The sequence below is a fragment of the Pseudomonas sp. GV085 genome (assembly GCF_003050925.1).
Lineage (GTDB): Bacteria > Pseudomonadota > Gammaproteobacteria > Pseudomonadales > Pseudomonadaceae > Aquipseudomonas.
In genome coordinates this window covers 345,506-401,060 of the sequence record NZ_QAOV01000003.1, presented here as the reverse complement: position 1 = coordinate 401,060, position 55,555 = coordinate 345,506, and the positions used below count along the sequence as shown (strand labels likewise).

Genomic DNA, 55,555 nt, shown 5'->3' with positions numbered 1-55,555 from the left:
CTTGCTCTGCATATGCTCGACGTAGTTGTCGTAGTCGGGCATGCCGACCATCAGGCGCGCGGCCTGACCGAGGTATTTACCGAGGCGACTCAGGTCATTGAACATGGTGCAAATCCTCGATCACGCTTCCGGCAGCGCCTGGAATGGCGCTTCCTTATCCGTACGCCCCTTGCTGCCCCAGGCGGAAATACCGACCTTGAGCGCATAGAACAGGATGCTGAACACCACGAACAGGAACAGCGCGGTCAGCGTTGCGTTGGTGTAGGCGTTGAAGATCACGTGCTGCATCTGGGTGATGTCCTTGGCCGGGGCGAGGATCTGACCGTTGGCCAGCGCATCGCTGTATTTTTTGGCCAGCGACAGGAAGCCGATCGCCGGGTTGGCATCGAACAGCTTGATGAAGCCCGCCGTGGTGGTACAAATCAGCAGCCATGCCGCCGGCAGCAAGGTGACCCAGATGTAGCGCTGGCGTTTCATCTTGATCAGCACCACGGTGCCGAGCATCAGCGCGATACCGGCCAGCATCTGGTTGGAGATACCGAACAGCGGCCACAAGGTGTTGATGCCGCCCAGCGGATCGATCACGCCCTGATACAGCAACCAGCCCCACATGGTCACACAACCGGCGGTAGCGATCAGGTTGGCGGTCCAGGATTCGGTGCGGCGCAGGGCCGGCACGAACGAACCGAGCAAGTCCTGGAGCATGAAACGCCCGGCGCGGGTACCGGCGTCGACCGCAGTCAGGATGAACAGCGCTTCGAACAGGATCGCGAAGTGGTACCAGAACGCCATGGTGTTTTCACCCGGCAGAACACTGTGCAGGATTTGTGCGATACCGACCGCCAGGGTTGGTGCACCACCGGCGCGGGCCAGAATGGTAATTTCACCGATGTCATGGGCCACCGCTTGCAAGGCTTCCGGTGTGATGGCAAAGCCCCAGTTGCTGACCGCTGTTGCTACCGCCACCACATCCCCGCCGACAACCGCGGCCGGACTGTTCATGGCGAAGTACACGCCCGGTTCGATCACCGACGCGGCGACCATGGCCATGATGGCCACGAAGGATTCCATCAGCATGCCGCCGTAACCGATGTAGCGGGCGTTGGTTTCGTTATCCAGCAGTTTCGGCGTGGTCCCGGAGGCGATCAGCGCGTGGAAACCCGAGACCGCGCCACAGGCGATGGTGATGAACAGGAACGGGAACAGCCCGCCCTTCCACACCGGGCCGGTGCCGTCGATGAACTGGGTCAGGGCCGGCATTTTCAGCTCGGGCATGGTGATCAGAATGCCGATGGCCAGGGCGACGATGGTGCCGATTTTCAGGAAGGTCGACAGGTAGTCACGGGGCGCCAGGATCAACCACACCGGCAACACCGCCGCGACAAAACCATAGCCGATCAGCATCCAGGTGATTTGCACACCGGTGAAGCTGAACGCCTTGGCCCACACCGGATCCGCGGCAATCTGCCCGCCGAGCCAGATCGAGCCGAGCAGCAACAGCACGCCGATCACCGAGATCTCGCCGATGCGACCGGGGCGGATGTAGCGCATGTAGATGCCCATGAACATCGCGATCGGGATAGTCGCCATCACCGTGAAAATACCCCACGGGCTCTCGGCCAGGGCTTTGACCACGATCAGCGCCAGCACTGCGAGGATGATGATCATGATCAGGAAGCAGCCGAACAGCGCAATAGTGCCGGGGATGCGGCCCATTTCCTCGCGAACCATGTCGCCGAGGGAGCGGCCATTGCGGCGGGTGGACATGAACAGGACCATGAAGTCCTGAACGGCACCGGCCAGCACCACGCCGGCGATCAGCCACAGCGTGCCGGGCAAGTAGCCCATCTGCGCTGCCAAGACCGGGCCAACCAGCGGCCCCGCGCCGGCGATAGCCGCGAAGTGGTGACCGAAAAGAATGTGTTTGTTGGTCGGCACGTAGTCCAGACCGTCATTGTTGAGCACGGCAGGCGTGGCCCGTCGTGCATCGAGTTGCATGACATTGTTAGCGATGAACAGACTGTAGTAGCGATAGGCGACCAGATAAATGGCCACGGCAGCGACCACAATCCACAAGGCGTTGATTGCCTCGCCCCGGCGCAATGCCACGACACCCAGGGCGCACGCACCTGTGATTGCCAGCACCAGCCAAGGCAAATGGCGTAGCGGGCTATTGTTATTTTTCATTTTGATATTCCAGCCAGAGTGGACAAGAAAGACAACCATATCGAGTTTAGCTCTCCTGACGACAAAGACCATACCCCGACATTGGTCTGGACACCCGCACGCGCTGGCCGCCTTGAAGTATGCAGGTCTATAGTCAGCGTACATCTACGAGGATCGCGTCATGAGCGAACACCCTGCCGAACGTCGCCGCTTCAAACGTATTGCGTTCGATGCCCGAACCGAGCTGAGTCAGGGAGAGTCCACCTGGTCGGTGAAGCTGATTGATCTGTCGCTCAAGGGGTTGCTGATCGAGCGACCCGTTCCGTGGCTGGGCAATGCGCAGCAAGATTTTGTGGTCGACATTCATTTGGGCGAAGAGGCGGACATCATCATGGACGTGCAACTGACCCACGACGATCATGGCCAACTCGGCTTTGTCTGCCGGCACATCAGCCTGGAGTCCATCGAGTGCCTGCGGCGGTTGATCGAGCTCAACCTCGCCGATCCGCAGGAGCTGGAGCGAGAATTGGGTGCCCTGATCGAAATCTAGCCATCATCGAATTCCCCTGTAGGAGCGAGCCTGCTCGCGATTGTAATCTGACAGTCACATTGCTGCTGGCTGACACACCGAAATCGCGAGCAGGCTCACTCCTACAGGGTTTGTGTTTCGTCTGTTAGTTACTCGAACAGCGCGTCGAGTGCCTGTTCCAACCGGGTCACAGCAATGACCTGCAACCCCGCCGGCGCCTCCTTCGGCGCATTGCCCTTGGGCACGATGGCCCGTTTGAAGCCGTGCTTGGCCGCTTCTTTCAAACGCTCCTGACCGCTCGGCACCGGACGCACTTCACCGGAAAGCCCGACTTCACCGAACACCAGCAGATCGTGGGGCAACGGCCGGTTGCGCAAACTGGACATCACCGCTGCCATCAACGCCAGGTCGGACGCCGTTTCCAGCACCTTGACCCCGCCGACCACGTTGAGAAACACGTCCTGATCGTGGGTCGGAATGCCACCGTGACGGTGCAGCACCGCCAGCAACATCGCCAGCCGGTTTTGATCCAGCCCCAGCGTGACCCGACGCGGGTTGGCCAGGTGACTGTCGTCCACCAGCGCCTGAACCTCCACCAGCATCGGCCGTGTGCCTTCCCATGTTGCCATCACCACACTGCCCGGGACTTCTTCCTGGGCACGGGTCAGAAAAATCGCCGACGGGTTGGAGACTTCTTTCAGACCTTTGTCGGTCATGCCGAAAACGCCCAGTTCATTGACTGCACCGAAGCGGTTCTTCACCGCCCGCAGCAGACGCAGGCGCCCGTCGGACTCACCTTCGAAATACAGCACGGTGTCGACCATGTGCTCCAGCACCCGAGGGCCAGCCAGCGCGCCTTCCTTGGTGACGTGGCCCACCAGGAAAATCGCCGTGCCGCTCTGTTTGGCATAACGCACCAGCAACGCCGCGCTTTCGCGCACCTGGGATACACCGCCCGGTGCCGATTGCAATTGCTCGGTAAATATCGTCTGGATCGAGTCGATCACCATCACCTTGGGCTTTTCCTGACGGGCCGTGGCAATGATGGTTTCGATGCAGGTTTCGGTCATGACCCGCAATTGATCCTGAGGCAACCCCAGGCGCCGCGCACGCATGGCCACTTGCTGCTGGGATTCTTCACCGGTGACATACAGCGCCGGCATACTCTTGGCGAGGTTGCACAAGGTTTGCAACAGAATGGTCGACTTGCCGATGCCGGGGTCGCCACCGATCAGCACCACCGAGCCATCCACCAGACCACCACCCAGAACCCGGTCCAGCTCGCTGGATGCGGTGGAGAAGCGCGGAATTTCTTCGACACTGACTTCGGCCAGAGTCTTGATCTGCGCCTGCTGGCCGGTCCAGCCGGTACGACCGCTGGGGGCGGCTGCCCCGCCGCTTTCCACCATGGTTTCGGTAAGCGTGTTCCAGGCCCCGCACTCACCGCACTGGCCGGCCCATTTGGGGAAGGTTGAGCCGCACTCGGTGCAGCCGTACATGCGCTTGGCCTTGGCCATCGGAACTCCCGGAAAAAAACGCGATGATAGCTCAGCCAAGGCGCGCGAGTGCGGCCAGATATTTCGCAACCCTTTTGATGACTTCAAATAACCTTATTAAACACAGGTATATTGAGATACACCCACCCTACAAAACCTTGTATAAGTTTTTCGCTCAACTCGGCCAACAAACTCTAGGGACATGCCATACCACACACTTCGAAAACCTATACAGACTTTGTTCATTTACATACTTTTTGCACAACTTCGAAAACATTCACACAAAACGCAGCAGTGATTCAGAGAAACGTGCAACTTGTCAGACACACCAAACTAACGAAACAGTTCATATCACTTCACCTGCGTTTAATTTTCAATGCAGCCTTTTTGGCCACTAACTGCCCGATCATCTTGAGCGTCCCCATTCAGGAGTGGTCGCTCAACCTTGGCTCGCCCACACAAATGGCGCCATTTCGCTGAAAAAAGTCGTATGCGAACGCCTCAGAAGGCCTGACCGACCTCAGATGAGATCAATCGGTGAATTTTTCAACACCACCCGGGTCAATGGCTGGCAAGCACAGCAGGCAGTTGATTCGAGCAGGATGCGATTTGCTGATTTACACTGCGCACATCTACCTCATCTGTAACAAGGAATAACCTATGGGCGTGCTAAACGAGTTCAAGGCCTTCGCGGTCAAAGGCAACGTGGTCGACATGGCCGTCGGCATCATCATCGGTGCGGCCTTCGGCAAGATCGTTACGTCGTTTGTCGGTGACCTGATCATGCCGCCAATCGGGATGCTGATCGGTGGCGTGGACTTCAGTGATCTGGCCATAACGCTCAAGGCAGCAGACGGCGCCATTCCTGCGGTGGTGCTGGCCTATGGCAAGTTCATCCAGACCATCATCGACTTCGTCATCGTCGCCTTTGCGATCTTCATGGGCGTCAAGGCCATCAACCGCCTGAAGCGTGAGGAGTCCGTGGCCCCTAGCCTGCCGCCGGTTCCCACCAAGGAAGAAGAGTTGCTGGGCGAGATCCGCGACTTGCTCAAGGCCCAAAACAACCGGCCTTGACTGCACTGGCAAAGAACGGCGCCTTTGCGGCGCCGTTTTGCTTACCAGAAGTTTTCCACCGCCACTTGGCCGGGTCGCCGGCTGAGGCTCAAGTGCATGTCCCGCTGTTTAAGCAACTTGCGCGTATCATCGATCATCTGCGGGTTGCCGCACAGCATGACCCGTGAATGCTCAGGCGTCAGCGCAACTCCCGCGCTGCGCTCCAACTCGCCGCTTTCAATCAGTGTGGTGATCCGTCCGTTCAATGCGCCAGGATGCTGCTCACGAGTGACGGTGGCGATGAATTGCAATTTGTGTGCGTATTCAGCCAGATACTCAAGTTGCGCCAGCCCCGCGATCAGCTCCTGATAAGCCAGTTCCCGGGCTTCGCGAACGCTGTAGACCAGGATGATCCGCTCGAATCTCTCCCAGACTTCGAAATCCTGGAGTATCGACAGGAACGGCGCGATGCCCGTGCCTGTGGATAACAACCACAGATCGCGGCCATCGACAAAACGGTCCAGCGTCAAATAGCCGAAGGCCTGGCGGTCGACCAGCAATGTATCGTCAACGCCCAGGCGGCTCAGCTCACTGGTGAACTCACCGCCCGGTACGACAATGGAAAAGAACTCGAGGAACTCGTCAAAGGGCGAGGACACCATGGAGTAGGCGCGCCATACCGTGCTGCCGTCAGCCTTGGTGACGCCCAACCGGGCAAACTGCCCCGCACGAAAACGAAACCCGGCATCCCGCGTGGCGCGCAGGGTAAACAGGTTCGGGGTCAACGGATGAACCTCGAGCAAGGTCTGGCGCGTAAATTTTTCTTCACTGACGGACATGGAAGGCTCCAATCAACAGATACCCCAGTGTCCCGCAAAGGAAGCAGCGTAACCACCGACAATTTGTAGTGACATTAATGCGCACTAGTCGTCGATTACAGAATACGGATACAACCCTATATATAAAATGATATGTGGCATTTCATAACCACTTATTCCCTAAGAACCTTGAGCACACTTTTCCAACAGTCAAAAGAGCAAAATTGTCGAACCACTTCTGCAGGAAATGTCCTACACTTCGTGGCGTGCCGGATCCCGGATCCAATACGGCACCCAGAAGACACTCTAATGGAGATCACTGTATGGAGATCTGGAAGGAGTCACAGCTCAAACAATTGGCGCACACACAAGAGATCAATACCGCCTATCGAATCGCGCTCAGTTTCGCTAGAAACCTTGGATATAAATTTTGTGGCTTTTCAATTACTTCGAACTCATTCGGGGTCGACACCAGTACAGTGAACCTGAACAACTTCCCCCAAGAGTGGAATACTCAATATGAAAAAAGCAACGCCACGCAAATAGACCCGATAGTGGCACACTGCAATCATTCAATGTTGCCTGTTCTCTGGAGTGAAGAGCTTTTTTCCAGGACGCCATGGTTATGGCAGTTGCTGCGACAACAGGGCTTGCAGCATGGCTGGTCCCAGGCGATCTTTGATGAGGAAACCGGTCTGCGCAGCATTTTCAGCCTGGCCAGAAGCCATTGCCCGATTTCAGCCTATGAGTTGTACGAGCATCTTGGATACTCGGTGTTCATCAGCCGCCATTTGCACGCTCTGGCGAACGCAATGCAACCAAAAAAACCGGCTCGCCCCCAGGTTCCGCCCTTGTCACGGCGGGAACTCGAAGTATTGAAACTGTCGGCCGACGGCAAGACGGCCTATGAAATTGCCAGGATCCTCAATTTGAGTGAGCGCACCATCAACTTTCATGTGCACAGGGCTATCGAGAAGCTCGGCGTCAACAACAAGATTGCGGCAGTCATCGCCGCAGCCCGGTCCGGGGCCATCTGAAAGCGCCCGACTGCGGGAAAACCTGCGGGTAATCCAGGCAAAAAAAACGTACCATTTGCGGTCCCTCCTGAGTGATGGCGTGTAGACCTGCACGACGCAGTACACTCGGTCGGCCCCGCCCGCTCCAACGCCTTAGGCAGCGGGACATCCGTTGATTACCCAGAGCCCCACCCCATGCCTTTGCTCGAAACACCCTTCGCCAGCCTCGACCTGATCCGCCAGCCCGAACAGCAGAATGAACCGCTGCAAGCTTTCGATGCGGCCGATGAATACCTGCTCAATCATCTGGCCGAACAGCAGCCGGCGTCGGACACCCGGGTATTGGTGCTCAATGACAGTTTCGGCGCGTTGGCGGCCAGCCTGGCGGGCAAGGTGCGGGTGATCAGCAGCGGTGATTCGTTCCTGGCCTTGCAGGGGCTGGAAAAGAACCTGGTGCGCAACGGCCTGGCGTTTGATGCGGTGCCGAGCATACCCGCCAGCGAAACCTTTGCCGGACCGTTCGACTGCGTGCTGATCCGTGTACCGAAAACCCTGGCACTGCTGGAAGAACAACTGATCCGCCTGCAAGGTCAACTGGCACCCGGCGCCCAAGTGGTTGCCGCGGCCATGATCAAACATCTGCCCCGGGCCGCGGGCGACTTGCTGGAGCGTTACATCGGCCCGGTGCAAGCCTCATTGGCCGTGAAGAAGGCGCGGCTATTGATTGCCACGGCGCAAGACAAAACGCCAGTTGTATCGCCTTACCCAACGCGCTACAGACTAGACGACCCGGCTATCGAACTGCTCAACCACGCCAATGTGTTTTGCCGCGAAGGCCTGGACATCGGCACCCGGGCATTTTTGCCACACTTGCCGAAAAACCTCGGCTCGGCGCGGGTCGCCGATCTCGGCTGCGGCAACGGCGTCCTGGCCATCGCCAGCGCCCTGCAAAACCCCCAGGCCCACTATACGCTGGTGGACGAGTCGTTCATGGCCGTGCAATCGGCATCCGAGAACTGGCACGCAGCCTTGGGTGAACGGGAAGTGATCGTGCGTGCCGGTGATGGCCTGGCCGGCCAGGAACCGCAATCGCTTGATGTCGTGTTGTGCAATCCACCGTTTCACCAGCAACAGGTGGTGGGCGATTTCCTGGCCTGGCGGATGTTCCAGCAGGCGCGCGAAGCGCTGGTCGTAGGCGGCGCGCTGTACATCGTCGGCAATCGTCACCTGGGTTACCACAGCAAGCTCGCGCGATTGTTCCGCGGTGTCGAGCAAGTGGCAACCAATCCGAAATTCGTCATCCTCAAGGCGCGTAAGTAACAGGTAAAAAAAAACCCTCCGGTCGGAGGGTCGTAAATCCGTGCCCTGAGGCCACGGGGGAGATGTCAGTGCGTGGTCAGGCCGGCCGCGTTCATGAACAGACGCATCAGGCTGGCGACGATGAACAAGGCGCCGACGCTGCCGCCCCAGATCAGGGCCAACCAGCCTAGCCGCTGCCACAGCGGTTTTTTTTCGGCTTCTTCAATGTCGTGCAGGGTGTGTTTGCCGTTCATTGATAAATCCTCCGATGTAGATCGATGGCGTCTGTCAGGACGCCATCGTCGGAACGCCGCCCGGAGCAGGCTCGCTCCCACATTAGTTTCGTGGTGCACAGGGCTAGTGATAGCCGTCTTCATGGGTGACCTTGCCGCGGAACACGTAGTAGCTCCAGAAGGTGTAGCCCAGGATGAACGGAATGATGAACAGCGTGCCCACCAGCATGAAACCCTGACTTTGCGGCGGCGCGGCGGCATCCCAGATCGAGATCGACGGCGGGATGATGTTCGGCCACAAGCTGATGCCCAACCCGCTGTAACCGAGGAAGATCAGCACCAGGGTCAGCAGGAACGGCGTGTAGTGCGCGTTGCGGGCCACGGCGCGAATCAGTCCGTACATCGTCACCAGCACCAGAATCGGCACCGGCATGAACCAGAACAGATTCGGCATGGTGAACCAGCGTGCGGCGATTTCTGCGTGGGCCAACGGGGTCCAGATGCTGACGATGCCAATCACCGCCAGCAGCACGAAGGCCAATGGCCGGGCCAGGTCATGCATCTGTTCCTGCAACTTGCCTTCGGTCTTCATGATCAGCCAGGTGCAACCGAGCAGCGCATACGCCACCACCAGCGCCGCACCACAGAACATCGTGAACGGGGTCAGCCAGTCCAGTGAACCACCGGCGAACTGCCGATTGACCACTGGCAGCCCATCGATGAACGCGCCGAGCGCAACACCCTGGAAGAACGTTGCAGTGACCGAACCACCAATGAACGCCTTGTCCCACAGATGGCGCTTGTCGTCCCTGGCCTTGAAGCGGAACTCGAAGGCCACACCGCGGAAGATCAACCCGATCAACATCAGGATCAGCGGCAGGTACAACGCCGAGAGCACCACCGAATAGGCCAGCGGAAACGCGCCGAACAACGCCGCGCCCCCCAACACCAGCCAGGTCTCGTTGCCGTCCCAGACCGGGGCGACGGTGTTCATCATCACATCGCGATCCGTCTTGCCCGGAATGAACGGGAAGAGAATGCCGATGCCCAGGTCGAAACCGTCCATGACCACGTACATCATGATGCCGAAGATGATGATCACGGCCCAGATCAGCGGAAGATCAATACCCATGATTCAAATCTCCTTGGTCAGGCTGTGATCGGCGTCGATGTGGTCGCCGTCGGCTGCGGAAAACGGTCGGGCCGGTGTGCGTTTCCGGCCAGGGCCACCGTCGTTGGTTTCCTTGCCTTCGTCGATTTTCGGCCCCTTGCGCACCAGGCGCATCATGTAGCCAAGACCGGCACCAAACAGCGCGAAATAGACCACGACAAACAGGATCAGGGTGATGCTCATCTGCATGAAGCTATGGTTGGACGACGCATCCGCCGTGCGCATCAGGCCGTAAACCACCCATGGCTGGCGGCCGATTTCGGTGGTGAACCAGCCGGCGAGGAGAGCGATCAGACCGGACGGCCCCATCCACAGCGCCAGGTACAGGAACGGCCGCGAGGAGTAGAGGGTGTCACGCTTGCGCAGCCACAGGCTCCACAAACCGGTGAAGATCATCAGCATGCCCAGACCCACCATGATCCGGAATGACCAGAACACAATGGTCGAATTCGGCCGGTCTTCAGGCGGGAACTCCTTGAGCGCCGGGACTTGCTTGTCCAGCGAGTGAGTCAGGATCAGGCTACCCAGGTACGGAATTTCGACAGCAAACCTGGTTTTCTCTTCTTTCATGTCCGGCCAGCCGAACAGGATCAGCGGCGTCGCCTCGTTACCCTTGTTTTCCCAGTGGCCTTCGATCGCGGCGATTTTTGCCGGCTGATGCTCAAGCGTATTGAGACCGTGGAAATCGCCAATGACCGCCTGGATCGGCGCGACGATCAATGCCATCCACATGGCCATCGAGAGCATTTTGCGGATCGCCGGGTTGTCCCTGCCGCGCAGCAAATGCCAGGCCGCGGAGGAACCAACGAAGAAGGCCGTGGCGACGAACGCCGCCGTGGCCATGTGCATCAGGCGATACGGGAACGACGGATTGAAGATAACCGCCAGCCAGTCGGTGGGTATGACCTGACCGTTGACGATCTCGAAGCCCTGCGGGGTCTGCATCCAGCTATTGGAGGCAAGAATCCAGAACGTCGAGATCAGTGTACCGATGGCCACCATCACGGTGGCGAAGAAGTGCAGGCCACGTCCGACCTTGTTCCAGCCAAACAGCATGACGCCGAGGAACCCGGCCTCGAGGAAGAACGCCGTAAGCACTTCATAGGTCAGCAACGGCCCGGTAACCGAGCCGGCGAAGTCCGAGAAGCGGCTCCAGTTGGTGCCGAACTGATAGGCCATGACCAGGCCGGAAACCACCCCCATGCCGAAGTTGACGGCAAAGATTTTCGACCAGAAATGGTAGAGGTCACGGTAGGTGTCGTTATGGGTTTTCAGCCACAGGCCTTCGAGTACCGCCAGGTAACTCGCCAGGCCGATGGTGATGGCCGGAAACAGGATGTGGAACGAGATGGTGAACGCGAACTGAATTCGGGCGAGATCAAGTGCCTCTAAACCGAACATAAGTCTTCCTCTGTCAGGTAGTACGGCTGCTGGCTGGAAGCCTGCACCCACGGTCCCCACGGATATGGAGTGTGGCGAATCTCTGTTTGTTCTTTTTTTGCACGCATCACAACGCAGGGAATCTGGCCTTGCGGCCGCCGGATCAATTCCTTTTGTGGGTTTTGATCTGGATCAATCAACGTTGAAAGAGTAGTCCCATTTTCGGGGATAACCCGCGTGGCCTTTTGCCGCGTGACAAGTTGCCTCACGGCTTTTGTCATCGCCAGCAACACGCTACCAGTAGGAGCGGGCTTGCCCGCGAAAGCGGTTGGTGATGCACATCACTTTTGAATGTGCCGCCGTCTTCGCGGGCAAGCCCGCTCCTACAGTGCTTCCTGTGTTTCCAAGATCGGTATCTAGCTAACTATTTTTTTGTCATGACAACTTCCTGTTACAGGTTGGTGATAATCTCGCCGCTCCCCTCTCCCCCAGATTGTCCCGCCGATGCCCAGCCAAGAGCCCTTGCTGTTACGTCACCATCGCCCTTTTCTCGCGTTCTGGCTGGCCCGGGTCTTCACCGCCAGCGGCTTCCAGATGCTCACCGTGGCCATCGGCTGGAACCTGTATCGGTTGACCGGCAACGTGCTCGACCTGGGTCTGGTCGGCCTGGTCGAGTTCGCCCCGCGCGTGCTGTTCATGCTGCACACAGGACACGTCGCCGACCGCTATGACCGGCGCAAAGTCGCGGCGATCTGCCAGTCCGTGCAGGCATTGATCGCCCTGTCGCTGGCCATTGGCAGTGCCACCGACCAGGTCACCCGGGAAATGATCTTTATCCTGGCCTTCCTGCTCGGCGCCGCGCGTTCCTTTGAAATGCCGACCACCCAGGCCCTGTTGCCGAGCATCGTGCCCAGCGCGCTGTTTCCCCGTGCGGTCGCCGCCGCGCAATCGGCCCAGCAATCGGCCACCATCGTCGCCCCGGCCCTCGGCGGTTTGCTCTACGCCTTCGGCAGCGTCTGGGTGTATGGCCCGACGGTGCTTTTGTATGTCATCGCCTGTTCGCTGATGCTCAACCTGCCAGCCCGGCAAACCCCGCTGAACAAGGGCAAGGCCACTCTGGATTCACTGCTGGCGGGCATTCGCTTTATCCGCAGTCGTCCGGACATTCTCGGGGCGATCTCCCTCGATCTGTTCGCGGTGCTATTGGGTGGTGCGACGGCGTTGCTGCCGGTGTTCGCCAAGGACATCCTGCTGACCGGCCCGTGGGGGCTGGGCCTTTTGCGCTCGGCACCGGCAGTGGGTGCACTGCTGATGTCGCTGTTCCTGGCGCGGTTTGCCGTGGAGCGCAACGTCGGGCGGGTGATGTTCACCGCCGTGGGCGTCTTCGGCGTGGCAACCATCGCCTTTGGCCTGTCGACCTCGTTCTGGTTTTCCCTGGCGGTATTGGTGGTGCTGGGCGCGGCGGACATGATCAGCATGGTGATCCGTGCCTCGTTCGTGCAACTGGAAACCCCGGACGAAATGCGCGGTCGGGTCAGCGCCGTGAACGGTCTGTTCATCGGTGCCTCAAACCAGTTGGGCGAATTCGAATCGGGCCTGACTGCCCACTGGTTCGGTACCGTGCCAGCCGTGGTCATGGGCGGGATCGGCACGCTGGTGGTGACCGGGGTGTGGGTCAAACTGTTCCCGAGCCTGGCCAGCCGCGATCGCATGCACGTGGCTAAAGATGAAGAAAAGGAAGAAGCGAAAGTCCAGGCAGGCTAAACCAACAACTCCCCTGCCACCGCCGCACGTGTGGCTTTACCGCAGAGTTGCTCCACCAGCGCCAGGGCAAACGCCAAGGCGCCAGCCGAGCCCTGGGCGGTGATGCAATTGCCGTCGACCACCACCGGTTGATCGACGAAGTTACAGCCCAACAATTGATGGCTGGCCGAGGGCAGGCAGGTCATGCGCCGTTGACGCAATACGCCAAAGGCCTGCAGCGCCACGGCGGGCGCCTCGGCGATGCCGGCGAACAGGCGACCGGCTGCCGCCTGATCCTTGATCAATTGTTGCAGGGGTTGGTGGGCTGCCAAGTGCTGCGAACCCACCGCACCACCCGGCAAGGCGATCAGGTCGAAGGGCTGCGCCAGCAAATCCACCAGCATGGCATCGGACGTCAGGCGCGTGCCGCGGGCGCAGGTGAGCATGCGCCGCCCTTCGATACTGGCCACCACCACTTCTATTTTGGCTCGGCGCAGTACGTCGATCAGGGTGACGGTTTGCAGGTCATCGGTGCCCTCGGCGAGGGCAATCAAGGCTCTAATGGTCATCAGGTATTGTCCACAGAATGATCTTTTAAGCGTAGTCAGCTTTCCTGACCCTTGTTCGGGACCTGTGGTTACTTGATGTAAAGCTGCGTCGACATCGTGTTGCCGGGCGCGTTGATCGAGGTGTTGCTAAAGGTCAGTGTGCCTTCCTGCTTGCCCGCCAGATCGAGGGCATACAAATAGCCGACGGTTTTTTCGCCTGGGGTGCAACTGGTCAGGTTGCCGTTCTTGAACGCGCAGACCGGTGTGCGGGTGCCATTCACTTCGAAACCGTCCAGGGCGACATGGGCCTCGCGTCCATAACCCACTTCCAGCACGTACACCGTGATGTTCGGGCCATTGTGATCGCAGCGCGTCCGGGTTTGCCCTTCGTCGATGTTTTCAACGCCACAGGACGGCGACGCGACTTTGAGCACCTTCAATTGCGTCAGTGGCGCAGCCGAGGCCGCCACGGCCGTTTGAGCCCCGAGCAACAACGCCATCCATACGCCGAACACGCTAACCAGACGCCTTTTCATGCAGGACCTTTCCACCCCCAAAAAACCAGCGCGCAGTATGGCGCACTTGGTGTTGTCGCAAAACATCGACGACGATCACTGCCATAAGCAGCCATATCCCCAAGCTACTGGTATGATGCGCGGCTTTTTCCGGCCCACAGTAATTTCCAGGCGCGTTCTGCTGCCTGTGCTTTGCTGTTGAGGTCGATACATTCACGGCGCCCGGCGCGCCACGGGGAGCAGACATGCTGGAAAGGCTGTTTCAACTCAAGGCACACAACACCAACGTGCGGACCGAGATTCTGGCGGGCGTCACGACCTTTTTGGCCATGGCCTACATTCTGTTCGTCAATCCGAGCATTCTTGGCGAGACCGGCATGGACAAGGGCGCGGTGTTTGTCGCCACCTGTCTGGCAGCCGCCATCGGCTCGACGACCATGGGCCTGATCGCCAATTACCCGATCGCCCTGGCACCGGGCATGGGCCTGAACGCCTTCTTCACCTACACCGTGGTCCTGCACATGGGCCACACCTGGCAAGTGGCACTGGGCGCGGTGTTCATCTCGGCGGTGTGCTTTTTCCTGCTGTCGATCTTCCGCATCCGTGAATGGATCATCAACAGCATCCCGCTGCCGCTGCGCTCGGCGATTGCTGCCGGTATCGGCCTGTTCCTGGCACTGATCGCCCTGCACAACGCCGGTATCGTGGTCAGTAACCCGGCGACCATGGTCGGCCTCGGTGACCTGAAACAACCCGCGCCGATCCTCGCTACCCTCGGTTTTGCCCTGATCGTCGCCCTCGAAGCCCTTGCCGTGCGCGGTGCGGTGCTGATCGGCATTCTGGTGGTGACCATCGTTTCGATCGTGATGGGCTTCACCCCGTTCGGCGGTGTGATGTCGATGCCGCCGTCCCTGGCCCCGACCTTCTTGCAACTGGACATCAAGGGCGCACTGGACATCGGTCTGGTCAGCGTGATCTTCGCCTTCCTGTTCGTTGACCTGTTCGATAACTCCGGCACTCTGATCGGCGTCGCCAAGCGCGCCGGTCTGATGCGCAAAGACGGTCACATGCCGAAAATGGGTCGCGCGCTGATCGCCGACAGCACTGCAGCCATGGCCGGTTCCCTGCTGGGCACCTCGACCACCACCAGCTACATCGAATCCGCTGCCGGCGTGAGTGCCGGTGGCCGCACCGGCCTGACCGCCATCGTGGTGGCGATCCTGTTCCTGCTGGCGCTGTTCTTCTCGCCACTGGCCGCCAGCGTTCCGGCCTTCGCCACCGCACCAGCCCTGCTGTTCGTCGCCGTGCTGATGACATCCGGCCTGGCCGAAATAGACTGGGACGACATTACCGTCGCCGCGCCGGTGGTGATCACTGCGCTGGCGATGCCGTTCACTTATTCCATCGCCAATGGCATCGCTTTCGGTTTCATTTCCTGGACTGCCATCAAGCTGATGTCCGGTCGTGGCCGTGAGCTGAACCCGGCGCTGGTGATCCTGTCGATTCTATTCGTGATCAAGCTGGGTTGGTTCAACGCATGACTTTTGATTCTCAGGCCTATGCCGTTCAGCTCGAAGAAAAAGTCACGCGTTTGCGTGACCTGCTGGCCCCGTTCGATGCACCCGAGCCAGCCGTTTTCGATTCGCCGCTGCAAAACTTCCGCCTGCGCGCCGAGTTCCGCCTGTGGCGCGAGGCCGGCGAGCGTCATTACGCGATGTTTTCCCAGGAAGACAAACGCACGCCAATCCTGATCGAAGAGTTCCCGATTGCCAGCCTGCGCATCAACCAGTTGATGCCGCAGCTCAAGGCTGCGTGGCAAGCGAGTGCGCCCCTGAGCCACAAGCTGTTCCAGGTGGAGTTCCTGACCACCCTGGCCGGCGACGCAATGATCACCCTGTGCTATCACCGCCCGCTGGACGAGCACTGGCATGCGGCGGCGTCAAAACTGGCGGCGGACCTGAACGTCAGCATCATCGGCCGCTCCAAGGGCAAGCGCGAAGTCATTGGCCACGATTACGTGCTCGAGAAGCTGGAAGTCGGCGGCCGCACCTTCAGCTACCGCCAGCCGGAAGGCGCGTTCACCCAGCCCAACGGCACGGTGAACCAGAAGATGCTCAACTGGGCATACGATGCGCTTGGCGATCGCTCCGATGATTTGCTGGAGCTGTATTGCGGCAACGGCAACTTCACCCTGCCGCTCGCCACCCGCGTGCGCAAAGTGCTGGCCACCGAAATCAGCAAGACTTCGGTCAACGCGGCGCTGAGCAACCTCAGCGAAAACGCTGTGGATAACGTCACCCTGGTGCGCTTGTCCGCCGAAGAGCTGACCGAAGCCTTGAACGAAGTGCGTCCGTTCCGCCGCCTGCACGGCATCGACCTCAAGAGCTACGAGTTCGGCAGCGTGTTCGTCGACCCGCCCCGTGCCGGCATGGACCCGGACACCTGCGAACTGACCCGGCGCTTCGACAACATCCTGTACATCTCCTGCAACCCGGAGACCCTGGCGGCCAACATCGCCCAACTGCACGACACCCACCGCGTCACCCGGTGCGCGATGTTCGACCAGTTCCCGTGGACCCATCACATGGAATCCGGGGTGATGCTGACCCGGCGTTGATGGCTCCTGCCTGACACAAAAAGCCGTCTTCACGACGGCTTTTTTGTGGGCACTTACACGACAACATCGACCTTGCGCGGGCGCCCGCCTTTCCTGCCGTTGGCCCGCGCGGCTTCAGACTTTGCGGCGCTGCTCTGGCGACCATTGCGCGAAGCGACGACCGAGGCCGCCATGGCCATCAGCGGCTTGCTGGCAGAAATCATCCCGGCGATAGATACATGCAGGTCCTTGCCTTCATGACACAGGGCAGTACCCGCGTAGCCGACAGTCAGACTGGCGTAGTCCTCGACCTCAAGATCATCGAACTCCGGATAGTTGGCCACGGGCAGCAATACACCGCTGCCGTCTTCGAAGCTGACGGCCAGACAGGGGGCCAGGTAGGTAACCGCTGTCGCTTGCAGGCTATTTTTTCTACGTAACTCGCCACGTTCGATGGCTTTGTCCAGGCTACTTTCCGTTACGGGACTATCGGCCTGAACCTTGGCTTTTATCGTTTTCATAACTCGATCTCCACACTTTCCTGTGCGCCTATCAGGGATAGCAACGTCCTGTTCGATTCAGGTTCGTAGCAAGCCGATCCAATCATATTGGTGGTACTGACAACCCTTTTCACCATAACGACTTCGTTGCTTTGCCAGTCCCACAATTGATTATCAAGACAGGCCGTTTGCAATTTTCGCCACCAGATGCCCCGGGCGCGCCGCAAATGGGCAGGTTGCTGGAGCGATTGGCGCAATCCCTCAAGCACCGCCAACGGTGGCCGACGCGAAAGCGGAACGACATCCCAAAGCTCGACACCGTTGTGCCAAAAACTGAACCTGAATCTTGCACTCCACGTACCCGCCTCCACATGCGCATGAGGCGGACAATGCTCGTCTCGCAACATGATCACTACCGACAGTCCTTTGTAATTGCATACCTTCATGTTAACCCATCCGTTAGGTTAATGAATCCGAGAATCCGACATTCCCTGGAAAATTCTGACCATCGGTAATGACCGGTGAAATCATTTCTTCCGCCCTCAGGCTAGCGTCCTGGCGATTCCCGAACCTGCACAACACCACGCGAATTGGTAAGAAATCCTTTCTTTAAGGCACTGGCACCTGATAAATACTGGTCCAGCCTCTTCATTTGATCCCCGGTGTAATCAATCATGCAGCGACAATTCGACGATCTTCAGTTAGGCAGCATCGAGCTGTTTTGCCTGGCCGCCGAGGCCGGCAGTTTTACTGCCGCGGCGCTGGTGGCAGGTGTCACGCCCGCTGCCGTGAGCCGTTCGGTGTCGCGCATGGAAGAGCGCCTGGGTGTGCGCCTGTTTGCGCGCACCACCCGCAGCGTGAAGCTGACCGACAGCGGTCGCCGCTATTACGAGGAATGCCGCCAGGCCCTGGCGCAACTGGTCGAGGCCCAGCGTGAGGTCATGGGCCAACAGCAAGTGCCGTCCGGTACTTTGCGCATCAGTATCCCGACCACCTACGCGCATCATCGAATCCTGCCGCTGTTGCCCGAATTTCGGGCGCGCTATCCGGCGGTGAAGGTCGAGTCGCACATCAGCAATCGCAACATCGATTTCGTCGGCGAAGGCTACGACATGGCGATTCGTGTACGAGCCATCCCGGATTCCGGCCTGATCGCCCGGCAGCTGGAAGATGCCGCCCTGGTGATGATCGCCAGCCCTGATTACCTGAAACGGGCCGGCATTCCACAAACCCTCGACGACCTCGAAAACCACGAATGCATTCAGTACGAATTGCCCAGCAGTGGCCGGCGCATTGCCTGGTTGTTCAACGATGAAGGCGTGCCCCGGGAGATTCTGGCCGAGGGCAGCCTCAGCTGTTCCGACGATGTGCTGGGCGGTGTCACCTTGGCCAAACACGGAGCGGGGTTGTTTCAGACCTATCGTTTTATCGTGGAAAAGGAACTGGCCGACGGCTCGCTGGTGGAAGTACTCAAGCCCTATGGCGGGCGCTCGCGGCCATTCACGTTGCTTTACCCGCAAAGTCGGCATGTACCGCTGCGCTTGAGGGCGTTTATCGATTTTCTGGTGGAGCACTTGCCGCGCTGAACACCGAAAGTGTCCGATCATCGCCCACAAACCGTCAGCGTGCCTTCTCTTCAATTGACCGAATTAACTAGTTAGTACAATTTATCCCCACAGGTCGAAAACCTCGGCCGATTCCAAAAATAATAAGTGGAGAGATTCCGATGTCCCCTATCGTTCTGGTGCTCAACGGCCCGAACCTGAACCTGCTCGGCACCCGTGAACCGGCGACTTACGGCCACGAAACCCTGGCAGACATCTCGACCCTGTGCGCACGCGCCGCCGAAGAGTTCGGCCTGGCGGTGGAGTTTCGCCAGACCAACCATGAAGGCGAATTGCTCGACTGGATTCACGCCGCCCGTGGCCGCTGCGCCGGGATCGTCATCAATCCTGCCGCGTGGACCCACACCTCGGTCGCCATTCGCGACGCCCTGGTTGCCAGCGAACTGCCGGTGATCGAAGTCCACCTGTCCAACGTGCATGCACGCGAGCCCTTTCGCCATCACTCGTTCGTATCCGCCATTGCAACGGCGGTAATGGCCGGTTTTGGCAGTCATGGCTATCGCCTGGCCCTGGAACACTTCAGCCATCGTTTGAAGGGGTGATCGCCGTGACTCAGAACCACGTGATACTGGCCGGGCTGATTGGTGCCGGCATCCAGGCTTCCCGCACACCGGCCATGCACGAGCATGAAGGCGATGCCCAGGGGCTGCGCTACCTGTATCGCCTGATTGATCTTGATCAGTTGAAGCTCGACAGTAACGCCCTGCCCGACCTGTTGATGGCTGCCGAGCGCATGAATTTCACCGGGCTGAACATCACCTTCCCATGCAAGCAGGCGATCATCCCGCTGCTCGACGAACTCTCGCCGGAAGCCCGCGGTATAGGCGCGGTCAACACCGTGGTGCTCAAGGACGGCAAACGCATCGGCCACAATACTGACTGCCTGGGCTTTGCCGAGGGTTTTCGCCGGGGCTTGAAGGGCGTTGCCGTTGAACGTGTCGTACAAATGGGCGCTGGCGGCGCAGGTGCGGCGGTGGCCCACGCGTTATTGAATGAAGGCGTACAACAGCTGAGCATTTTTGACGTGGACATCCGCCGCGCCCAGGATCTGGCAGACAACCTCAATCAGCATTTCGGCGTCGGTCGGGCGGTGGCCGGGTATGACCTGTCGAGCGCCATGGCCCGGGCTGACGGCCTGGTGAACACCACGCCGATGGGCATGAAAAAACTGCCGGGCATGCCGGTGCCGGTCGCGTTGCTGCGGGCCGAATTGTGGGTGGCGGAGATCGTTTACTTCCCGTTGGAAACCGAACTGCTACACCACGCCCGCGCCCTCGGTTGCCGAACGCTGGACGGCGGCAACATGGCGGTGTTTCAGGCGGTGAAGGCGTTCGAACTGTTCAGCGGCGTGATGCCCGATGCCCAGCGGATGCTTGAGCATTTCCAGAGCATGAATGACTGAAAATCAAAAGATTGCCCGAGCGCGGACCGAGCCTTCGGCAGCTCCTGCAGATCAATGCGATTGACGTAGGAGCTGCCGAAGGCTGCGATCTTTTCAAGCCTGTAAATAACGCAGGACCGACTCGCAAATCATCTCCCGATGACGCAGCTTGATGCGTTCGTCCGGCAAGTCGATCTGGAAAATCTCACCCACGGTATGGCGGTTCGAAACGCGATAGAAGCAGAACGAACTGATCAGCAGATGCACATCCAGCGGCACCAAGCCGGTGCGGAAGACACCCTCTTCAACGCCACGACGCAGAATCACATCAAGGGAATCGAGAACAGTGTTGTTCATCGCCCTGATCGCCTCGGAACGCTTCACGTACTCGGCGTTGTGAATGTTCTCGATACTGACGATGCGCACGAAATCAACGTTGCGATCATGGTGGTCGAAGGTGAATTCAACCATCCGCCGAATGGCTTCCACCGGAGGCAGTTCGGTCAGGTGCAGGCGGCTTTCGGTGTTGCGGATATCGCCGTAAAGCTTCTCCAGCACTTCGACGTAGAGCTGTTCCTTACTGCCGAAGTAGTAATAGATCATGCGCTTGGAGGTGTGGATGCGCTCGGCGATGGCATCGACGCGAGCACCGGAAAGCCCCTGCTGGACGAATTCGACAATCGCCTCCTGCAGGATGTTTTCGCGGGTCTTTTCCGGATTGTTCTTGCGACTCTTGCGCGGCTCTGCACCCGGTTCTACGGAGGCTGCGGGGAGTTCTGAGGTCATTGTCATTGCGGGCTCACGGCCATCACTGCACAGGCTGGCGATTATGGGCCGCGCAACACAGTGAAGGAAGCTGCGCGGCCCATGTTTAATCCCGCGTTTACGAATTTTCTACAACTTCGCCTGGCGCAATGCGCCGCTACGGGATTTGGCCATGGCCGCCAGCCGCACCGCGACGTTGGCAGCGCCGTAGCCGGCATAACCGTTTTTACGCTGGATGATCTCGAAGAAGAATCGCCCCTCGAACGGCTCGGTGTACACATGAAACAGCTCACCGCCCTGGGCGTCGCGGTCGTACAGCACGTTGTAGTAGGCCAGTTCACTGAGGTACTCGTCGTCGAAATCGAACCGCGCCGCCAGGTCATCGTAGTAGTTGAGCGGGATATCCAGCAGCGGCACGCCCGCCTCTTTTGCACGGCTGACCTGGGCAAATATGTCATCACAATCAAACGCGATGTGATGCACACCGGAACCGCGATAACTCGACAGCGCGTGTGAGATCGCAGTGTTGCGGTTCTCGGAAATGTTCAGCGGCAGGCGGATCGAACTGTCGCGACTGCGCAAGGCACGGCTCTTCACCAGACCGTAAGGATCGGGCAACACAACTTCATCGTCCGCCTCGAAATCCAGCAGGCTCTTATAGAACAGCACCCAGCTGTCGAGGCTGTCGGCCGGCAGCGCCATAGCCATGTGGTCGATGCGCTTGAGGCCGCCGCTGGCCGGCGCATCCGCCAGCAGATTGAAGTCGATGCCGTAGACGTCGGCATCCTGGTCCACCAGATAGATCAGGCTGCCATCCGGCGCACGCACCGCCGCCAGTTCCAGTTCATTGGGGCCGACCAGTCCGCGATAGGGCTGACCCTTGTAGGCTACGGCACGGGCCAATGCGCTCGCACTGTCCTTGACCCGCACGGCGGTAGCGCACAACGAAGGGCCGTGGGCTTCGAAAAAGCTGTGGCCGAAAGAGTAAGGTTCGGAGTTGAGGATCAGGTTGATATCGCCCTGGTGCATCAAGCTGACGCTCTTGGAGCGATGCTGCCCGACCTTGGCGAACCCTAGCCGCTCCAGCCAATGGGAGAGTTTGGCGCCGAGGCTTTCGTCCACGGCAAACTCCAGAAACTCGATGCCGTTGTACTCGCTGGCCTTGGGTGTTTCGAACAGAATCTCGGAGTTGGCCGCAGGCTTGGCTTCCCGGGCCAGACGCTCGCGGGTTTTCTCCTCCAGGTACAACAACGAGCGCAAGCCGTCGGCGGCGTTGGCTCGTGGCGGCGCGGCGCGGAAACCGTCGTTGAAGATTTCCAGCGACAAAGGCCCGGTGTACCCGCTCTTGATGATCGGCGCGAGGAACCCCGGTAAATCGAATTCGCCCTGGCCCGGGAAGCAGCGAAAATGCCGGCTCCACTCCAGCACGTCCATGGCCAGGATCGGCGCGTCAGCCATTTGCACGAAGAAGATCTTGTCGCCCGGAATCTCGGCGATAGCGCTCGGATCGCCCTTGAGCGACAAGGTGTGAAAGCTGTCCAGCAACACGCCAAGGCTTGGGTGATCGGCCTGCCGCACGATGTTCCACACCTGTTGATACGTGTTCACATGCCGACCCCAGGCCAGCGCTTCGTAACCGATGCGCAGGCCGCGTGCCCCGGCGTGTTCGGCCAGCAGGCGCAAGTCATCGACCAGAATCCGTTCATCACCGATGGACTCGGCCGAGGCGTTGCTGCACACCAGCACCAGGTCAGTGCCCAACTCCTGCATCAGGTCGAACTTGCGCTCGGCGCGTTCCAGATTGCGCGACAGCCGATCTCGCCGACAGCCTTCGAAATCACGGAATGGTTGAAACAGGGTGATGGCGATCCCGAGATCGGCGCACATCTGTTTAATTTCCCGTGGACTACCGTCGTAGTAGAGAAGGTCGTTCTCGAAAATCTCGACGCCGTCGAAACCGGCGGCAGCAATGGCTTCGAGTTTTTCCGGCAGGGTACCGCTCAAGGATACGGTGGCAATGGAACGCTGCATATTTCGGCTCCCGGTGGAGGCAATCTTGTTAGGGGCGTTGCACGCGCTTACGTAGGAGCTGCCGAAGGCTCGGTCCGCGCTCGGGCGATCTTTTGATGTTGATTTCGGTTGATCGAGGAAGACCAAAGTCAACAGATCGCAGCCTTCGGCAGCTCCTACGTGGGTAGCGTTTGTCTTGCGAGAATTATTGGGCTGACAGACTTACACAGCAATTCAAAGTGTACTATCCAGTTAGTTTTGTGTGCGATTATCGAACAAAATGGCCGTAGGCGAATTGACGATTTTTTGTCCACTGCCCAACATCGCCCTCACATTAAGTCCGGACACGCAGCACCGGCCGCGATGCCCAAAAACACCAAATAACAAATTCAAAAAAACGGGTGGTACACATGATTCCTTCCCAAAGCTCACGCATGGCTGCGGCCATGAACGTCACTGCCGGTGGCATAGGCAACAAAATCCGCGGCGCCATGGCGGTCGGCAAAACCCGTTGGGGCATGCTGGCGCTGGTGTTTTTCGCCACCACCCTGAACTACATCGACCGCGCCGCCCTGGGCGTGATGCAGCCCATCCTGGCCAAGGAAATGAGTTGGACGGCGATGGATTACGCCAACATCAACTTCTGGTTCCAGGTGGGTTACGCCATCGGGTTCGTTCTGCAAGGCCGGTTGATCGACCGGGTCGGCGTCAAGCGCGTGTTCTTCTGCGCCGTACTGCTCTGGAGCCTGGCGACCGGCGCCCACGGCCTGGCCACTTCGGCGGTCGGCTTCATGGTTTGTCGCTTCATCCTCGGCCTGACTGAAGCTGCGAACTACCCGGCTTGCGTGAAAACCACGCGCCTGTGGTTCCCGGCCGGCGAGCGCGCCGTGGCCACCGGCATTTTCAACGCTGGCACCAACGTCGGCGCGATGTTCACACCGATGCTGCTGCCATTGATCCTGCACGTCTGGGGCTGGCAGGCCGCGTTCCTGTGCATGTCGGCACTGGGCGGGATCTGGCTGCTGTTCTGGGGCCTGAAGTACTTCAACCCGGAAGACCATCCGAGCGTCAAACAGTCGGAACTGGACTACATCCAGAACGAAGTCGAACCGGAACAAACCCGCGTGCCGTTCTCGAAAATCCTGCGCATGCGTGGCACCTGGGCCTTCGCCCTCGCCTACTCGATCACCGCACCGGTGTTCTGGTTCTACCTGTACTGGCTGCCGCCGTTCCTCAACCAGCAATACAACCTGGGCATCAACGTCACCCAGATGGGTATCCCGCTGATCATCATCTACCTCACTGCCGACTTCGGTAGCGTTGGCGGCGGCATCCTCTCCTCGTTCCTGATCGGTCGCGGAGTCAACCCGATCAAGGCGCGACTGATGTCCATGTTCCTGTTCGCCTGCTGCATCATCGGCGTGATCATGGCGGCCGGCTCCAGCAACCTGTGGGTCGCGGTGTTCGCCATCTCCCTGGCCATCGGCGCACACCAGGCCTGGACCGCGAACATCTGGAGCCTGGTGATGGACTACACGCCCAAGCACATGATGAGTACGGTGTTCGGCTTCGGCGGCATGTGTGCGGCGATTGGCGGGATGTTCATGACCCAGCTGGTCGGCCACATCCTGACCATCACCAACAACAACTACACCGTGCTGTTCACCATGATTCCGGCGATGTACTTCATTGCGCTGACCTGGATGTACTTCATGGCACCGCGCAAGATTCCTACCGTCACTGACTGAAGTTCGGCGCAATACCCCCTGTAGGAGCGAGCATGCTCGCGAAAAACCTGAGAGCGACGCGGGTATCCAGACAACCCGCGTCATCGTTAACGAACATCGCGAGCAGGCTCGCTCCTACAGGTCATTTTTCTTTGGGTTTTTAGCGGCGGCTTTGTTGCCAGGCTGCTGCCAACCCGCTGCAGCAGATAACGGCAATGCCGAGCACGGTGGTCAGTGTCGGCGTATGGGAAAACAGCAGCCAGCCCAGCAGGCCGGCGAAGATGATCTGGCAATAGCTGAACGGTGCCAGCAGTGCCGGTGCCGCGAGGCGGAAAGCCTGGGTCAGGAACAGGTGTGCCGTCATCCCGCAGGCCCCCAGCGCCAGCATCATCGCGCCATGCACCAGGTTCGGCGTCTGCCAGAAGAACGGCACCAGCGCACTCATCACCAGCGTGTTGCACAAGCCGGCGAAGAAATTGCTGGTGGTCGGGCTGTCGATCTCGCTGAGCTTGCGTGTCAGCAGTTGATAAAAGCAGAAAAACAGCGCAGAGCAGAACGGCAGCAACACCGCCGGAGTAAACAAATCTCCCCCGGGGTGAACGATGATCAACACCCCGATGAAACCGCAAATCACCGCCAGCCATTGCCCCCGTGTCACTCGCTCCTTCAGCAGCGGCACCGACAACGCGGTGACCAGCACCGGAGCGAGGAAATTGACCGACGTAGCCTCGGCCAGCGGGATGTACATCAAGCCTGTGGTGAAAAACAGACTGGTACCCAGCAGGCACAGCGCCCGGATCAGCTGAAGCAATGGCCGTTTGGTACGCAGCACTCGCAGCCCGGATTGCGGCAGGAAAATCCCGGCCATCAGCAAGGTGTGAACCACGTAACGCGCCCAGACCACCATGACAATGGGATAGAAACCCGAGAGATATTTGGAAAAGGCGTCGTGGCTGGAAAACAGGAAGGTCGCGACAACGATCAGCAGGATCCCTTTGAAGGGCTGATTGACGCCGGAAAGCGGGGTGCTGCTGGGCGACGTCAAGGCGAAGTCCTTTTATGGGTTGAGGCGAGACTTAAATAATTTAGAACCCGGTTCCATTTTATGACATCAATGACTCAAGAAAGTGTGCGAATACCGCACACTCTATTCAAGCAGACATCACGCTCAACTGAACAACGCTGACGCCTGGCTCGCCAGCGAAAGCTCTTCGGCGTACTTCAACAAGGTCGACGCCAACTCATGCAAGCGCGCACCGGGCATTCGCGCGCTTGGCCCGGCAATACTGAGCACACCGATCGCCCGGCCATCCAGTGGATGACGTACCACGGCGGCAATCGCCGAGGTGCCCACCGCCGAACTTTCCTCGACCCAGGCGTAGCCTTGCTCCCGCGCCAGACGCAAGCGCTCCAGCAGTTCAACATTCGAACGCGGTGCATTAGGCCCGATGTCCCGAGGCAATTCGGCCCCTTGCCGCTCGACCAGCGACAGTGCCTCGGCATCGCTCATGCACGCCAGCCACGCATGCCCGGAAGCCGTGTAGAACAATGGCGCATCACGCCCCATGTCCGGGTCGTAGCGCAGGCCCGAGCGGGCCCCCTGGGACTTGGCGATCCAGACGGGCCGTTCACCCTGAATCACCCCCAGACGCACCAGTTCACCGGTTTCCCCGGCCAGTCGATCAAGCACTGGCTGAACGATATCCGCACCGCTGCCGGACAGGTATCGAAAGCCCATGGCCACCAGCTTGGTCGACAGGTGATAGCGCAGGTTGTCCGGATTCTGCCGCACGTAACCCAGGCGAATCAGTTCGGCGAGCAACCGATGAGTCGCGCTTTTAGGGATTTCCAATTGCTCGGCCAACGTCTGCATCGGCAAACCCTGCGGTTCACTGGTCAGGCTTTCCAGCACGCTGAAGACACGTTCGATCTGACTGCCGGCCATGGTAGGTCCCAAACGAAATTTGGCTGATTCTAGAAGAGAAGCCCCACGAAGCATAATTTGGAACCTGTCGCACAACCGGCAGTCTGACGATCGGACTGGCGTCGCTCCCACTTGGCAGCAACACTCATCGCACGGAGCTTTACCCGGAACAGAAGAGGATTCCCACATGCTATGGAAAAAAGGCCGACGTAGCGACAACGTGGTCGATGCCCGTGGTGGTGATGTCGGCGGTGGCGGCGGTGGGATGCGCATAGGCGGTGGCAAGGGCCTGAGCCTGACGGCGATCCTGCTGATCGTCGGCATCGGTTGGATCACCGGCCAGGATCCGCTGCAAATCCTCGGACAACTGACCGGTCAAATTGGCCAGCAATCGGCGCCTGCTACCCACCAGAGTCGCAAGGCACCGCCGGTCAATGATGAAAGCGCGGAGTTCGTTCGTTCGATCCTCGGCGATACCGAGGATACCTGGGGTGCAATTTTCCAGCAGGCTGGCCGCCAATACAAAGACCCGACCCTGGTGCTGTTCAGCAACCGCGTGAGTTCGGCCTGCGGCCTGGCCAGCTCGGCGACCGGCCCGTTCTATTGCCCCGCGGACCAGAAAGTCTACCTGGACATGGCGTTCTTCCAGGAAATGTCCCAACGTTTTTCCGCCGCGGGTGACTTCGCCCAGGCCTACGTGATCGCTCACGAAGTCGGACACCATGTGCAGACCCTGCTTGGGGTGTCCGCAAAAATTCAGGCAGCACACCAACAAGGCCGGCAGATGGAAGGCGACGGCGGTTTGCTGGTTCGTCAGGAACTGCAAGCCGATTGCCTGGCCGGCGTCTGGGCCAACAATGCGCAGAAGCGCCTGAACTGGCTGGAACCAGGCGACATCGAAGAAGCACTGAACGCAGCGAACGCCATCGGTGACGATCGTTTGCAGCAACAGGGTCAGGGCCGCGTGGTCCCGGATTCGTTCACCCACGGTACGTCGGCGCAACGGGTGCGCTGGTTCAAAACCGGTTTCGCCCAAGGCCAGGTAAGCCAGTGCGATACCTTTGCGACGAAAAATCTTTAAATGAAGAAGTGGTTGTTGGTTGTTCTGTTTACTTGCGCAACGTCCCAGGCCGCCGAGCAGGGGGTCAAAGACCTCAGCTCAGGGCGCCTGCTGTTGAAATCAGGTGAAATAGCGGTGGGCATCAGCCCCGCCCCGGCAAAAATCGAACGGGTGCTGATCATCCTCCACGGTCGCTTGCGTAATGCGCAAACCTATCTGCAGAGCGGTGAGCACGCGGCCGAACTGGCCGGGCAAAGCGCAACGACCCTGGTGATCGCCCCTCAATTCCTCAATGAAACCGACGTTGCGGTCCATCCGGTGGCCGACACGGTTTTGCGCTGGCAAGGCAATGAGTGGATGGCCGGCGGCGAATCCACGGCGCCGTTTCGGCTGAGTTCCTACGCCGCGCTCGACGAAATCATCGCCCGCCTGGGTGACCGCCAGCAGTTTCCGGATGTGAAGCAAATCGTCATTGCCGGGCACTCCGGCGGCGCGCAGGTGGTTCAGCGCTATGCATTGCTCGGTCACGCGCAGTCCGGCCTCGATGCGGCTGGCGTGCAGGTGCGCTACGTGATCGCCAATCCGTCCTCCTACGCTTATTTCGATGAACGCCGGCCTGTGGCGTTCAGCCACGCCGGTTGCCCGAACTTCAATCGCTGGAAGTACGGCCTGGCGGATTTACCGGCCTACGCCGAAGGGCAAACCGCCGCGCAGCTGCAGGAAAATTACCTCAAGCGTGAAGTCGTTTATCTGCTGGGGCAGCAAGACATCGACCCGAATCATCCGGCGCTGGATAAAAGCTGTGAGGCCAAGGCGCAAGGGCCGTATCGATTGGCCCGCGGGCGTTTTTACTTCGATTATCTGAAGCGGCTGCAACCGCAGGGTTTGAAGCAGCAACTGATTGAAGTACCCGGAGTCGGGCATGATGGGGACGGGATGTTTACATCGCCGGAAGGGCAGAAGGCTTTGTTTGGGCAGTAGGTTTTGCAGTTCCTGATCTGACGCCTTCGCGAGCAGGCTCGCTCCCACAAGGATTTTGCGGTGAGCACATCATTTGTGAACACCAGAGATCACATGTGGGAGCGAGCCTGCTCGCGAAAGCGGTTGCCCAGGCAACCAAGCACTCAAGCCAACAGCATCTGCCGCAACTCGACACAATCCGCCGCATGCCAATCGGTCAATTCCGGCCATGGATTATCCGGCAGATTCACCAGCACCGTGCGCGCTCCCGCCGCTCGCCCGCAATCGAGATCGAAGCGGTAATCGCCGACCATCACCATCTCGCTCGCCGGCACCTTCCACGCTTCGGCCAGTTTCAGCAACCCGCCCGGATGCGGTTTGGGCGGTGCATCATCGCGGCCCAACACATCCTCCAGCGCAAAGCAGTCGGCCAGGCCAATGGCCTCCAGCGTGACATGCGCCAGCTCCCGGGCATTGCGCGTGAGAATGCCCAGGCGATAACCGCGCCCGGCCAGCTCGCGCACCAGCTCCACCGCGCCCGGTGCCGGTTGCGAACCGAGGGCCAGGTCCCGCTCATGCTCCAGCAGCCACGCATGTTTGGCTGCGGCTTCATCGGCCGGCAGTTCGGCGAGGTGAGTCAGGATGTCGTGTTCGGCAGGAATCGCCAACGCCACGCGAATCGCCGCGAAGTCGTGCACGGCGACCGTCAGGGTACCGTCCATGTCGAACACCCAGTGACGTACATCGGCCAGGCTCATGCCCAGTCCTTGCGATGGCGGATCAAGCCTTCCTGAGTGACCGAGGCCACCAGTTGTCCTGCGCGGTTGAACACGCTGCCACGGGAGAATCCCCGGGAGTTACCCGCCCACGGACTGTCCATCGCGTAGAGCAACCAGTCATCGGCACGCAGATTCTGGTGGAACCACAGCGCGTGATCGAGGCTGGCGACCTGCATATCCTTGTGCCACACCGATTTGCCGTGGGGCTGCATCGAGGTGGTCAACAAGCCAAAGTCCGATGCGTAGGCGAGCAAATACTTATGCAGCGCCGGCGAATCGGCCAATGCCCCGTCGGCGCGGAACCAGACGTACTTGACCGGGTCGGACGGCAGCGGGTTGTAGGGATCTTTCTCGGTCACCGGGCGGAATTCGATCGGCTTGGGGCACAACAGCTTTTCGCGCATTTTCTCGGGGATCAGGTGCGCGCGCTGCTGAGTGATTTCCAGTTCCGATGGCAGGTTTTCCGGACCGACCACTTGCGGCATTTCAGTCTGGTGCTGGAAGCCTTCCTCGTCGTACTGGAACGACGCGCTGCACGTGAAGATCGGGTGGCCCTTCTGGATCGCCGTCACCCGGCGCGTGCTGAAACTGCCACCGTCACGCACCCGGTCAACCTGATACACCACCGGCAGCCCGGCATCGCCCGGACGCAGGAAATAACCGTGCATCGAATGCACATGGCGCGCCTCTTCAACCGTCTGACTGGCCGCCGACAGCGACTGGCCGAGCACCTGCCCACCGAACAATTGGCGAAAACCCAGATCCTGGCTGCGGCCACGGAACAGGTTTTCTTCGATCGGCTCCAGGGTCAGCAGGTCGACCAGATCATCCAACACTTGGCTCATTCAGATGCTCCTCACGCAAAACATTGCCGCGCAGCCTTGGCTGCAACGGTCGATTCAGTTTCTGGACCGGGCCCATGAAGGCCATTGTAAACGTCCGTGCCAGGTTATCCATGCAAGGTTTGCAGCCATTGTTCGCGGCTGATGCGATACAGCACATGCCGACGCAACGGATGATCAGCCTCGAGTCGCGGGTGATCGAAATCATCCGCCGGATCATGGTGCATGCCGATGGCCTGCATGACTTTCTCTGACGGTAGATTGGTGTGCGTCGTGAAGGCCACGACCTCTTTGAGCGGCAAGCGGTCGAACCCACAACGCAGAGCGGTCCACGCCGCTTCACTGGCGTAACCGAGACCCCAGTGCTCGCGGGCCAGGCGCCAGCCGATTTCCGTGGCCGGGGTGAACGGCGCGTCGAATCCGACCACACTCAGCCCGGTAAACCCGATGAACTGGCCAGAGTCCTTTCGCTGCAAGGCCCAGAGACCATAACCATGCTCGGCGAAATGACCACGGATTCGTCCGATCAATGATGCGCTTTCCAGCCGGCTCAAGGTTGCCGGGAAATAGCGCATCACCTGGGGATCGGCACACATCGCTGCAAAGTCCGCTAAATCTTCATCGCGCCACTGGCGCAACAGCAGCCGAGCGCTTTCAAGCTCCAGTATTGGCTCCATCGTGCCCCGCCCCTCCATTTCAATGTCGCAAGTCTACAACGCTGGTAGGATCCTTCTCTCATTCCTACATGAAATGACCATGCCACTGCCGCTGATTTATCACGAAGACTACAGTCCCGAGTTTCCGGCGGACCACCGCTTCCCCATGGACAAGTTCCGACTGTTGCGCGACCACCTGGTGGACAGCGGCCTGACCTGCGACGCCGGCCTGCTGCGCCCGCAGCTGTGTCCCGCAGACATTCTCGCCCTCGCCCATGACCCTTCGTATATCGAACGCTACATGAGTGGCGACTTGTCCCGCGAAGACCAGCGCCGCCTCGGCCTGCCCTGGAGCGAAGCCCTGGCCCGGCGCACGGTGCGGGCGGTCGGCGGCTCGTTGCTGGCGGCCGAGCAGGCGCTTGAACATGGCCTGGCCTGTCACCTGGCGGGCGGCACCCACCACGCGCACTACGACTATCCGGCCGGATTTTGCATCTTCAATGACCTGGCGGTGATCAGCCATTACCTGCTGGAAAGTGGAAAGGTGAACCGGGTGCTGATCTTCGATTGCGACGTGCATCAGGGCGACGGGACTGCACGAATTCTGCACAACACCCCGCAAGCAGTGACCGTTTCCCTGCACTGCGAAAAGAACTTTCCCGCACGCAAGGCCGAAAGCGACTGGGACATTCCACTGCCCAACGGCATGGGCGATGCCGATTACCTGAAGGTCGTGGACGATGCACTCAACTACCTGCTGCCGCTCTACCAACCGGACCTGGTGCTGTATGACGCCGGGGTCGATGTGCATAAGGACGACGCCCTGGGTTATCTGCAGCTGACAGACGAAGGCGTCGCCGCACGCGATGAAAGCGTGATGCGCCATTGCCTGGGCCGCGACATTCCGCTGGTCGGGGTGATCGGCGGCGGCTACAGCAAGGACCGCCAGGCCCTGGCTCGCCGCCACGGCATCCTCCATCACAGCGCGCAACGCGTCTGGCAGTCATCAGGCTGTCACTGAGCTGTGGATGCTTTACCCACAATGCCTGTGGAACTGCCTGTGGATAACCTGAGTGAAAGGGCCTGCAGCCCATGCCGTCTATAGGCTACAGAGCATTGGTTGTTTTTTAACCACCTTCAAAAGCACCTATGATCTCTGTAGGAGCGAGCTTGCTCGCGAAAAACTCACCGTCGCCGCTGAGCAGTTGGTCATCCGCGTTATCGTTCAAGACCTTCGCGAGCAAGCTCGCTCCTACAGAAGGCAGGGCGGTAGAATGCCCGGCTTATTCCGGCAGACCGCAGCGCATCCCATGACCCAATCTTCGCCAGCCCTCCCCCCTCACGTCGCCATCATCGGCGGCGGCCCCGCCGGTCTGATGGCGGCTGAAGTGTTGAGCCGGGCCGGGATCAAGGTCGACCTGTACGACGGCATGCCTTCGGTCGGACGAAAATTCCTCCTGGCCGGCGTCGGCGGCATGAACATCACTCACTCTGAAGCCTACCCGGCGTTTCTCTCGCGCTACGCCGAACGCGCCCCGCAGATCGCCCCGCTGCTGCGCGGCTTCGGTGCCGATGCGCTGTGCCAATGGATTCACGAGCTAGGCATCGAAACCTTCGTCGGCAGTTCCGGCCGGGTATTCCCCACCGACATGAAAGCCGCGCCGCTGCTGCGCGCCTGGCTCAAGCGCCTGCGCGACGGCGGCGTAGTTATCCACACCCGCCACCGCTGGCTCGGCTGGAACGAGCACGGCGGTTTGCGCATCGACAGCCCGGAAGGCGAAAAAACCGTGAAAGCCGATGCCACCCTGCTCGCCCTCGGTGGCGGCAGTTGGTCGCGCCTGGGCTCGGACGGCGCGTGGATGTTGTCGCTGGAGCAACACGGCGTGGGACTGGCACCGTTGCAACCGAGCAATTGCGGCTTTGAGGTGCAGGCCTGGAGCGAATTGATGGTCAGTAAATTCGCCGGCGCGCCGCTGAAAAACATCGCCATCGGCCTTAACGACGACGTGCCACGGCTCGGCGAATGTGTGATTACCGCCACCGGGATCGAGGGCAGTTTGATCTACGCCCTGTCGGCACCGATCCGCGAGGCGATCAACCAGCACGGCTCGGCAACCCTTCATCTGGACCTGTTGCCGGGCCGGCCTGTGGATAAAGTTGCGGCGGCGTTGAGCAAACCCCGGGGATCGCGCTCCATGGCCAAGCACCTGCACAGTCAGTTGGGTATCGATGGGGTAAAAGCGGTGCTATTGCGTGAACTCACGCCTGCCGAAGCATTTACCGACCCGAGCCTGCTGGCCAAATCGATCAAGGCGTTGCCACTGACCCTGGTGAAAACCCGCCCACTGGACGAGGCCATCAGCAGTGCTGGCGGCGTTTTATTCGAAGCGATGGATGAGCGATTGATGCTCAAGCAGATGCCTGGCGTGTTTTGCGCCGGGGAAATGCTCGATTGGGAAGCGCCGACGGGCGGTTATCTGCTGACCGCGTGTTTCGCCAGCGGGCGGGCGGCCGGTCTTGGAATGATTGAGTGGTTGCAGCGCGAGGGCTGAAGACCGAGGCGCGTCCATCGCGAGCAGGCTCACTCCTACAGAAAAATGCATTCCAACTGTAGGAGCGAGCCGGCTCCGGGCGGCGTTCCGACGATGGCGGCTTAACAGACGTCGCAGTTAATCAAGGCTTGCGCTTACGCGGCCCGGTATTGAACACCGGCACCTTGCGTACAGGCTTGATCGACGGTTCCGCCGGCGCAACCTCTCCGCTATCAACCCACCGACCCAGATTGCGTTTACCACCGCCACCACCGGAAGCCTTGGGTTTCTTCGGTTTTTTCGGCTTCTTGACGACCTGGCCGCTGGCATCGGTGTCCGGCACGCGGTGCTCGGGTTCGAAGTCCGGTTCGTTCTGCCGTTTCAAGGTCTGGCGGGTCAGCATCTCGATGGCCGACAGCAGATTCACTTCATCGGCACACACCAGGGAAATCGCCTCGCCGGTCGAACCCGCGCGGCCGGTACGACCGATGCGGTGGATGTAGTCCTCAGCGACAATCGGCAAATCGAAGTTGACCACCATCGGCAGATCTTCGATGTCCAGGCCCCGAGCCGCCACGTCGGTAGCGACCAGAATCTGCACTTCACTCGCCTTGAACCGGTCCAGTGCGCGCTGACGGGTCGCCTGGGGTTTGTCGCCGTGGATACCGTCGGCATTGATGCCCAGGCCCTGAAGTTTTTCCACCAGCGCGTCCACGCCGTTGCGGGTCTTGGCGAACACCAGCACCTGCTTCCACTTGCCCTTGCGCATCAGGTGCACGAACAGTTCCGGCTTACGCTTCTTGTCCACCGTCACGATCCATTGCTTGACGGTATTGGCCGCGACGTTGCGCGGGCTGACTTCAATTGTCAGCGGGTCGTTGAGCATCTGCCCGGCCAGCAGGCGGATGTCATCGGAGAAGGTCGCGGAGAACAACAGCGTCTGACGTCTCGAAGGCAGCGCGCGGTAAATGTTCGCCAGCTCTTCGGAAAAGCCCAGGTCGAGCATGCGGTCGGCTTCGTCCAGCACCAGGGTTTGCAGCTGGTTGAACTTCAGCGCGTTCTGGCGGAACAGGTCGAGCAAGCGGCCCGGCGTCGCCACCAGCAGGTCGACACCGCTGCGCAGCTTCATCATTTGCGGGTTGATGCTGACGCCGCCGTACACCGCGTAAGTACGCAGCGGCAAGTTTTCGGCGTACTGGCGCACGGCTTCGTGAACCTGCTCGGCCAGCTCGCGGGTCGGCACCAGGATCAGCGCGCGGACCGAGTTGGCGGTGACTTTCGGCCCTTCCATGGCCAGCAGTTGCAACAGCGGCAGGGCGAAACCAGCGGTCTTGCCGGTGCCCGTCTGGGCCGCGGCCATCAGGTCACGACCGGCCAGCACCGCCGGAACGGCTTGCGCCTGAACCGGCGTCGGAGTCTGGTAGCCGAGCTTCTCAAGGGAGCGCAGCAAGGGTTCGATCAGGCCAAGGGTGGCGAAAGTCATGGGAGTACCGTAGGAAAATTCAGCGCGGGTTGTTCAAAACAAGTGTGCAAAACAAGATGCAATGGCGCGCAGTTTACCCTAATTCACACGGGATTCTGTCGGCACTGCCGTCGGCACCACTGGCCGCGCTGGCGTGCGACGCCACTGCGGCAAACCGATCAGCACCACGGCGCTGATGATCACTGCCATCGCCAGGGCTTCCTCGATACCGATAGTCTCGCCAACGAACACGATCCCCAGCAACACCGCCACCGCCGGGTTGACGTAGGCATAACTGGTGGCCGCCGCCGGACGCACGTGCTTTAACAGGTACATGTAGGCGTTGAAGGCGATGATCGAACCGAACACGGTCAGATACGCCAACGCGGCCCAACCTTCGAGCGGCGGCATCTTTTCCAGGTGTTCACCGCTTACCGCGCTGGCGATCAGCAACACGACGCCACCCACCAGCATTTCCACGGCACTGGCCATCGCGCCTTGAGGCAACGGCAAGTGTTTGCTCCATACCGAGCCGAAGGCCCAGGTCGCCGCCGCGAAAATCAGCAGGGCCGCACCCAGCGGGCTCGACTGCAGGTTGGAACCGAGGTTGAGCATGGCGATGCCGATCAAACCGAGCACAATCCCGGCCCATTCGAGACGGGTATTACGCGCGCCCCAGAAATATCCGCACAGCAAGGTAAACAGCGGCACCGTCGCTACTGCCAGAGCCGCCACCCCGGAAGCCACGCCCGTATGCTCGGCCACACTGACCGCACCGTTACCGCACGCCAGCAGCAAGACGCCAATCATCCCCGCGGCTTTCCATTGCGCCCAGGTCGGCGCCGGTGCCCCGCGCCAGCGCAGGAAGGCGTACATCAAGGTCCCGGCAATGACGAAGCGGATGCCGGCGAGCAGCAACGGCGGCCAATATTCCACGCCGATGCGGATCACCAGGTAGGTCGAGCCCCAAATCACGTACAACGCGAAAAAGGCAGCGATCAACGGCAAGGGAAAACGACGGAGGCCAGGCATGGGGAGCAGCTCGCAGGCAAGACAAGTGAACGGCTATTCTAGAAAGGCCAACGACGGAAAATAAGTTACAAAACCTGTTTATCGTACCGGTACACTTTTCAAAACACGGAGTTTTTTGCGATAAACCGTGTTTTCGAAAGTCAGTCATTTTCAGGAGCCGTTCCATGGACAAATACGACCGCATGCTGCTCAGCGCCCTGCTGGAAAACGGTCGCGCGTCCTACGCCGACCTGGCGCGCAAGGTCAACCTGTCCGCCCCGGCCGTGGCCGAGCGCGTGGCCAAGCTGGAAGCCAGCGGTGTGATCACCGGTTATCAGGCGAAGGTCGACATGGCCAAGCTTGGCCTGCCGATCCAGTGCGTGATCGAACTGCGCCTGAACCAGCACGGCAACCAGAAAGCCTACGACGACCTGATCAAAATCCCGCAATTGACCGAATGCCATCGGGTGACCGGCGACCCGTGCGTGATCATGCAAGCGGCTGTGGGCTCGATGCCGGAACTGGAAGAGCTGATCAACCGGATTGCCACGTTCGGGTTCAGCAAGACCTCGATTGTGCTGTCCAGCGCCATCGAGAAGCGGGTGCCGCTGGGGCATATCGAAGGCAACCTGTAGGAGCGAGCCTGCTCGCGATGGTCGCCAACGATAACGCGGGAAACCTGACACCCCGCACTGATCTCGGGCTCATCGCGAGCAGGCTCGCTCCTACAGGGGGTAGGCGGTGTTTTCAGAACCCGCGATAGCGCTTGAGATGCTCGCCCACTTTCGCCGCAGGGACCTTCTGCAACTTGCACAGCAAGTCATGGGACAGCTCGCGCAGACCATGCTTCTGGCGCAACTCTTCGGCCAAGTGCGCCGTCAGGTTAGCCGCCATCTCGGCATCGGCCATGGCCCGGTGCGCCTTGCCGGTGTGGGGCAGGTTGGCGAACGTGGTCAGGGTGCCGAGTTTGTGGTTCGGCGCGGCGGGCATCAGCCGGCGGGCCAGCAGCAGCGAGCAGGCAAAGTTCTGCAAGCGGGTGCGTTTGATCCGCCCCAGTTCGAAGTCCCAGAACTTCTGGTCGAACGCGGCATTGTGCGCGAGCAACGGGGTGCAGCCGACGAACTCATTCACTTCGTTCATCACCTGCTCCGCCGACGGCGCGCTGCGCAGCATGGCGTTGCTGATGCCGGTGAGTTGCTCGATGAAGGCCGGGACGCGCACGCCGGCGTTCATCAGGCTTTGGTAACGCTCGACGATGCGCCCCTGTTCAAGGATCACCACGGCGATTTCCGTGGCCCGGCAGCTGCTGCTCGGGGAGATCCCGGTGGTTTCAAAGTCGATGACTGCTATGCGTTCCAAACCTGGTTCAACTCCGTAAAAATCAATTCTTGAGCAACAACGCGCCTTCGATTGGCACGTAACGGCTGGCGGCGCGGATCAACGAGTTGGCGGTCAGGCCCGGTACACCGTAGGCCACCGCCTGTACCCCGTGTTTGCTGATGATGCGTTCGAGCAGCATGTCGAAATCACCGTCGCCGGAGGCCAGGACGATTTCATCGACATGGTCGGCGGCATCCATGATGTCGAGAGTAATGCCCACGTCCCAGTCGCCCTTGGCCGAACCATCGCTGCGCTGGATGTACGGCTTGAGCTTTACGGTGAAACCGAGGTTGCGCAGGATCTGCTGAAACTGCTGCTGTTTACTGTCACCGCGATCGATGGCGTAGGCGTAGGCCTCGACGATCTCGCCCTGTTTGCTGATGTCAGCCCACAGTGCGGCGTAGTTGAAGTGGCAACCATAAGCCTGACGCACGGTGTAGTAGAGGTTCTGGACATCGGCGAACACTGCGATTTTTTTCACCGGCTTTCCTCAAGGCTGAATCAGGCACCAGGCCCGAAAGGTCGCCCAGTATGCCAGCCCGAAGGATTGTTCCGCGAATAATCGGCTATGTGGCGAGGGAACTTGCTCCCTCGCCACATATGGGTCAGACGAAGGAATCGTCGTCGCCGCCGAAGAGCGATGAGTTGTCATCGCTGTAATCAGCGTCGCTGAACCCGCCCTGATCGTTGCTCCAGGAATCGTTACCGGCCACGCGCTGGTCATCGCCCCAGCCATTGTTTCCCTGGTCGTTGACCTGGGCCGGCTCTTCCTTGATGACTTCGACGACTTCCGGTTGCTGATTGTGATGGAACAGGCTGCTGATGCCTTGTGCCAGCATCACGCCACCCGCCACGCCGGCCGCGGTTTTCAGCGCTCCACCGAGGAAACTGCTGCCGGCCGCTGCCGGAGCCTGTTGCTGCGGTGCATAGCCCTGCTGTGGAAAGTTTTGCGGCGGCGCGCCGAAATTCTGCTGTGGTGGTTGCGCACCGAACGACGAGCGTCCCGGCTCACGCCAGCCACCGCTCGACGACGATGCGCTCTGGGTTGGCGCGGGTTGTGGCTCACGAGAGCCGCCGCCAAAGATGCTCGACAAAAAGCCACCGCTACCCGGAGCCGGAGCCGGGGTTGCCTGAGCCTTGGCCTGTTGCAGTTCGGCCTGCAACTGCTGGACTTGCCCGGTCAGTTGCCTGTTCTGTTCATCGAGGCTCTTGATCGCCGCCTCTTGCACCAGAATCGCCTGGGTCATGAAATAACCTGCCGCCGGCTGGCGCGTCAGGTGTTCCTTGATCCGCGCCTCGGCCTGGGCGTCGCGCGGGGCTGAGTCCGTTTCGGCCTGTTGCAGCCGGGAAAACAGTCCATCGATCAGGGTTTGTTCTTCGCTGTTCATGGCGACCTCGTAGATTGCCGGGGGAAATCGTTGCCCTTTTCCACTGAGGATAAGGTGCTCGACCTTAATGGAGGCTGAAACAAGATGTTTCAATGACCTTTACCGAACGTTTACGTTTGCGTCCCCGAGTACTTCATCGGTTAAAGTGAGCCACTGCTTCCAACCTGCGATACCCACTGATGAATCCGTTAGATGTCCTGCGTGACTCCCTGTATTTCTTCAAGCGCAATCTGGGCCAGATCGTGCAGCTGTGCCTGCCGCTGGTGATGCTTGAGGCGCTGCTGCAACAAGTGGTCGATCACTCCACGGAGCCGGACAGTTTCCCCGGCATCAGCGTGATCGTCGGCCTGCTGGTGTACCCGCTGTACACCGCCGCGCTGATTCTGTTTCTCGACGCCCGCAGCCGAGGCGAGTCGCCGCGCAACCGCGACCTGCTGACGATGGCGGCGAGCCTGTGGCCGCGCTTCGCCCTGCTGACGGCGCTCAATACCGTGCTGATTCTGCTGGGCCTGTCGCTGTATTTCCTGCCGGGCATCTACCTGATGGTGACCCTGGCGTTTGGCGAATACCTGCTGGTGTTGCGCGGCCTGGCGCCGCTGGCGGCCATGAAGGAAAGCCTGCGCCTGACCAGCGGTCACTTCCTGCGCATTCTGCTGTGCATTCTGTGTGTGATGGGACCGTTGTGGCTGCTCAAGGGGGCCACTCTGGCGGCGTATCCGGAACCGCAAAACCCGGTGATCTCGCTGCTGATCGACAGCGCCCACAGTTTCCTGCAGCTGTTTACCAGCGTGGTGCTGTTCCGGTTGTTCATGCTGATCAACCCGTTGCCTGAGAGAAATGACAGCTCGCTCTGATCTTGGGCGCGACCATCGCTCTCGGGTATGCTCGGGAACAATCCTGTAACGCTAATAAGCCGAGCCATGACCCGTCTACTGCGCTACACCCTGCTGGGCCTGCTGATCGTGACCGGCCTGATCACCGCGATGACCTACAGCCTGACCTGGCGCCCCGACGCCAAAGAAGTATTGCCAGTCAGTTGCAGCGCCCAGGCCCCCTCCCTGGTTCCGGGGCAGGCGCTGAAGGTGATGACCTGGAACGTCCAGTACCTGGCCGGCAAGCGCTACGTGTTCTGGAATGACCTGGCCGCCGGTACCGACGAACGTCCCACAGCGGAGGACATGGCTTTCAGCCTCGACGAAGTGGCGCGGGTGATTCGCGACGAACAACCGGACATCGTGCTGTTGCAGGAACTGGACGACGGCGCCAAGGCCAGCGATTACCAGCACCAGCTCAAACTGCTGCAAGAACGGCTCGCCGACTTGTATCCCTGTGGCACCAGCGCCTTCGACTGGAAGGCCGACTTCGTGCCGAACCCGCATATCTTCGGCAGTGTCGGACGGCAACTGGCGACGCTGAGCCGTTACCAGATCGAACATGCCGAACGCCTGCAACTGCCCATCACCTCGGGCAATTCGCTCAGCCGCCAGTTCAAACCCAAAAACGCTTTGCTGGTGAGCTACTTGCCGTTGAGTGATGGCGGGCAGTTGGCGGTGTTCAATACCCATCTGGAGCGTGCGACCCAAGCCGACAATACCTCGCAAAACCAGGTGACCGCCGTGGCCAGGACTCTCGATAAATTCGAAAGCCGTGGCACGCCGTGGCTGATCGGCGGGGATTTCAACCTGTTGCCGCTTGGCCAGTATCGACGCCTGCCCGATGCGCAACGCACGCCCTACTCCGTCGACAGTCCGTTGCACATCCTGTGGGACAAGTACCCGATGATCCCGACCAACAACGAAGCCAGTGGTATCGGCCGCGAACGCTGGCTGACCCATTACCCGAACGATCCCGGGCTGAACGGCCCGGACCGGACCGTCGACTACCTGTTCTACAGCCCGCGGATCAAACGGGTCGAGGCGATGGTGCGGCAGGACGATACGTTGCGCATCTCCGATCACTTGCCGGTGATTGCCCGGTTCCTGTTGCCGGCTGCGCCGTAGCACCTCACTCAAGTCAGATGCAAAACCTGTGGGAGCGAGCCTGCTCGCGATTGCGGTGTGTCAGACAGATCAATATTGACTGACACTACGCCTTCGCGAGCAGGCTCGCTCCCACAGGGATGGTGCACGGGCTGGAATCGGGATTAATGCACCTCCTCCAGATCGTCATGCAGCAGCCCGAAGATCTCGCGCTTCATCTCGATGAACGAGCGCTCCATGACCATGTCCAGGTTGCGCGGACGCTCGATCGGCACGTCCAGAATCTGCTTGATCCGCCCCGGTCTGGCGCCCATGACGTAGACCCGGTCGCCGAGCAGGATCGCCTCGTCAATGTCGTGGGTCACGAACAACACCGTCTTCTTGCTGTTGCCCCACACCCGCAACAACAACTGCTGCATTTGCAGGCGCGTCTGGCTGTCGAGGGCGCCGAAGGGCTCGTCCATCAGCAGGATCTGCGGGTCATTGGCCAGCGCGCGGGCAATGGCGACGCGCTGCATCATCCCGCCGGACAGCTGCTTGGCGTAGTTGTCGGCAAAGCCGCTCAGGCCCACCTCATTGACGTAGTAATCGACGATGTCCTTGCGTTGCGCCGCTGGCATGCCGCGCCGCTTGAGGCCGAACTCGACGTTCTGGCGCACCGTCAGCCACGGGAACAGCGTGTAGCTCTGGAACACCATGCCGCGATCCGCACCGGGGCCTTCCACCTGCTGGCCGCCGACGTAAATCTCGCCCGAGGTCGGTTCGGCCAGGCCGGCGGTGAGGTACAGCAGACTCGACTTGCCGCAACCCGAAGGCCCCACCAGTACCGCAAATTGCTGGTCCGGCACTTCGAACGACACCTCCTCCAACGCGGTGAACGTGCCGCCATCGGGTTTCTTGTAACGCAGGCTGACCTTGTCCACCTGCAGCCGAGGCGCGTTCACCGGGGCAGCCTGAGGGGCGACAAAACGATGAGTGGCGGCAGTTACTGAGCCCATGCGGTAATCCTCAGGCGTAGGAAACGGAACAGCTGATCGGTGACCAGGCCCAGCAGGCCGATGATCGCGATGGCGAGGAAAATCACATCCACCTGGAAGCCACGCATGGCCTTGAGGCTCAGGTAACCCAGGCCACTGGAAGCGGCGACCAGTTCAGCCACCACCAGGTAAGTCCAGGCCCAGCCCATGGTCACGCGCAGGGTGTCGAGCACGCCCGGCAGGGAAGCCGGGGCGATCACGTGCAGCACCGCATCGCGGCGATTGGAACCGAGGGTGTAAGAGGCGTTGATCAGATCCTTGGAGATGCCTTTGGACACGTCCGCGATCATCACCAGTTGCTGGAAGAACACGCCGAAAATGATCACCGACACCCGTTGCTCCAGACCGATGCCAATCCACAGGATGAACAGCGGCACGAACGAGGTCACCGGCAGGTAACGAATGAAATTCACCAGCGGCTCAAGAAAGGCCTGGACGATGCGGAAGCTGCCCATCAACAGTCCCAGCGGCACTGCCACCAGGGACGACACGATGAAGCCGACCATCACCACTTCGACGCTGGCCCACACATGCTGGCCGAGAGTGCCGTCGCGACCGAGGCGCACGGCGGCCTCGACCACCGCACCCGGCGTCGGCAGGAACATGCCCGGCACCACGCCACCGTAGGACAAGCCGGCCCACAGGCCGACCAACAGCACCCAGGCAAGACCGCTCGCGCTCCAGATCACCGAGACCGGCAGACCGGTCTTGGGCGTGATGCAGCGGCTCAGCCATGAATTGCGCTTGAACATGCAGCCTCCTAGAGCGGGGTGACGAAGCGGTTGTCGATCAGGTCGTCATTGCTGACGTTGTAGGGCTTGCCTTGCAGCTCGCTGGCGGTCTCGTTGGCCAGCTTGATCAGCGGCGCGCTGTCACCCGGTTTGCCCGGCGCACCCAGGAGTTTTTCGCTCATGGCCTGATCGTAGAAGCGCACGCCCTGGGCGGCGGCTTCCAGCGCCTTCGGATCGGCCAGGTAACCGCCAACGCCCTTGGCCATGATTTTGTAGGCTTCCTGTGGATGATCCTTGGTGTACTGCACGGCTTTATACAAACCGGCCACCAGTGCCTTGACGTCTTCCGGCTGCTTTTCGATGACCGTGCAGTTCAGTGCGACCACGTCGACGATCACCCCCGGCGTGCTGCTGCTGTCGATCAGCACCTTGCCCTGCTGCTTGTCGCGAACCATCGACAGGTGCGGTTCCCAGGTCACGGCGGCCGGTACGCGACCGGCGATGAACGCGGTGGCGGCGTCGTCGGCCGTCATGTTCTGCACGGTGATGTCGCTCATGCTCATACCGTGTTTTTTCAGCAGATACGACAGCCAGAACTGCGAGGTCGAACCTTCGTTGACCGCAACGGCCTTGCCCTTGAGTTCCTGCAGGCTCTTGACGTCCTTGCCGACCAGCACGCCGTCGCCACCATGGCTGTCGTCCAGCGCGGCCACGGCCTTGAAGCAGAATTGCGGACGGTACTTGAGCACCTCGTCGATGGTCGACGCCGAGCCGGACAACTCGCCGGAAGCCTGTGCGGCCATGTACATCGCCGCTTCCTCGACCACCGGCAACTCGACGGTCAAACCGTTTTCCTTGAAGTAGCCAAGGTCCTGGGCCAGGTACAGGGTGCCGTAGCCGACCCAGGTGGTATGACCGATGGACAGGGTGCCGGCCTGGGCGCTGGTGGCGACCGTCGCGGCGATGGCGGTGACCGCCAGTGGATGGGCAACGCGGGTAAGCAAGGACTTGATCATGGAGCACTCCCAAAGCTGTTGATTTGGTTTTGTCATGGGCAGTACGGCGAGCCCTGAATCGGCTGCAACCTGTGGTCTCTTGGGGACCCTTCGGCGGGCAGCATTGGGCGGGCTGGCGAGATCGATGTTGGCCCAAGGGCGGGATTAGGAAAATGAGGAAATATGTGGATGCGAACGATGAAAAAACTCGTTAGCGCGCACCGCGAAAGGGCGCTGTAGGCGGGGATGCCCGAGGTGGGTGCAAGACGTTGAAAATGTGTTGAGTCGGCCATAGCATTCGCGGGCAAGCCCGCTCCCACAGGTTATATGTCGTGCCCAAAACGTGCGGCCGACACAAATCCTGTGGGAGCGGGCTTGCCCGCGAAGAGGCCCGCAAGAACGCTACAAAGTCAGAGCCGACCGTACTCCTGCGCCGTGCGATCCATCGCTTTCAGGGTCTTGCTGATCAGCTCATCAATCTCCTCACGACTGGCAATCAACGCCGGCGCCATGATCATCCGGCCCAAGGTCGAGCGAATGATCACCCCCTCCTCAAAACCAATCGTACGGCAGCGCCAGGCGATGTCGTTCTCGTTGGCGAAACGCTTGCGAGTGGATTTGTCTTCGGCCAGTTGCAACGCCGCGACCATGCCGGTGCCCTGGATGTCCCCCACCAGCGGGTGCTTGCCGAACACTTCGCGCAGGCACTGTTGCAGGTACGGGCCGATGTCATCCTTGACCCGCGTCACCACGCCTTCATCGCGCAAGGCCTTGAGGTTGGCAATCGCCACCGCTGCCGCCACCGGGTGCCCGGAATAGGTCAGGCCGTGAGCAAACACACCGCCCTGCTCCACCAGCACCGAGGCCATTTTTTTCGACAGGATCAAGCCGCCCATGGGGATGTAGCCCGAGGTCAGCCCCTTGGCTATGGACAGGGTGTCCGGCTCGAAACCGAAGTACTCATGGGCAAACCATTCGCCGGTACGACCAAAGCCACCGATCACTTCATCGGCGCACAGCAGCACGTCGTACTTGCGGCAGATACGCTGGACTTCTGGCCAGTAGCTTTCAGGCGGGAAGATCATCCCGCCCGCGCCCTGGAACGGTTCGGCGATGAAGCCTGCGACCTTGCCGGCGCCCAGCTCGAGAATCTTCGCTTCCAGTTGCTGTGCTGCACGCAGACCGAATTCCGCCGGCGTCAGGTTGCCCTCATGAGCAAAGAAGTACGGCTCGTCGATGTGCTCGATGTCCGGAATCATGCCGCCCATTTCGTGCATGAACTTCATGCCACCCAGTGCCGTCGCGGCCAGGGTCGAACCGTGGTAACCGTTCCAGCGGCCGATCATGATTCTCTTCTCGGGCTTGCCGAGTACCTGCCAGTAACGCCGCACCGTGCGGATCAACACCTCGTTGGCTTCGGAGCCGGAGTTGGTATAGATCGCGTGGCTGTAGTGACCCGGCAGCAGGCTGAACAGCAACTCGGAGAGTTCGATCACCTGCGGGTGGGTGGTGTGGAAAAACATGTTGTAGTACGGCAGCTGTTCCAGCTGCCGGCTCGCAGCAAAGGCCAGGTCCTTGCGCCCGTAACCGAGGTTGGTGCACCACAGCCCGGACATGCCGTCGAGGTAACGCCGGCCATCGTTGTCCCACAGGTGCAGGCGCTCGCCACGGACCATCACCCGTGGCCCCTCGTCGTTGAGGGCTTTCTGATCGACGAACGCATGGATGTGGTGCGCAGCGTCGGCGGCCTGATAGTCGCGGGTGTCACGTGGTGTGGTCATCGCCAGTTCTCCGTTTTGTTATCAGCGCAATTGAAACCAGGTGGTCTTCAACTGGGTGTATTTATCGAATGAATGCAGGGACAGGTCGCGACCGAAACCCGACTGCTTGCCGCCGCCAAAAGGCACGGTCACGTCCAGCGCATCGACGCTGTTGACCGACACCGTACCGGCCCGCAATTGTCTCGCCACACGGTGAGCGCGATTGAGGTCGTCGGTCCACAGCGAAGCCGCCAGACCGTAGACGCTGTCGTTGGCCAGTTGCAAGGCGTGGGCCTCATCGTCGAACGCCGTGACGGCCAGTACCGGGCCGAACACTTCATCGCGAAACAGCGGCATGTCCGGGGTCACACCGGTAAAAATCGTCGGCTGGATGAAGTTGTCGGAGCCGTTGAAGATCGACTGTCGACCGCCACAGACTTTGCTCGCGCCTTGCTGCTCGGCCTGCTGGATGAACTTCATGATGCGCGCGGTCTGACGGCTGTCGACGATGGCCCCGGCGGCGCTCGACGGGTCCAGCGGATCCCCCGGCAACCAGCGTTCGGCCTGGGCCTTGAGGCGTTCGACGAATTCGTCATGGATCGAGCGCTGCACCAGCAACCGCGAGTTGGCCGAGCAGACTTCACCCTGATTGAAGAAGATGCCGAATGCGGCTTTCTCGGCCGCCAGATCCAGGTCCTGACAATCGGCAAACACCAGGTTCGCACTCTTGCCACCGCATTCCAGCCACACCTGCTTGAGGTTCGACTGGGCCGAGTACTGCATGAAATATTTGCCGACTTCGGTGGAGCCGGTGAACACCAGACAGTCGACGTCCGGGTGCAGGCCGAGGGCCTTGCCGGTCTGCTCGCCGAGGCCCGGCAGCACGTTCAACACACCCGCAGGTACACCGGCTTCCAGCGCCAGTTCAGCCAGGCGCAGGGCGGAAAACGGCGACTGCTCGGCCGGCTTGAGGATCACCGAGTTACCGGCGGCCAGGGCCGGGGCGAGTTTCCACGCCGCCATGTCCAGGGGGAAATTCCACGGCACCACGGCAGCCACCACGCCGAGGGCTTCGCGGGTAATGGTCGCCAGCACATTCTGCGCACTCGGCGCGACCTGATCGTAGAGTTTGTCGAGGCTTTCGGCGTACCAGCGGAACACTCCAGCGGCACCCGGCACGTCGATGTTGTAGGCATCGGCGACGGGTTTGCCCATGTTCAGCGAGTCGAGCAGCGCCAGCTCTTCACGGTTTTCGAGGATCAAGTCGGCCAGGCGCAACAGCACCTGCTTGCGTTCGGTCGGCGGGCGCGCCGCCCAGGTGCCCGCCTCGAAGACCTGCCGCGCATTACGCACCGCCGCGTTCACGTCTTCTTCGCCGCAAGCGGCAACGTTGGCCAGGCATTGCCCGGTAGCAGGGTTGATCGCGGCGAAAGTCTGCCCCGACTGCGCCGCGCGGTGCTGGCCGCCGATCACCGCCTGGTCGGGAAACCGCAGGGAAGCGGCCTTGCGTTGCCAATACTCAAGCTCGAACACGTTCAGATGCTCCAGAGGACATTCTTGTGTATTGGATAGTCGCTCAGGCCCAAGCGGTGGAAAACCAGTAAAAATGTGTTCGCAGGCCAAGAAAAAACTACGTAGCCAATCTCCCTTCTGGTGCCGCATGTGGTTATTGTTCAACCACAACAAATCGCTGCCCGAGCGGATAGGGGTGGCGCGCAAATTGCCCGGATGCCTGATCCGTTCTCCCCCGAGGTTTGCTGTGGCTGCCTACAATCTGCGTCAACTGAAATACTTCATCACCACCGTCGAATGCGGCAGCGTCGCCGAAGCCTCGCGCAAGCTGTACATCGCCCAGCCTTCGATCTCCACGGCCATCAAAGGGCTGGAAGACAGCTTCGGTGTGCAATTGCTGATCCGCCATCACGCCCAGGGTGTGTCGTTGACCCCCAGCGGTGCGCGCTTCTATCGCAAGGCCCAGGAACTGCTGCGCATGGCCAGGGAGTTCGAACAGAACGCCCTGGCCGACAACGATGTGGTGTCCGGGCAGATCGATATTGGCTGTTTCGAAACCGTCGCGCCGCTGTACCTGCCGCAACTGATGGCGGGGTTCTCGGCGTTGTATCCGGGCGTGGAAATCCGCATTCGCGACGGCGAGCAGCAGGAGTTGGTACAGGGCCTGACCTCCGGCGCCTTCGATCTGGCGATCCTTTACGAGCACGATCTGGACGGCACCATCGAAACCGAACCGCTGATGCCGGCGCAACGACCTTACGCATTACTACCGGCGGATCACCGCTTTGCCCAACAGGCACAAGTGTCGCTGCGGGATCTGTGCCTGGAGCCGATGATTCTTCTGGACGTACAGCCGAGCCGGACGTACTTCGTCAGCCTGTTCGATGAGCTGGGCCTGACCCCACGCATCGCCTTCAGCTCTCCATCCATCGAGATGGTGCGCGGCATGGTCGGCCAGGGCTTTGGTTTTTCGATACTGGTGACCAAGCCGCATTCGGAGTGCACCTACGACGGGCAGAAAGTGGTGTGCGTGGACATTGCCGAAAACGTCACCGGTTCAGGGTTGGTAGCGGCCTGGCTCAAGCGCGGGCAACTGACCAAACCGGCGCAGTTGTTCGCGGACTATTGCCGCGAACAACTCACGGCGAAATCCGAAAGATCGCAGTGATCCCCCTCGCCACAGAGTTCAGCGTTCAGCGTTCAGCGTTCAGCCGTTATTTACGGGGTTTGATCCGCGCGGTGGCTTCGGCCACCAGTGGATCATCCGGCCAGTAATGTTTGGGATAACGCCCCTTCAAATCCTTCTTCACTTCGGCGTAGGTACTGCGCCAGAAGTTCGCCAGGTCCTGGGTCACCTGCACCGGCCGCCGCGCCGGGGACAACAGATGCAGCTTGACTACCTGCCGCCCCCCGGCGATGCGCGGGGTTTCCGCCAGGCCGAACAACTCCTGCAAACGCACCGCCAGAATCGGCGGCTGCTCGCTGTAGTCCAGACGAATCGACGAGCCCGACGGCACGCTCAAATGATGCGGCGCCAGCTCGTCCAGCCGCTGCGGCAGCGGCCACGGCAGCAGGTTGTGGACGATGTTCGACAGGTCCAGATTGGCGAAGTGACTGAGCCGGGAAACCTTGCCCAGATACGGCATCAGCCACTGTTCCAGGCTTTTGAGCAGCGCCGCGTCGCTAACGTCCGGCCATTCGCTCTCGCCTTTGCCGGCGAGGTCCAGTTGCCGCAACAACGCGACCCGCGCCTGCCACTGACGCAGCTCCGGAGTCCACGGCAACAGCTCCAGGCCTTTGCGCCGCACCAGGTTTACCAGCGCCTGGCTGCGAGCAGTTTCGTCGAGGCCTGTCAGCGGCTCGCGGCTGAGGATCAGTTCACCAACCTTGCGCTGACGCTCGGCCCGCAGCACGCCTTCACGCTCGTCCCAATCCAGCTGATCGACGCAGCGCACCTGCTCTGCCAGCACTGAATCGAACAGCGCCGGATCGAAGTCCGTCGCCAGGTAAATCCGCTCCTCACGCTGCCCCTGACGACTGCCCAGATCGGCGATCACCAGCCACGGCTGCTTCATCAGGCTGTCGGCCTCGGCGAACAGTGCGGCACGTCCGTTGGCCAAGCGATATTCCGCACCACCGGCGCGCCGTTGTTGGGAGACCCGGTCGGGATAGGCCAGCGCCAGCAACGCGCCGAGCCAGCGCGGATGATCCGGATCGCTGACCGGCTCCGTCGCTTTGCCGCGCAGGTAACCACGATACTGCCGCGCCAGTTGCCGTGCGCGCTGCACGCCCCCCTGGGCACCGCGTGCGGCCCGCTCTTCACCAGACAGCAATACCAGTCGGCTGTGCAAGTCCGCCCCGCCGCCGCGCAAGATATCGCGCTCGCCGAGCAGCGCCGCGACATCGCAGGCCATGTCCGCCAGACCCAGTGCCTGGCCACGCAACAGCAAATGCGCGATGCGCGGATGCGCCGGCAGTTCGGCCATGGCCTGACCGTGACGGGTCAGCGCTTCACCCTCCAGTGCTCCCAGGCGTTCGAGCAGATCCTGGGCCTGTGCATAAGCAGCGGCTGGCGGTACGTCGAGCCACACCAGTTGCCCCGGTGTCACGCCCCAGCGCCCCAGTTGCAAGGCCAGCCCGGCGAGGTCCGCCGAAAGGATTTCTGCGCTGCCATAGGCCGCCAGTTGCTCGTGCTGGTCCTGGGACCACAGGCGATAACACACCCCGGGCTCCAGGCGCCCGGCCCGGCCAGCACGCTGGGTGGCGCTGGCCTTGGAAATGCGTTGGGTGTCGAGACGGGTCATGCCGCTGCCAGGGTCGAAACGCGGCACCCGCGCCAGCCCCGCATCGATCACCACGCGCACGCCGTCGATGGTCAAACTGGTTTCGGCGATGTTGGTGGCCAGCACCACTTTGCGCTTGCCCGGTGGCGCCGGATCGATTGCCGCCCGTTGTGCCGCCAGGTCCAGCTCACCGTGCAACGGACACAACAAAACTTGTGGGTTATCGCCCAGAGAATCGGCCAGTTGCTGATGCACGCGACGGATTTCCGCCTGCCCCGGCAGGAACACCAGCACGCTGCCGGTCTCGTCGTTCAAGGCTTCGAGGATGGTCTGCACCAGGCGCGGCTCGATGAATTCACCCGACTGGAACGGCCGCCCCCAGCGCATCGCCACCGGGTACATGCGCCCTTCGCTGCGCAAGATCGGCGCGTCGTCGAGCAACCCGGCCAAGCGTTCGCCTTCGAGCGTGGCGGACATCAAGAGGATTTTCAGCGGCTGATCGTCACGGAACAGTTCGCGGCCATTGAGGCTCAGGGCCAACGCCAGATCAGCGTCGAGACTGCGCTCGTGAAATTCATCGAAGATCAGCAGACCCACGCCTTCCAGCGCCGGGTCGTCCTGCAGGCGCCGGGTGAGGATGCCTTCGGTGACCACTTCGATACGAGTGTTGGGGCCGACCTTGCTGTCGAGGCGAATGCGATAACCCACGGTTTCGCCGACCTTCTCCCCCAGCTCACTGGCCAGCCGCTCCGCTGCTGCGCGTGCGGCCAACCGGCGGGGTTCGAGCATCAGGATGGTCTGCCCGGCCAGCCACGGTTCGTTGAGCAAGGCCAAAGGCACGCGGGTGGTTTTACCGGCACCGGGCGGCGCTTCGAGCACGGCTTCGTGGCGTGTAGCGAGGGCTTCACGCAGGGCGGGTAAAACTTCATCGATCGGCAAAGAAATCATGCTGGCTCCAAAACAGAGCGGCGAGTATAACGGCGAACTGTTTGGCGTAGTCTGGGCTCTAACCAGTAACGTTATTGGCGTTCTACTCAGGAGATTTCATATGCGTGCTCCCTTTCGCCTGATTGGCGGTGTTCTGGTCGCAACCTTGCTGACTCAAGTGACGGCCTGCGGTTCGATCTTCTACCCCGATCGCCGTGGCCAGATCGAAGGCAAGATCGACCCGGCCATCGCCGCGCTCGACGCCGTTGGCCTGCTGTTCTACATCATCCCCGGCCTGATCGCGTTTGCCGTGGACTTCGCCACCGGCGCGATTTACTTCGAACCGGGCAAGACCGCCCAGGTCGACCCGCAAAAACTCAAGGACGCCATCGGCCCCGACGGTAAAGTCGATAACCGCAAGTTACAGACTATTCTGGAAAGCGAACTGGGCCGAAGCTTCCCGCTGGACGATCCACGCCTGATCCAGAGCAAAGGCAGCACTCAGCAACTGGCGATGTTCGGCCTGCAACCCGCCGCATAATCCCTGCGCGCAAAAGGACTCTTCAAGTAACGATGGCCATTATGACCTCCAGCTCCGAACACGCCCGCCTGCTGCGGCTGGCGACCCGTGCCTCGGTGGCGGTGGCGTGCACCCTGATCGTCGCCAAAGCCATTGCCTGGTGGCTGAGCGGCTCGGTGAGCATGCTCGCCGGGCTCACCGACTCGGCACTCGACGGCGTCACCTCATTACTCAACCTGCTGGCGGTGCATTACGCCCTGCGTCCGGCCGACGACGATCATCGCTACGGCCACGGCAAGGCCGAGTCGTTGTCGGGCATGGCCCAGGCGTTGTTCATTGGCGGCAGTGCGGTACTGATTGCAATGCAGGCCTTTGATCGGCTGAAACATCCCGAACCGGTCGGCGCGCCGTGGATCAGCATCGGTGTGATTGTGTTCTCGCTCGCCCTGACCCTGGCCTTGCTGATGTTGCAACATCGGGTGGTCAAGGCTACCGGCTCCAACGCGGTGCGTGCCGACTCGCTGCATTACCGTTCGGACCTGTTGCTCAACGGCAGCATTCTGCTGGCGCTGGTACTGGCCGGGTTTGGCTGGGATCAGGTCGACGCCTGGTTTGGCCTGGGCATCGCCGCTTATATCTTTTGGAGCGCAGTGCGGATCGCCCGGGAGAGTTTTGCGGTGTTGATGGATGAAGAACTGCCGCCGGATGTCAGCCAGCACATGCTGGAATTGGCGTGCAGCGTACCCGGTGTGTTGGGTGCCCATGACTTGCGTACGCGGATCTCCGGCAACCAGTGGTTTGTGCAGTTACATCTGGAGTTGCCGGGGGAACTGACGCTGTCAGTCGCCCACGGCATCAGCGATCAGGCTGCCGCGGCCATTCACAACGCCTACCCACGCGCCGAAGTGCTGGTGCACGCCGACCCGCGGGAAGTGGTGAAAGCCGCCCGGGTTCAGTAATTCACCTGATAACCGCGACTGCTCAGGCAGTTGCCCTGGGCCTGTCGGTAGGCTTGCACCACCGACGGGTCTGGCTGGTAGGTAGCGGTTCGTGGATCGAAACCACTCTGCTGCACCGCGTATTGATAACACTCGTAGCCATCCCGACCGACCTGCTCCGTCGACTGACCGTTGGCCGGATACGCCTCCACGTCATAACCATTGCTGCCGGCCGGTGGTTCGCCAACCTGCGGCTCGACCACGACGTAGTCCTGAGTGCTTTCCTCATAGGCGTAATACGAACCGGCCGCAAGGAACAGCAGTGCCCCGCCGATGAACACTTGCTGGGCGTAATCGGGCAGGTATCTGACGCGAATCCCGCGCGGTGGCTTCACCACTTCATAGCGCGGGCCGAGCGGGCGATACCAGTAACCGCCGGAATAGTAGTAATCCATGCCACGGTAAGGCACGCGGAAGTGGCGTTCGGGGAAGCGGTCGATCATCTGGCCGGGGCGATACCTGGGGCCTGGCCCCCAGCCGTTACCGTATCCACTCGAGCGCCCCTGCATGTGATTGTCATAGGACGGTGCGACTGTGTAGCCATTCCAGCGCTGGTTGTAATTATTGCGACGCGGCTGGTCCTGGTAGTAACCGCGCTGCGGCGGCTGGGTCTGGTGCACGGTGTCGGGACGAGGCTGGATCGGCATGTCAGTGGCCGGTAACTGCGGCGCAGGCGGCGGCGAGCGAACCCGGCTGTTGAAATCCGGCGCTGGACGGTTCTGCCACTGGCCATTGTTCTGATGCTGATTCTGGCCGTTGTGCTCGTACTGGCGGTTGTCGTTGTTCTGCGCACGAGGCTCGCTCTGCGGCTGGCTGTTTTGCGGGCGCGGCGGGTTGTTGCCACCATGGCCCTGATTGTCACCCCGATGCCCGCCCTGGCCGTGTTGCCCGCCATCACGGTCATGGTTTTGTGGCTCATCGGCCATCGTTTGCGCCGTGACACTGACACACAGCAAACCAACGCCGGCCAAACGCCAGATGCGCGACTTCATGCTTTTCCTCATTGCGTGCTAGGGCCTGTACATAAGACTGGGAAAGCACGGGCCGGTTCTGCTACAGGTTATCTGTCACGCAACTTATTTATTGAGGGCCGCTCTTTTATTCACGGCAGCAAATTCCACGCAAGAAAAAGGGGAGACCCGTCGGCCTCCCCTTGGAGAACTTCGTCCTGGCTCGACGCTTGTGGCGCCGGCTCACCTCACGCCGTCTTCTGGACAGTGTGTAGCTCGGGGGCCGGCACATCCCCGGTGGGGGTGGCGACCGCGGCGGGCCTGATTGGGCGAGCCGCACTGGACTGTTTGTCCGAGCAGTGATTCTGGTGATAAGAATAGGCCGGGAGCGCCGGCAGAGGATTGCGAAGATTGCTTGATTAAACATCACTTGCGCAATTTTTAACCACGGATACATAATCCTCCGCAATAGTTACGACAAAGGACCGTTTGATGAGCAAGCTCGACCGTTACGACCTGAGTATTTTGGCGGAATTGCAGCGCGACGCGCGCATCTCCAACCAGGAGCTGGCCGAGCGCATCGGCCTGTCGCCTTCGCCGTGCTCGCGGCGGGTCAAGCAACTGGAAGACGACGGCTACATTTCCCGCCAGGTCGCCCTGCTCGACCGTAAAATGCTCGGCCTGAGCCTGACGGCCTATGTACTGATCGGCATGGACCGTCACACGCCGGAGCGTTTCGAAAACTTCGAAGCGGCCATCCGCACCCTGCCCCAAGTGCTCGAATGCAGCCTGGTGACCGGAATGGATGCCGACTATCAACTCAAGGTCGTGGTACCGGACATGGATCACTACCAGAAACTGCTGCTCGGGCATCTGACCCGGATTGAAGGGGTGACCAGTGTGCGGTCGAGTTTTGTGCTGAATCAGGTGCTCAATAGCACTGAACTGCCGTTGACTCATCTGCGTAGCTAAGTAGCACTTCTGTAGGCGCCTGTAGGAGCTGGTAGGAGCTGGTAGGAGCTGTCGAGTGAAACGAGGCTGCGATCTTTTGATCTTGTTTTTAAAAGGCAAGATCAAAAGATCGCAGCCTGCGGCAGCTCCTACAAGAGCAGGTCGGTTGTCAGGCCGGGCGACGAATGACTGCGACACACCGACGCAGGTCAATACAGCGCGAACCCGCGCGGGCGTATACTCCCCGCGCCCTTTTAGCCACGCCCGCGCTGGAGATGTTCGATGGATCCTGCCGTTTTCGAAGAGTGGATGATGACCGGACTGGTCAGCATCCTGATCATTTTCATGGGTTTCATCGTCTGGGATCTGGCGAAGAAGTCCAAGGCCGGGCGCTTTGGCTCGTTCATTCTGTTCTTCGTGCTGGGCCTGGGCGTGGCGGCGTTCGTCATCAAGAGCGTGGTGATCGGCCTGATCGAGTCCGGCGCCTTATAAGCGCGCCGACACTTCTTTCCACTGTCCCTGATCGAGCCCTTCGATCGTCCAGTCACCGATTCTGACCCGTACCAGGCGCAGCGTCGGCAAACCGACCGCTGCGGTCATGCGCCGCACCTGGCGGTTGCGTCCTTCGCGAATAACCAACTCCAGCCAACTGGTCGGCACGCTTTTACGAAAGCGCACCGGCGGATTGCGCGGCCACAACTCGGGTTCGTCCAGTTGCCGCGCCTCGGCGGGCAAGGTCATGCCGTCATTCAATTCGACGCCGTCACGCAAGCGCTGCAACTGCTCGGCGCTCGGTTCGCCCTCGACCTGCACCCAATAGGTCTTGGCCAGTTTGTGTTTCGGATCAGCGATCCGCGCCTGAAGCTGACCGTCGTTGGTCAGCAGCAACAAGCCTTCGCTGTCGCGGTCCAGTCGTCCGGCCGGATAGATTCCCGGTACATCGATGTAATCCTTGAGCGTCGCGCGTCCTTCGCCATCACTGAATTGCGTCAGCACATCGAACGGTTTGTTGAACAGGATCAGTTTCGGCTCGGCCGGCGGCGCCTTGGCGACACGGCGCGGGGCTGAAGGGGAGGGTTTCGCGCCAGGGCGGCGGGAAACGGGGCGTTGAGGACGGGACATGGCAAAGAGAACATCTAACGGTCAGGGCTCACTATGCTAGTGGCCTGACCGTCAAATGACCATGACAACGATCAGCGGAACGGCGGCTCGTCGAAACTGCGCAGTTTGCGCGAGTGCAGTGAGTTGAGCTCGGTGCGCAACAGATCCACCGCCTCGATACCGATCTTCAAGTGCTGGCTGACCGCGCGCTCATAGAAGGCGTTGGCCGAACCCGGCAGCTTGATTTCGCTGTGCAACGGCTTGTCCGAGACGCACAGCAACGTGCCGTATGGCACCCGCAAACGATAACCTTGCGCTGCAATGGTGCCGCTTTCCATGTCCACCGCCACGGCGCGGGACAGGTTGATCAGCGGCCGTTCCTGGGCCCAACGCAGTTCCCAGTTACGGTCGTCGTAGGTCAGCACGGTGCCGGTACGCAGGCGCTTCTTCAGTTCGTCGCCCTTCTCGCCGGTGACGTTGGCCGCCGCTTGCTGAAGCGCCAGCTGCACTTCGGCCAACGCCGGAATCGGAATGTTCGGCGGCACCACCCGGTCGAGAATGCCGTCGCGACGCATGTAAGCGTGGGCCAGCACGTAGTCGCCAATGGTCTGCGACTGACGCAAACCGCCGCAGTGACCGATCATCAACCAGCAATGCGGGCGCAGCACGGCCAAGTGGTCGGTGATGTTCTTGGCATTGGACGGGCCGACGCCGATGTTGACCAGCGTCACGCCGTGGCCGTCACTG

At 60.6% G+C, this 55,555-nt stretch carries 55 protein-coding genes (2 of these 55 cut by a window edge); 23 read left to right on the top strand and 32 right to left on the bottom strand.

All coding sequences use genetic code 11. The annotated features are described in order from the left end of the window. Window positions 1–105: the 5' portion of a YbdD/YjiX family protein gene (locus C8K63_RS09070; RefSeq protein ID WP_108216404.1), read on the bottom strand. The gene continues 93 nt to the left of window position 1, outside the view; 105 of the gene's 198 nt are visible here — the first part of the coding sequence; it begins with the start codon at window positions 103–105; its stop codon lies beyond the left edge, outside the window. 15 nt (window positions 106–120) lie between these two features. Beyond that, window positions 121–2,187 carry a carbon starvation CstA family protein gene (locus C8K63_RS09065; protein ID WP_108216403.1) on the bottom strand — a complete coding sequence of 689 codons (2,067 nt, stop codon included), beginning with the start codon at window positions 2,185–2,187 and terminating at the stop codon, window positions 121–123. A 160-nt stretch (window positions 2,188–2,347) separates the two neighbouring features. Between C8K63_RS09065 and C8K63_RS09060 the strand changes: the two genes are divergently transcribed. After that, window positions 2,348–2,716, top strand: coding sequence for a PilZ domain-containing protein (locus C8K63_RS09060; RefSeq protein ID WP_108216402.1), 369 nt, complete (start codon window positions 2,348–2,350; stop codon window positions 2,714–2,716). 128 nt (window positions 2,717–2,844) lie between these two features. Here the strand turns inward: C8K63_RS09060 and radA are convergent, their stop codons facing one another. Further along, the gene (gene radA / locus C8K63_RS09055; protein ID WP_108216401.1) at window positions 2,845–4,212 is read right to left on the bottom strand and encodes a DNA repair protein RadA; all 1,368 of its coding nucleotides are present in this window, start codon (window positions 4,210–4,212) and stop codon (window positions 2,845–2,847) included. A 639-nt stretch (window positions 4,213–4,851) separates the two neighbouring features. Between radA and mscL the strand changes: the two genes are divergently transcribed. After that, window positions 4,852–5,265: a large-conductance mechanosensitive channel protein MscL gene (gene mscL, locus C8K63_RS09050; protein ID WP_108216400.1), complete on the top strand. Its 414-nt coding sequence runs from the start codon at window positions 4,852–4,854 to the stop codon at window positions 5,263–5,265. A 41-nt stretch (window positions 5,266–5,306) separates the two neighbouring features. On the opposite strand, the gene C8K63_RS09045 is transcribed toward mscL, so the two are convergent. Beyond that, entirely contained in the window at window positions 5,307–6,083 is a 777-nt protein-coding gene (locus tag C8K63_RS09045; protein WP_108216399.1) for a ferredoxin--NADP reductase, read from the bottom strand. A 302-nt stretch (window positions 6,084–6,385) separates the two neighbouring features. On the opposite strand from C8K63_RS09045, the gene C8K63_RS09040 reads away from it, so the two are divergent. Beyond that, window positions 6,386–7,099, top strand: coding sequence for an autoinducer binding domain-containing protein (locus C8K63_RS09040; protein ID WP_108216398.1), 714 nt, complete (start codon window positions 6,386–6,388; stop codon window positions 7,097–7,099). Window positions 7,100–7,273: 174 nt separating this feature from the next. Further along, complete coding sequence (locus tag C8K63_RS09035) at window positions 7,274–8,398, top strand: methyltransferase (protein ID WP_108216397.1); 1,125 nt, start codon at window positions 7,274–7,276, stop codon at window positions 8,396–8,398. Window positions 8,399–8,463: 65 nt separating this feature from the next. On the opposite strand, the gene C8K63_RS09030 is transcribed toward C8K63_RS09035, so the two are convergent. From C8K63_RS09030 to C8K63_RS09020, 3 genes are all read right to left on the bottom strand, one after another. Further along, the gene (locus C8K63_RS09030) at window positions 8,464–8,631 is read right to left on the bottom strand and encodes a DUF2474 domain-containing protein (RefSeq protein WP_108216396.1); all 168 of its coding nucleotides are present in this window, start codon (window positions 8,629–8,631) and stop codon (window positions 8,464–8,466) included. A 103-nt stretch (window positions 8,632–8,734) separates the two neighbouring features. After that, complete coding sequence (gene cydB, locus C8K63_RS09025; RefSeq protein ID WP_007975775.1) at window positions 8,735–9,742, bottom strand: cytochrome d ubiquinol oxidase subunit II; 1,008 nt, start codon at window positions 9,740–9,742, stop codon at window positions 8,735–8,737. Window positions 9,743–9,745: 3 nt separating this feature from the next. After that, on the bottom strand, window positions 9,746–11,182 hold the full coding sequence (locus C8K63_RS09020; RefSeq protein ID WP_108216395.1) for a cytochrome ubiquinol oxidase subunit I: 1,437 nt from the start codon (window positions 11,180–11,182) through the stop codon (window positions 9,746–9,748). Between the two features lie 483 nt (window positions 11,183–11,665). Here C8K63_RS09020 and C8K63_RS09015 point away from each other — a divergent pair, with 483 nt between their 5' ends. Further along, window positions 11,666–12,925, top strand: coding sequence for an MFS transporter (locus C8K63_RS09015; RefSeq protein WP_108216394.1), 1,260 nt, complete (start codon window positions 11,666–11,668; stop codon window positions 12,923–12,925). Here the strand turns inward: C8K63_RS09015 and C8K63_RS09010 are convergent. Next, a complete protein-coding gene (locus C8K63_RS09010; RefSeq protein ID WP_108216393.1) occupies window positions 12,922–13,473 on the bottom strand; it encodes a DJ-1 family glyoxalase III in 552 nt (183 codons plus the stop codon). The genes C8K63_RS09015 and C8K63_RS09010 overlap by 4 nt on opposite strands. Window positions 13,474–13,541: 68 nt before the next feature. Beyond that, window positions 13,542–13,988 carry a DUF4879 domain-containing protein gene (locus C8K63_RS09005; protein WP_108216392.1) on the bottom strand — a complete coding sequence of 149 codons (447 nt, stop codon included), beginning with the start codon at window positions 13,986–13,988 and terminating at the stop codon, window positions 13,542–13,544. Between the two features lie 224 nt (window positions 13,989–14,212). On the opposite strand from C8K63_RS09005, the gene C8K63_RS09000 reads away from it, so the two are divergent. Then, the gene (locus tag C8K63_RS09000; RefSeq protein ID WP_008004270.1) at window positions 14,213–15,508 is read left to right on the top strand and encodes an NCS2 family permease; all 1,296 of its coding nucleotides are present in this window, start codon (window positions 14,213–14,215) and stop codon (window positions 15,506–15,508) included. Continuing rightward, window positions 15,505–16,584, top strand: a complete 1,080-nt coding sequence (trmA, locus tag C8K63_RS08995) for a tRNA (uridine(54)-C5)-methyltransferase TrmA (protein WP_108216391.1) — start codon at window positions 15,505–15,507, stop codon at window positions 16,582–16,584. Before C8K63_RS09000 ends, trmA begins: the two co-directional genes overlap by 4 nt. A 53-nt stretch (window positions 16,585–16,637) precedes the next feature. On the opposite strand, the gene C8K63_RS08990 is transcribed toward trmA, so the two are convergent. Continuing rightward, on the bottom strand, window positions 16,638–17,084 hold the full coding sequence (locus C8K63_RS08990) for a DUF2442 domain-containing protein (RefSeq protein WP_108216390.1): 447 nt from the start codon (window positions 17,082–17,084) through the stop codon (window positions 16,638–16,640). Next, entirely contained in the window at window positions 17,081–17,509 is a 429-nt protein-coding gene (locus C8K63_RS08985; RefSeq protein WP_108216389.1) for a DUF4160 domain-containing protein, read from the bottom strand. The genes C8K63_RS08990 and C8K63_RS08985 overlap by 4 nt, the downstream gene beginning before the upstream one ends. A 228-nt stretch (window positions 17,510–17,737) precedes the next feature. Between C8K63_RS08985 and C8K63_RS08980 the strand changes: the two genes are divergently transcribed. The 3 genes from C8K63_RS08980 to C8K63_RS08970 all read left to right on the top strand — a co-directional run bounded on the left by C8K63_RS08980 (window position 17,738) and on the right by C8K63_RS08970 (window position 20,090). After that, a complete protein-coding gene (locus C8K63_RS08980; RefSeq protein ID WP_108216388.1) occupies window positions 17,738–18,649 on the top strand; it encodes a LysR family transcriptional regulator in 912 nt (303 codons plus the stop codon). 140 nt (window positions 18,650–18,789) lie between these two features. Further along, window positions 18,790–19,230, top strand: coding sequence for a type II 3-dehydroquinate dehydratase (aroQ, locus tag C8K63_RS08975; RefSeq protein WP_108216387.1), 441 nt, complete (start codon window positions 18,790–18,792; stop codon window positions 19,228–19,230). 5 nt (window positions 19,231–19,235) lie between these two features. Then, a complete protein-coding gene (locus C8K63_RS08970; protein WP_108216493.1) occupies window positions 19,236–20,090 on the top strand; it encodes a shikimate dehydrogenase in 855 nt (284 codons plus the stop codon). A 93-nt stretch (window positions 20,091–20,183) separates the two neighbouring features. On the opposite strand, the gene C8K63_RS08965 is transcribed toward C8K63_RS08970, so the two are convergent. Together C8K63_RS08965 and quiC are read right to left on the bottom strand one after the other, a co-directional pair. Further along, complete coding sequence (locus tag C8K63_RS08965; protein ID WP_108216386.1) at window positions 20,184–20,861, bottom strand: TetR/AcrR family transcriptional regulator; 678 nt, start codon at window positions 20,859–20,861, stop codon at window positions 20,184–20,186. A gap of 102 nt (window positions 20,862–20,963) precedes the next feature. Continuing rightward, window positions 20,964–22,865: a 3-dehydroshikimate dehydratase QuiC gene (gene quiC / locus C8K63_RS08960; protein ID WP_108216385.1), complete on the bottom strand. Its 1,902-nt coding sequence runs from the start codon at window positions 22,863–22,865 to the stop codon at window positions 20,964–20,966. A 389-nt stretch (window positions 22,866–23,254) separates the two neighbouring features. On the opposite strand from quiC, the gene C8K63_RS08955 reads away from it, so the two are divergent. Then, the gene (locus C8K63_RS08955; RefSeq protein ID WP_108216384.1) at window positions 23,255–24,592 is read left to right on the top strand and encodes an MFS transporter; all 1,338 of its coding nucleotides are present in this window, start codon (window positions 23,255–23,257) and stop codon (window positions 24,590–24,592) included. 139 nt (window positions 24,593–24,731) lie between these two features. Here the strand turns inward: C8K63_RS08955 and C8K63_RS08950 are convergent, their stop codons facing one another. Together C8K63_RS08950 and C8K63_RS08945 are read right to left on the bottom strand one after the other, a co-directional pair. After that, entirely contained in the window at window positions 24,732–25,616 is an 885-nt protein-coding gene (locus C8K63_RS08950) for a DMT family transporter (protein WP_108216383.1), read from the bottom strand. A 123-nt stretch (window positions 25,617–25,739) separates the two neighbouring features. Next, window positions 25,740–26,516 carry an IclR family transcriptional regulator gene (locus C8K63_RS08945; protein WP_108216382.1) on the bottom strand — a complete coding sequence of 259 codons (777 nt, stop codon included), beginning with the start codon at window positions 26,514–26,516 and terminating at the stop codon, window positions 25,740–25,742. 166 nt (window positions 26,517–26,682) lie between these two features. Between C8K63_RS08945 and C8K63_RS08940 the strand changes: the two genes are divergently transcribed. Together C8K63_RS08940 and C8K63_RS08935 are read left to right on the top strand one after the other, a co-directional pair. Then, complete coding sequence (locus C8K63_RS08940; RefSeq protein WP_108216381.1) at window positions 26,683–27,576, top strand: neutral zinc metallopeptidase; 894 nt, start codon at window positions 26,683–26,685, stop codon at window positions 27,574–27,576. Continuing rightward, the gene (locus C8K63_RS08935; RefSeq protein ID WP_108216380.1) at window positions 27,577–28,536 is read left to right on the top strand and encodes an alpha/beta hydrolase; all 960 of its coding nucleotides are present in this window, start codon (window positions 27,577–27,579) and stop codon (window positions 28,534–28,536) included. Between the two features lie 143 nt (window positions 28,537–28,679). On the opposite strand, the gene C8K63_RS08930 is transcribed toward C8K63_RS08935, so the two are convergent. The 3 genes from C8K63_RS08930 to C8K63_RS08920 all read right to left on the bottom strand — a co-directional run bounded on the left by C8K63_RS08930 (window position 28,680) and on the right by C8K63_RS08920 (window position 30,813). Next, window positions 28,680–29,273 carry an HAD family hydrolase gene (locus C8K63_RS08930; RefSeq protein WP_108216379.1) on the bottom strand — a complete coding sequence of 198 codons (594 nt, stop codon included), beginning with the start codon at window positions 29,271–29,273 and terminating at the stop codon, window positions 28,680–28,682. Beyond that, window positions 29,270–30,139, bottom strand: coding sequence for an acyl-CoA thioesterase II (gene tesB, locus C8K63_RS08925; protein WP_108216378.1), 870 nt, complete (start codon window positions 30,137–30,139; stop codon window positions 29,270–29,272). The genes C8K63_RS08930 and tesB overlap by 4 nt, the downstream gene beginning before the upstream one ends. Window positions 30,140–30,243: 104 nt before the next feature. Further along, window positions 30,244–30,813 (bottom strand): GNAT family N-acetyltransferase, encoded by a 570-nt coding sequence (locus C8K63_RS08920; RefSeq protein ID WP_108216377.1) that lies wholly within the window; start codon window positions 30,811–30,813, stop codon window positions 30,244–30,246. A gap of 79 nt (window positions 30,814–30,892) precedes the next feature. On the opposite strand from C8K63_RS08920, the gene C8K63_RS08915 reads away from it, so the two are divergent. Continuing rightward, entirely contained in the window at window positions 30,893–31,813 is a 921-nt protein-coding gene (locus C8K63_RS08915) for a histone deacetylase (RefSeq protein ID WP_108216376.1), read from the top strand. A 289-nt stretch (window positions 31,814–32,102) separates the two neighbouring features. Further along, window positions 32,103–33,344, top strand: a complete 1,242-nt coding sequence (locus tag C8K63_RS08910) for a TIGR03862 family flavoprotein (protein WP_177413223.1) — start codon at window positions 32,103–32,105, stop codon at window positions 33,342–33,344. 121 nt (window positions 33,345–33,465) lie between these two features. On the opposite strand, the gene C8K63_RS08905 is transcribed toward C8K63_RS08910, so the two are convergent. Next, the gene (locus tag C8K63_RS08905; protein WP_108216374.1) at window positions 33,466–34,806 is read right to left on the bottom strand and encodes a DEAD/DEAH box helicase; all 1,341 of its coding nucleotides are present in this window, start codon (window positions 34,804–34,806) and stop codon (window positions 33,466–33,468) included. 78 nt (window positions 34,807–34,884) lie between these two features. Next, on the bottom strand, window positions 34,885–35,817 hold the full coding sequence (gene yedA / locus C8K63_RS08900) for a drug/metabolite exporter YedA (RefSeq protein WP_108216373.1): 933 nt from the start codon (window positions 35,815–35,817) through the stop codon (window positions 34,885–34,887). 164 nt (window positions 35,818–35,981) lie between these two features. Between yedA and C8K63_RS08895 the strand changes: the two genes are divergently transcribed. Continuing rightward, window positions 35,982–36,431 carry an Lrp/AsnC family transcriptional regulator gene (locus tag C8K63_RS08895; protein ID WP_108216372.1) on the top strand — a complete coding sequence of 150 codons (450 nt, stop codon included), beginning with the start codon at window positions 35,982–35,984 and terminating at the stop codon, window positions 36,429–36,431. Between the two features lie 112 nt (window positions 36,432–36,543). Here C8K63_RS08895 and C8K63_RS08890 read toward each other — a convergent pair whose 3' ends face one another. The 3 genes from C8K63_RS08890 to C8K63_RS08880 all read right to left on the bottom strand — a co-directional run bounded on the left by C8K63_RS08890 (window position 36,544) and on the right by C8K63_RS08880 (window position 38,564). Further along, entirely contained in the window at window positions 36,544–37,155 is a 612-nt protein-coding gene (locus tag C8K63_RS08890) for a PolC-type DNA polymerase III (protein WP_108216371.1), read from the bottom strand. Between the two features lie 22 nt (window positions 37,156–37,177). After that, window positions 37,178–37,657, bottom strand: a complete 480-nt coding sequence (locus C8K63_RS08885; protein ID WP_007990686.1) for an NYN domain-containing protein — start codon at window positions 37,655–37,657, stop codon at window positions 37,178–37,180. 124 nt (window positions 37,658–37,781) lie between these two features. Then, on the bottom strand, window positions 37,782–38,564 hold the full coding sequence (locus C8K63_RS08880) for a DUF2076 domain-containing protein (RefSeq protein WP_108216370.1): 783 nt from the start codon (window positions 38,562–38,564) through the stop codon (window positions 37,782–37,784). Between the two features lie 179 nt (window positions 38,565–38,743). Between C8K63_RS08880 and C8K63_RS08875 the strand changes: the two genes are divergently transcribed. After that, window positions 38,744–39,418 (top strand): YciC family protein, encoded by a 675-nt coding sequence (locus tag C8K63_RS08875; RefSeq protein WP_108216369.1) that lies wholly within the window; start codon window positions 38,744–38,746, stop codon window positions 39,416–39,418. Between the two features lie 66 nt (window positions 39,419–39,484). Then, window positions 39,485–40,564, top strand: a complete 1,080-nt coding sequence (locus C8K63_RS08870; RefSeq protein WP_108216368.1) for an endonuclease/exonuclease/phosphatase family protein — start codon at window positions 39,485–39,487, stop codon at window positions 40,562–40,564. A 143-nt stretch (window positions 40,565–40,707) separates the two neighbouring features. Here the strand turns inward: C8K63_RS08870 and C8K63_RS08865 are convergent, their stop codons facing one another. The 5 genes from C8K63_RS08865 to C8K63_RS08845 form a co-directional block, all read right to left on the bottom strand. Next, complete coding sequence (locus tag C8K63_RS08865) at window positions 40,708–41,541, bottom strand: ABC transporter ATP-binding protein (RefSeq protein ID WP_007975815.1); 834 nt, start codon at window positions 41,539–41,541, stop codon at window positions 40,708–40,710. Next, the gene (locus C8K63_RS08860) at window positions 41,529–42,332 is read right to left on the bottom strand and encodes an ABC transporter permease (RefSeq protein WP_007990681.1); all 804 of its coding nucleotides are present in this window, start codon (window positions 42,330–42,332) and stop codon (window positions 41,529–41,531) included. Before C8K63_RS08860 ends, C8K63_RS08865 begins: the two co-directional genes overlap by 13 nt. A gap of 8 nt (window positions 42,333–42,340) precedes the next feature. Next, the gene (locus C8K63_RS08855; RefSeq protein ID WP_108216367.1) at window positions 42,341–43,327 is read right to left on the bottom strand and encodes an ABC transporter substrate-binding protein; all 987 of its coding nucleotides are present in this window, start codon (window positions 43,325–43,327) and stop codon (window positions 42,341–42,343) included. Window positions 43,328–43,716: 389 nt separating this feature from the next. Then, on the bottom strand, window positions 43,717–45,087 hold the full coding sequence (locus C8K63_RS08850) for an aspartate aminotransferase family protein (protein ID WP_108216366.1): 1,371 nt from the start codon (window positions 45,085–45,087) through the stop codon (window positions 43,717–43,719). A 21-nt stretch (window positions 45,088–45,108) separates the two neighbouring features. Next, complete coding sequence (locus C8K63_RS08845) at window positions 45,109–46,599, bottom strand: aldehyde dehydrogenase (protein WP_108216365.1); 1,491 nt, start codon at window positions 46,597–46,599, stop codon at window positions 45,109–45,111. 226 nt (window positions 46,600–46,825) lie between these two features. Here C8K63_RS08845 and C8K63_RS08840 point away from each other — a divergent pair, with 226 nt between their 5' ends. Further along, window positions 46,826–47,746, top strand: a complete 921-nt coding sequence (locus tag C8K63_RS08840) for a LysR family transcriptional regulator (RefSeq protein ID WP_108216492.1) — start codon at window positions 46,826–46,828, stop codon at window positions 47,744–47,746. Window positions 47,747–47,792: 46 nt separating this feature from the next. Here the strand turns inward: C8K63_RS08840 and hrpB are convergent, their stop codons facing one another. Beyond that, window positions 47,793–50,309 carry an ATP-dependent helicase HrpB gene (hrpB, locus tag C8K63_RS08835; protein WP_108216364.1) on the bottom strand — a complete coding sequence of 839 codons (2,517 nt, stop codon included), beginning with the start codon at window positions 50,307–50,309 and terminating at the stop codon, window positions 47,793–47,795. A gap of 100 nt (window positions 50,310–50,409) precedes the next feature. Between hrpB and C8K63_RS08830 the strand changes: the two genes are divergently transcribed. Both C8K63_RS08830 and C8K63_RS08825 read left to right on the top strand, forming a co-directional pair. Further along, window positions 50,410–50,829, top strand: a complete 420-nt coding sequence (locus tag C8K63_RS08830) for a hypothetical protein (protein ID WP_007990667.1) — start codon at window positions 50,410–50,412, stop codon at window positions 50,827–50,829. 41 nt (window positions 50,830–50,870) lie between these two features. After that, entirely contained in the window at window positions 50,871–51,767 is an 897-nt protein-coding gene (locus C8K63_RS08825) for a cation diffusion facilitator family transporter (RefSeq protein WP_108216491.1), read from the top strand. On the opposite strand, the gene C8K63_RS08820 is transcribed toward C8K63_RS08825, so the two are convergent. Further along, window positions 51,761–52,798 carry a DUF6515 family protein gene (locus C8K63_RS08820; protein WP_108216363.1) on the bottom strand — a complete coding sequence of 346 codons (1,038 nt, stop codon included), beginning with the start codon at window positions 52,796–52,798 and terminating at the stop codon, window positions 51,761–51,763. The two genes, C8K63_RS08825 and C8K63_RS08820, sit on opposite strands and share 7 nt — an antisense overlap. Window positions 52,799–53,248: 450 nt before the next feature. Here C8K63_RS08820 and C8K63_RS08815 point away from each other — a divergent pair, with 450 nt between their 5' ends. Both C8K63_RS08815 and C8K63_RS08810 read left to right on the top strand, forming a co-directional pair. Continuing rightward, complete coding sequence (locus C8K63_RS08815; RefSeq protein ID WP_007937367.1) at window positions 53,249–53,728, top strand: Lrp/AsnC family transcriptional regulator; 480 nt, start codon at window positions 53,249–53,251, stop codon at window positions 53,726–53,728. A 261-nt stretch (window positions 53,729–53,989) separates the two neighbouring features. Beyond that, window positions 53,990–54,199: a DUF2788 domain-containing protein gene (locus C8K63_RS08810; RefSeq protein WP_003185724.1), complete on the top strand. Its 210-nt coding sequence runs from the start codon at window positions 53,990–53,992 to the stop codon at window positions 54,197–54,199. Here C8K63_RS08810 and C8K63_RS08805 read toward each other — a convergent pair. Continuing rightward, window positions 54,194–54,829 (bottom strand): pseudouridine synthase, encoded by a 636-nt coding sequence (locus C8K63_RS08805; RefSeq protein ID WP_108216362.1) that lies wholly within the window; start codon window positions 54,827–54,829, stop codon window positions 54,194–54,196. The two genes, C8K63_RS08810 and C8K63_RS08805, sit on opposite strands and share 6 nt — an antisense overlap. Window positions 54,830–54,900: 71 nt before the next feature. Continuing rightward, window positions 54,901–55,555, bottom strand: the 3' portion of a protein-coding gene (gene amn / locus C8K63_RS08800; RefSeq protein WP_177413224.1) for an AMP nucleosidase. Its footprint extends 845 nt past the window's final position; the window shows 655 of its 1,500 coding nt (coding positions 846–1,500); its start codon lies off the right edge, out of view; it ends in the stop codon at window positions 54,901–54,903.

What these genes read in the sequence shown, in the direction of transcription:
- C8K63_RS08815 (WP_007937367.1), top strand. Translation starts at nt 53,249, where the DNA reads ATGAGCAAGCTCGACCGTTACGACCTGAGTATTTTGGCGGAATTGCAG.
- C8K63_RS09015 (WP_108216394.1), top strand. Translation starts at nt 11,666, where the DNA reads ATGCCCAGCCAAGAGCCCTTGCTGTTACGTCACCATCGCCCTTTTCTC.
- C8K63_RS08915 (WP_108216376.1), top strand. Translation starts at nt 30,893, where the DNA reads ATGCCACTGCCGCTGATTTATCACGAAGACTACAGTCCCGAGTTTCCG.
- C8K63_RS08865 (WP_007975815.1), bottom strand. Translation starts at nt 41,541, where the DNA reads ATGGGCTCAGTAACTGCCGCCACTCATCGTTTTGTCGCCCCTCAGGCT.
- C8K63_RS08810 (WP_003185724.1), top strand. Translation starts at nt 53,990, where the DNA reads ATGGATCCTGCCGTTTTCGAAGAGTGGATGATGACCGGACTGGTCAGC.
- hrpB (WP_108216364.1), bottom strand. Translation starts at nt 50,309, where the DNA reads ATGATTTCTTTGCCGATCGATGAAGTTTTACCCGCCCTGCGTGAAGCC.
- C8K63_RS09010 (WP_108216393.1), bottom strand. Translation starts at nt 13,473, where the DNA reads ATGACCATTAGAGCCTTGATTGCCCTCGCCGAGGGCACCGATGACCTG.
- C8K63_RS09005 (WP_108216392.1), bottom strand. Translation starts at nt 13,988, where the DNA reads ATGAAAAGGCGTCTGGTTAGCGTGTTCGGCGTATGGATGGCGTTGTTG.
- C8K63_RS08855 (WP_108216367.1), bottom strand. Translation starts at nt 43,327, where the DNA reads ATGATCAAGTCCTTGCTTACCCGCGTTGCCCATCCACTGGCGGTCACC.
- C8K63_RS08990 (WP_108216390.1), bottom strand. Translation starts at nt 17,084, where the DNA reads ATGAAAACGATAAAAGCCAAGGTTCAGGCCGATAGTCCCGTAACGGAA.
- quiC (WP_108216385.1), bottom strand. Translation starts at nt 22,865, where the DNA reads ATGCAGCGTTCCATTGCCACCGTATCCTTGAGCGGTACCCTGCCGGAA.
- mscL (WP_108216400.1), top strand. Translation starts at nt 4,852, where the DNA reads ATGGGCGTGCTAAACGAGTTCAAGGCCTTCGCGGTCAAAGGCAACGTG.
- C8K63_RS08955 (WP_108216384.1), top strand. Translation starts at nt 23,255, where the DNA reads ATGATTCCTTCCCAAAGCTCACGCATGGCTGCGGCCATGAACGTCACT.
- yedA (WP_108216373.1), bottom strand. Translation starts at nt 35,817, where the DNA reads ATGCCTGGCCTCCGTCGTTTTCCCTTGCCGTTGATCGCTGCCTTTTTC.
- C8K63_RS08825 (WP_108216491.1), top strand. Translation starts at nt 50,871, where the DNA reads ATGACCTCCAGCTCCGAACACGCCCGCCTGCTGCGGCTGGCGACCCGT.
- C8K63_RS09060 (WP_108216402.1), top strand. Translation starts at nt 2,348, where the DNA reads ATGAGCGAACACCCTGCCGAACGTCGCCGCTTCAAACGTATTGCGTTC.
- C8K63_RS09065 (WP_108216403.1), bottom strand. Translation starts at nt 2,187, where the DNA reads ATGAAAAATAACAATAGCCCGCTACGCCATTTGCCTTGGCTGGTGCTG.
- C8K63_RS08965 (WP_108216386.1), bottom strand. Translation starts at nt 20,861, where the DNA reads ATGACAATGACCTCAGAACTCCCCGCAGCCTCCGTAGAACCGGGTGCA.
- C8K63_RS08830 (WP_007990667.1), top strand. Translation starts at nt 50,410, where the DNA reads ATGCGTGCTCCCTTTCGCCTGATTGGCGGTGTTCTGGTCGCAACCTTG.
- C8K63_RS08920 (WP_108216377.1), bottom strand. Translation starts at nt 30,813, where the DNA reads ATGGAGCCAATACTGGAGCTTGAAAGCGCTCGGCTGCTGTTGCGCCAG.
- C8K63_RS09020 (WP_108216395.1), bottom strand. Translation starts at nt 11,182, where the DNA reads ATGTTCGGTTTAGAGGCACTTGATCTCGCCCGAATTCAGTTCGCGTTC.
- C8K63_RS08910 (WP_177413223.1), top strand. Translation starts at nt 32,103, where the DNA reads ATGACCCAATCTTCGCCAGCCCTCCCCCCTCACGTCGCCATCATCGGC.
- C8K63_RS09000 (WP_008004270.1), top strand. Translation starts at nt 14,213, where the DNA reads ATGCTGGAAAGGCTGTTTCAACTCAAGGCACACAACACCAACGTGCGG.
- aroQ (WP_108216387.1), top strand. Translation starts at nt 18,790, where the DNA reads ATGTCCCCTATCGTTCTGGTGCTCAACGGCCCGAACCTGAACCTGCTC.
- C8K63_RS08850 (WP_108216366.1), bottom strand. Translation starts at nt 45,087, where the DNA reads ATGACCACACCACGTGACACCCGCGACTATCAGGCCGCCGACGCTGCG.
- C8K63_RS08880 (WP_108216370.1), bottom strand. Translation starts at nt 38,564, where the DNA reads ATGAACAGCGAAGAACAAACCCTGATCGATGGACTGTTTTCCCGGCTG.
- C8K63_RS08930 (WP_108216379.1), bottom strand. Translation starts at nt 29,273, where the DNA reads ATGAGCCTGGCCGATGTACGTCACTGGGTGTTCGACATGGACGGTACC.
- C8K63_RS08940 (WP_108216381.1), top strand. Translation starts at nt 26,683, where the DNA reads ATGCTATGGAAAAAAGGCCGACGTAGCGACAACGTGGTCGATGCCCGT.
- C8K63_RS08805 (WP_108216362.1), bottom strand. Translation starts at nt 54,829, where the DNA reads ATGTCCCGTCCTCAACGCCCCGTTTCCCGCCGCCCTGGCGCGAAACCC.
- C8K63_RS08860 (WP_007990681.1), bottom strand. Translation starts at nt 42,332, where the DNA reads ATGTTCAAGCGCAATTCATGGCTGAGCCGCTGCATCACGCCCAAGACC.
- tesB (WP_108216378.1), bottom strand. Translation starts at nt 30,139, where the DNA reads ATGAGCCAAGTGTTGGATGATCTGGTCGACCTGCTGACCCTGGAGCCG.
- C8K63_RS09030 (WP_108216396.1), bottom strand. Translation starts at nt 8,631, where the DNA reads ATGAACGGCAAACACACCCTGCACGACATTGAAGAAGCCGAAAAAAAA.
- C8K63_RS09035 (WP_108216397.1), top strand. Translation starts at nt 7,274, where the DNA reads ATGCCTTTGCTCGAAACACCCTTCGCCAGCCTCGACCTGATCCGCCAG.
- C8K63_RS08870 (WP_108216368.1), top strand. Translation starts at nt 39,485, where the DNA reads ATGACCCGTCTACTGCGCTACACCCTGCTGGGCCTGCTGATCGTGACC.
- C8K63_RS08895 (WP_108216372.1), top strand. Translation starts at nt 35,982, where the DNA reads ATGGACAAATACGACCGCATGCTGCTCAGCGCCCTGCTGGAAAACGGT.
- C8K63_RS08945 (WP_108216382.1), bottom strand. Translation starts at nt 26,516, where the DNA reads ATGGCCGGCAGTCAGATCGAACGTGTCTTCAGCGTGCTGGAAAGCCTG.
- C8K63_RS08905 (WP_108216374.1), bottom strand. Translation starts at nt 34,806, where the DNA reads ATGACTTTCGCCACCCTTGGCCTGATCGAACCCTTGCTGCGCTCCCTT.
- trmA (WP_108216391.1), top strand. Translation starts at nt 15,505, where the DNA reads ATGACTTTTGATTCTCAGGCCTATGCCGTTCAGCTCGAAGAAAAAGTC.
- C8K63_RS08875 (WP_108216369.1), top strand. Translation starts at nt 38,744, where the DNA reads ATGAATCCGTTAGATGTCCTGCGTGACTCCCTGTATTTCTTCAAGCGC.
- C8K63_RS08935 (WP_108216380.1), top strand. Translation starts at nt 27,577, where the DNA reads ATGAAGAAGTGGTTGTTGGTTGTTCTGTTTACTTGCGCAACGTCCCAG.
- C8K63_RS08980 (WP_108216388.1), top strand. Translation starts at nt 17,738, where the DNA reads ATGCAGCGACAATTCGACGATCTTCAGTTAGGCAGCATCGAGCTGTTT.
- cydB (WP_007975775.1), bottom strand. Translation starts at nt 9,742, where the DNA reads ATGGGTATTGATCTTCCGCTGATCTGGGCCGTGATCATCATCTTCGGC.
- C8K63_RS08820 (WP_108216363.1), bottom strand. Translation starts at nt 52,798, where the DNA reads ATGAAGTCGCGCATCTGGCGTTTGGCCGGCGTTGGTTTGCTGTGTGTC.
- C8K63_RS09040 (WP_108216398.1), top strand. Translation starts at nt 6,386, where the DNA reads ATGGAGATCTGGAAGGAGTCACAGCTCAAACAATTGGCGCACACACAA.
- radA (WP_108216401.1), bottom strand. Translation starts at nt 4,212, where the DNA reads ATGGCCAAGGCCAAGCGCATGTACGGCTGCACCGAGTGCGGCTCAACC.
- C8K63_RS09045 (WP_108216399.1), bottom strand. Translation starts at nt 6,083, where the DNA reads ATGTCCGTCAGTGAAGAAAAATTTACGCGCCAGACCTTGCTCGAGGTT.
- C8K63_RS08985 (WP_108216389.1), bottom strand. Translation starts at nt 17,509, where the DNA reads ATGAAGGTATGCAATTACAAAGGACTGTCGGTAGTGATCATGTTGCGA.